This is a genomic window from Frigoribacterium sp. VKM Ac-2836, assembly GCF_013248995.1.
Taxonomy (GTDB): domain Bacteria; phylum Actinomycetota; class Actinomycetes; order Actinomycetales; family Microbacteriaceae; genus Frigoribacterium.
On record NZ_JABRPK010000002.1, the window covers coordinates 623,430 to 679,867 of the forward strand.

Annotated in this window: 54 protein-coding genes, 1 tRNA gene and 1 riboswitch (2 of these 56 cut by a window edge); of the genes, 30 read left to right on the top strand and 25 right to left on the bottom strand. The window is 71.6% G+C overall.

The genetic code is table 11. The features are described 5' to 3' along the window. On the top strand, positions 1-240 hold the 3' portion of the coding sequence (locus tag HRF36_RS09275) for a sensor histidine kinase (protein WP_371740099.1). The gene continues 1,452 nt to the left of window position 1, outside the view; only the last 240 of its 1,692 coding nucleotides appear in the window; the start codon falls outside the window, past its left edge; it ends in the stop codon at positions 238-240. A 31-nt stretch (positions 241-271) separates the two neighbouring features. On the opposite strand, the gene HRF36_RS09280 is transcribed toward HRF36_RS09275, so the two are convergent. Continuing rightward, positions 272-1,252, bottom strand: coding sequence for an NAD-dependent epimerase/dehydratase family protein (locus HRF36_RS09280; protein WP_173209120.1), 981 nt, complete (start codon positions 1,250-1,252; stop codon positions 272-274). 117 nt (positions 1,253-1,369) lie between these two features. Beyond that, a complete protein-coding gene (locus HRF36_RS09285) occupies positions 1,370-2,200 on the bottom strand; it encodes a copper homeostasis protein CutC (protein ID WP_173209122.1) in 831 nt (276 codons plus the stop codon). Between the two features lie 150 nt (positions 2,201-2,350). Here HRF36_RS09285 and HRF36_RS09290 point away from each other — a divergent pair, with 150 nt between their 5' ends. After that, positions 2,351-4,102, top strand: a complete 1,752-nt coding sequence (locus HRF36_RS09290) for an AMP-binding protein (protein WP_173209124.1) — start codon at positions 2,351-2,353, stop codon at positions 4,100-4,102. Between the two features lie 67 nt (positions 4,103-4,169). Here the strand turns inward: HRF36_RS09290 and HRF36_RS09295 are convergent, their stop codons facing one another. The 4 genes from HRF36_RS09295 to HRF36_RS09310 all read right to left on the bottom strand — a co-directional run bounded on the left by HRF36_RS09295 (position 4,170) and on the right by HRF36_RS09310 (position 7,338). Then, complete coding sequence (locus HRF36_RS09295) at positions 4,170-5,444, bottom strand: N-acetylglucosamine-6-phosphate deacetylase (RefSeq protein ID WP_254281169.1); 1,275 nt, start codon at positions 5,442-5,444, stop codon at positions 4,170-4,172. Further along, positions 5,441-5,836 (bottom strand): YrdB family protein, encoded by a 396-nt coding sequence (locus HRF36_RS09300; RefSeq protein WP_371740100.1) that lies wholly within the window; start codon positions 5,834-5,836, stop codon positions 5,441-5,443. Before HRF36_RS09300 ends, HRF36_RS09295 begins: the two co-directional genes overlap by 4 nt. Positions 5,837-5,993: 157 nt before the next feature. Then, on the bottom strand, positions 5,994-6,881 hold the full coding sequence (gene purU / locus HRF36_RS09305) for a formyltetrahydrofolate deformylase (protein WP_173209128.1): 888 nt from the start codon (positions 6,879-6,881) through the stop codon (positions 5,994-5,996). 40 nt (positions 6,882-6,921) lie between these two features. Next, positions 6,922-7,338 carry a DUF1304 domain-containing protein gene (locus tag HRF36_RS09310; protein ID WP_173209130.1) on the bottom strand — a complete coding sequence of 139 codons (417 nt, stop codon included), beginning with the start codon at positions 7,336-7,338 and terminating at the stop codon, positions 6,922-6,924. 160 nt (positions 7,339-7,498) lie between these two features. On the opposite strand from HRF36_RS09310, the gene HRF36_RS16310 reads away from it, so the two are divergent. The 14 genes from HRF36_RS16310 to HRF36_RS09380 all read left to right on the top strand — a co-directional run bounded on the left by HRF36_RS16310 (position 7,499) and on the right by HRF36_RS09380 (position 24,276). Beyond that, positions 7,499-9,718, top strand: coding sequence for a cell wall-binding repeat-containing protein (locus HRF36_RS16310; RefSeq protein ID WP_173209132.1), 2,220 nt, complete (start codon positions 7,499-7,501; stop codon positions 9,716-9,718). A gap of 104 nt (positions 9,719-9,822) precedes the next feature. Continuing rightward, on the top strand, positions 9,823-10,851 hold the full coding sequence (locus HRF36_RS09320) for a LacI family DNA-binding transcriptional regulator (RefSeq protein ID WP_173209134.1): 1,029 nt from the start codon (positions 9,823-9,825) through the stop codon (positions 10,849-10,851). A gap of 208 nt (positions 10,852-11,059) precedes the next feature. Continuing rightward, positions 11,060-12,292 carry a hypothetical protein gene (locus HRF36_RS09325; RefSeq protein ID WP_173209136.1) on the top strand — a complete coding sequence of 411 codons (1,233 nt, stop codon included), beginning with the start codon at positions 11,060-11,062 and terminating at the stop codon, positions 12,290-12,292. Positions 12,293-12,329: 37 nt separating this feature from the next. Next, the gene (locus tag HRF36_RS09330; RefSeq protein WP_173209138.1) at positions 12,330-13,631 is read left to right on the top strand and encodes a sugar ABC transporter substrate-binding protein; all 1,302 of its coding nucleotides are present in this window, start codon (positions 12,330-12,332) and stop codon (positions 13,629-13,631) included. A gap of 101 nt (positions 13,632-13,732) precedes the next feature. Beyond that, positions 13,733-14,653: a carbohydrate ABC transporter permease gene (locus HRF36_RS09335; RefSeq protein WP_173210016.1), complete on the top strand. Its 921-nt coding sequence runs from the start codon at positions 13,733-13,735 to the stop codon at positions 14,651-14,653. 1 nt (position 14,654) lies between these two features. Continuing rightward, positions 14,655-15,548 carry a carbohydrate ABC transporter permease gene (locus HRF36_RS09340; protein ID WP_173209140.1) on the top strand — a complete coding sequence of 298 codons (894 nt, stop codon included), beginning with the start codon at positions 14,655-14,657 and terminating at the stop codon, positions 15,546-15,548. Between the two features lie 101 nt (positions 15,549-15,649). Next, complete coding sequence (locus tag HRF36_RS09345) at positions 15,650-16,705, top strand: glycosidase (protein WP_173209141.1); 1,056 nt, start codon at positions 15,650-15,652, stop codon at positions 16,703-16,705. A 74-nt stretch (positions 16,706-16,779) separates the two neighbouring features. After that, complete coding sequence (locus tag HRF36_RS09350; RefSeq protein ID WP_173209143.1) at positions 16,780-18,873, top strand: hypothetical protein; 2,094 nt, start codon at positions 16,780-16,782, stop codon at positions 18,871-18,873. Between the two features lie 110 nt (positions 18,874-18,983). Further along, positions 18,984-19,514: an XRE family transcriptional regulator gene (locus tag HRF36_RS09355; RefSeq protein WP_173209145.1), complete on the top strand. Its 531-nt coding sequence runs from the start codon at positions 18,984-18,986 to the stop codon at positions 19,512-19,514. Then, positions 19,511-19,834, top strand: coding sequence for a HepT-like ribonuclease domain-containing protein (locus tag HRF36_RS09360; RefSeq protein WP_173209147.1), 324 nt, complete (start codon positions 19,511-19,513; stop codon positions 19,832-19,834). Before HRF36_RS09355 ends, HRF36_RS09360 begins: the two co-directional genes overlap by 4 nt. A 40-nt stretch (positions 19,835-19,874) precedes the next feature. Beyond that, the gene (locus HRF36_RS09365) at positions 19,875-20,120 is read left to right on the top strand and encodes a hypothetical protein (RefSeq protein WP_173208059.1); all 246 of its coding nucleotides are present in this window, start codon (positions 19,875-19,877) and stop codon (positions 20,118-20,120) included. Between the two features lie 309 nt (positions 20,121-20,429). Beyond that, positions 20,430-21,035 carry a 2Fe-2S iron-sulfur cluster-binding protein gene (locus HRF36_RS09370; protein WP_173209149.1) on the top strand — a complete coding sequence of 202 codons (606 nt, stop codon included), beginning with the start codon at positions 20,430-20,432 and terminating at the stop codon, positions 21,033-21,035. Then, the gene (locus tag HRF36_RS09375) at positions 21,032-22,147 is read left to right on the top strand and encodes a xanthine dehydrogenase family protein subunit M (RefSeq protein WP_173209151.1); all 1,116 of its coding nucleotides are present in this window, start codon (positions 21,032-21,034) and stop codon (positions 22,145-22,147) included. Before HRF36_RS09370 ends, HRF36_RS09375 begins: the two co-directional genes overlap by 4 nt. Beyond that, positions 22,144-24,276, top strand: a complete 2,133-nt coding sequence (locus HRF36_RS09380; protein WP_173209153.1) for a xanthine dehydrogenase family protein molybdopterin-binding subunit — start codon at positions 22,144-22,146, stop codon at positions 24,274-24,276. Before HRF36_RS09375 ends, HRF36_RS09380 begins: the two co-directional genes overlap by 4 nt. A gap of 62 nt (positions 24,277-24,338) precedes the next feature. Here HRF36_RS09380 and HRF36_RS09385 read toward each other — a convergent pair whose 3' ends face one another. Further along, on the bottom strand, positions 24,339-25,313 hold the full coding sequence (locus HRF36_RS09385; RefSeq protein ID WP_173209155.1) for an XdhC family protein: 975 nt from the start codon (positions 25,311-25,313) through the stop codon (positions 24,339-24,341). A gap of 119 nt (positions 25,314-25,432) precedes the next feature. Here HRF36_RS09385 and HRF36_RS09390 point away from each other — a divergent pair, with 119 nt between their 5' ends. After that, complete coding sequence (locus HRF36_RS09390; RefSeq protein WP_173209156.1) at positions 25,433-26,062, top strand: NTP transferase domain-containing protein; 630 nt, start codon at positions 25,433-25,435, stop codon at positions 26,060-26,062. Between the two features lie 28 nt (positions 26,063-26,090). Here HRF36_RS09390 and HRF36_RS09395 read toward each other — a convergent pair whose 3' ends face one another. After that, entirely contained in the window at positions 26,091-27,065 is a 975-nt protein-coding gene (locus tag HRF36_RS09395) for a DUF6234 family protein (RefSeq protein ID WP_173209158.1), read from the bottom strand. Positions 27,066-27,282: 217 nt separating this feature from the next. Here HRF36_RS09395 and HRF36_RS09400 point away from each other — a divergent pair, with 217 nt between their 5' ends. Then, the gene (locus tag HRF36_RS09400; protein WP_254281170.1) at positions 27,283-27,876 is read left to right on the top strand and encodes a DinB family protein; all 594 of its coding nucleotides are present in this window, start codon (positions 27,283-27,285) and stop codon (positions 27,874-27,876) included. A gap of 167 nt (positions 27,877-28,043) precedes the next feature. Continuing rightward, positions 28,044-28,589, top strand: coding sequence for an MOSC domain-containing protein (locus HRF36_RS09405; protein ID WP_173209160.1), 546 nt, complete (start codon positions 28,044-28,046; stop codon positions 28,587-28,589). Positions 28,590-28,648: 59 nt separating this feature from the next. Here HRF36_RS09405 and HRF36_RS09410 read toward each other — a convergent pair whose 3' ends face one another. After that, positions 28,649-29,038 (bottom strand): DUF2256 and DUF3253 domain-containing protein, encoded by a 390-nt coding sequence (locus tag HRF36_RS09410; protein WP_173209162.1) that lies wholly within the window; start codon positions 29,036-29,038, stop codon positions 28,649-28,651. A gap of 307 nt (positions 29,039-29,345) precedes the next feature. On the opposite strand from HRF36_RS09410, the gene HRF36_RS09415 reads away from it, so the two are divergent. Beyond that, positions 29,346-30,641, top strand: a complete 1,296-nt coding sequence (locus HRF36_RS09415) for an MFS transporter (RefSeq protein WP_173209164.1) — start codon at positions 29,346-29,348, stop codon at positions 30,639-30,641. 172 nt (positions 30,642-30,813) lie between these two features. On the opposite strand, the gene HRF36_RS16085 is transcribed toward HRF36_RS09415, so the two are convergent. Together HRF36_RS16085 and HRF36_RS09420 are read right to left on the bottom strand one after the other, a co-directional pair. Next, positions 30,814-30,939: a hypothetical protein gene (locus HRF36_RS16085; RefSeq protein ID WP_256428744.1), complete on the bottom strand. Its 126-nt coding sequence runs from the start codon at positions 30,937-30,939 to the stop codon at positions 30,814-30,816. 146 nt (positions 30,940-31,085) lie between these two features. Next, positions 31,086-31,568 carry an Asp23/Gls24 family envelope stress response protein gene (locus tag HRF36_RS09420; protein ID WP_173209166.1) on the bottom strand — a complete coding sequence of 161 codons (483 nt, stop codon included), beginning with the start codon at positions 31,566-31,568 and terminating at the stop codon, positions 31,086-31,088. A gap of 157 nt (positions 31,569-31,725) precedes the next feature. Between HRF36_RS09420 and HRF36_RS09425 the strand changes: the two genes are divergently transcribed. Then, complete coding sequence (locus tag HRF36_RS09425; RefSeq protein WP_173209184.1) at positions 31,726-33,294, top strand: cryptochrome/photolyase family protein; 1,569 nt, start codon at positions 31,726-31,728, stop codon at positions 33,292-33,294. A gap of 144 nt (positions 33,295-33,438) precedes the next feature. Continuing rightward, positions 33,439-34,044, top strand: coding sequence for a hypothetical protein (locus HRF36_RS09430; RefSeq protein WP_173209186.1), 606 nt, complete (start codon positions 33,439-33,441; stop codon positions 34,042-34,044). A 132-nt stretch (positions 34,045-34,176) separates the two neighbouring features. On the opposite strand, the gene HRF36_RS09435 is transcribed toward HRF36_RS09430, so the two are convergent. Then, positions 34,177-35,352 carry an SGNH/GDSL hydrolase family protein gene (locus HRF36_RS09435; RefSeq protein ID WP_173209188.1) on the bottom strand — a complete coding sequence of 392 codons (1,176 nt, stop codon included), beginning with the start codon at positions 35,350-35,352 and terminating at the stop codon, positions 34,177-34,179. 58 nt (positions 35,353-35,410) lie between these two features. Continuing rightward, complete coding sequence (locus HRF36_RS09440) at positions 35,411-37,102, bottom strand: ABC-F family ATP-binding cassette domain-containing protein (protein WP_173209190.1); 1,692 nt, start codon at positions 37,100-37,102, stop codon at positions 35,411-35,413. Positions 37,103-37,180: 78 nt separating this feature from the next. On the opposite strand from HRF36_RS09440, the gene HRF36_RS09445 reads away from it, so the two are divergent. Continuing rightward, positions 37,181-37,366: a PspC domain-containing protein gene (locus tag HRF36_RS09445; protein ID WP_173209192.1), complete on the top strand. Its 186-nt coding sequence runs from the start codon at positions 37,181-37,183 to the stop codon at positions 37,364-37,366. A gap of 21 nt (positions 37,367-37,387) precedes the next feature. Here HRF36_RS09445 and HRF36_RS09450 read toward each other — a convergent pair whose 3' ends face one another. Both HRF36_RS09450 and clpS read right to left on the bottom strand, forming a co-directional pair. Then, entirely contained in the window at positions 37,388-37,864 is a 477-nt protein-coding gene (locus HRF36_RS09450; protein ID WP_173209194.1) for a DUF2017 domain-containing protein, read from the bottom strand. Then, positions 37,861-38,166 (bottom strand): ATP-dependent Clp protease adapter ClpS, encoded by a 306-nt coding sequence (gene clpS, locus HRF36_RS09455; RefSeq protein WP_123519020.1) that lies wholly within the window; start codon positions 38,164-38,166, stop codon positions 37,861-37,863. Before clpS ends, HRF36_RS09450 begins: the two co-directional genes overlap by 4 nt. Before the next feature lie 49 nt (positions 38,167-38,215). Continuing rightward, a riboswitch (ZMP/ZTP riboswitch) is annotated at positions 38,216-38,299 on the top strand. Positions 38,300-38,343: 44 nt separating this feature from the next. Between clpS and glyA the strand changes: the two genes are divergently transcribed. Together glyA and HRF36_RS09465 are read left to right on the top strand one after the other, a co-directional pair. After that, positions 38,344-39,663, top strand: coding sequence for a serine hydroxymethyltransferase (glyA, locus tag HRF36_RS09460; RefSeq protein WP_173210017.1), 1,320 nt, complete (start codon positions 38,344-38,346; stop codon positions 39,661-39,663). 74 nt (positions 39,664-39,737) lie between these two features. Further along, positions 39,738-40,607: a bifunctional methylenetetrahydrofolate dehydrogenase/methenyltetrahydrofolate cyclohydrolase gene (locus HRF36_RS09465; RefSeq protein ID WP_173210019.1), complete on the top strand. Its 870-nt coding sequence runs from the start codon at positions 39,738-39,740 to the stop codon at positions 40,605-40,607. A 119-nt stretch (positions 40,608-40,726) separates the two neighbouring features. On the opposite strand, the gene galK is transcribed toward HRF36_RS09465, so the two are convergent. Continuing rightward, positions 40,727-41,932 (bottom strand): galactokinase, encoded by a 1,206-nt coding sequence (gene galK, locus HRF36_RS09470; RefSeq protein ID WP_173209196.1) that lies wholly within the window; start codon positions 41,930-41,932, stop codon positions 40,727-40,729. Beyond that, positions 41,929-43,032, bottom strand: coding sequence for a galactose-1-phosphate uridylyltransferase (gene galT, locus HRF36_RS09475; protein ID WP_173209198.1), 1,104 nt, complete (start codon positions 43,030-43,032; stop codon positions 41,929-41,931). Before galT ends, galK begins: the two co-directional genes overlap by 4 nt. Before the next feature lie 79 nt (positions 43,033-43,111). Here galT and HRF36_RS09480 point away from each other — a divergent pair, with 79 nt between their 5' ends. Further along, entirely contained in the window at positions 43,112-43,978 is an 867-nt protein-coding gene (locus tag HRF36_RS09480; RefSeq protein WP_371740101.1) for a DeoR/GlpR family DNA-binding transcription regulator, read from the top strand. Positions 43,979-44,051: 73 nt separating this feature from the next. Continuing rightward, positions 44,052-44,993, top strand: coding sequence for an aldose 1-epimerase family protein (locus HRF36_RS09485; RefSeq protein WP_173209200.1), 942 nt, complete (start codon positions 44,052-44,054; stop codon positions 44,991-44,993). Positions 44,994-45,446: 453 nt separating this feature from the next. Here HRF36_RS09485 and HRF36_RS09490 read toward each other — a convergent pair. Continuing rightward, a tRNA-Lys gene (locus HRF36_RS09490) sits at positions 45,447-45,519 on the bottom strand. Between the two features lie 159 nt (positions 45,520-45,678). Here HRF36_RS09490 and HRF36_RS09495 point away from each other — a divergent pair. The 3 genes from HRF36_RS09495 to HRF36_RS09505 all read left to right on the top strand — a co-directional run bounded on the left by HRF36_RS09495 (position 45,679) and on the right by HRF36_RS09505 (position 48,578). After that, on the top strand, positions 45,679-46,308 hold the full coding sequence (locus HRF36_RS09495; protein WP_055977451.1) for a hypothetical protein: 630 nt from the start codon (positions 45,679-45,681) through the stop codon (positions 46,306-46,308). Between the two features lie 741 nt (positions 46,309-47,049). Then, on the top strand, positions 47,050-47,646 hold the full coding sequence (locus HRF36_RS09500) for a sigma-70 family RNA polymerase sigma factor (RefSeq protein ID WP_173209202.1): 597 nt from the start codon (positions 47,050-47,052) through the stop codon (positions 47,644-47,646). Next, positions 47,643-48,578, top strand: coding sequence for an anti-sigma factor (locus tag HRF36_RS09505; RefSeq protein ID WP_173209204.1), 936 nt, complete (start codon positions 47,643-47,645; stop codon positions 48,576-48,578). Before HRF36_RS09500 ends, HRF36_RS09505 begins: the two co-directional genes overlap by 4 nt. A gap of 143 nt (positions 48,579-48,721) precedes the next feature. Here the strand turns inward: HRF36_RS09505 and pstB are convergent, their stop codons facing one another. The 7 genes from pstB to HRF36_RS09540 all read right to left on the bottom strand — a co-directional run. Next, positions 48,722-49,501: a phosphate ABC transporter ATP-binding protein PstB gene (gene pstB / locus HRF36_RS09510; protein WP_173209206.1), complete on the bottom strand. Its 780-nt coding sequence runs from the start codon at positions 49,499-49,501 to the stop codon at positions 48,722-48,724. Positions 49,502-49,565: 64 nt separating this feature from the next. Further along, a complete protein-coding gene (gene pstA / locus HRF36_RS09515; protein WP_173209208.1) occupies positions 49,566-50,660 on the bottom strand; it encodes a phosphate ABC transporter permease PstA in 1,095 nt (364 codons plus the stop codon). Then, positions 50,660-51,622, bottom strand: coding sequence for a phosphate ABC transporter permease subunit PstC (pstC, locus tag HRF36_RS09520; RefSeq protein WP_173209210.1), 963 nt, complete (start codon positions 51,620-51,622; stop codon positions 50,660-50,662). Before pstC ends, pstA begins: the two co-directional genes overlap by 1 nt. Positions 51,623-51,744: 122 nt before the next feature. After that, positions 51,745-52,845, bottom strand: coding sequence for a phosphate ABC transporter substrate-binding protein PstS (locus HRF36_RS09525; protein ID WP_371740102.1), 1,101 nt, complete (start codon positions 52,843-52,845; stop codon positions 51,745-51,747). Between the two features lie 226 nt (positions 52,846-53,071). Then, positions 53,072-54,013 (bottom strand): NUDIX hydrolase, encoded by a 942-nt coding sequence (locus HRF36_RS09530; protein WP_173209212.1) that lies wholly within the window; start codon positions 54,011-54,013, stop codon positions 53,072-53,074. Then, positions 54,010-56,181, bottom strand: a complete 2,172-nt coding sequence (locus tag HRF36_RS09535; protein WP_173209214.1) for an RNA degradosome polyphosphate kinase — start codon at positions 56,179-56,181, stop codon at positions 54,010-54,012. The genes HRF36_RS09530 and HRF36_RS09535 overlap by 4 nt, the downstream gene beginning before the upstream one ends. A gap of 154 nt (positions 56,182-56,335) precedes the next feature. Beyond that, positions 56,336-56,438, bottom strand: the 3' portion of a protein-coding gene (locus tag HRF36_RS09540) for a hypothetical protein (RefSeq protein ID WP_123355311.1). Its footprint extends 116 nt past the window's final position; 103 of the gene's 219 nt are visible here — the last part of the coding sequence; its start codon lies beyond the right edge, outside the window; it ends in the stop codon at positions 56,336-56,338.

A 56,438-nucleotide genomic window follows, 5' to 3' on the forward strand; every position in this document is an offset into this window, starting at 1 on the left:
GAGCGCATCTTCGACCGGCTGGTTCGACTCGACGAGGCCCGTCGATCCGGGGACGGAGGCGCGGGCCTGGGACTGCCCATCGCCCGCGGACTCGCCCGCGCCCACGGCGGCGACCTGTTCTGCGAGCAGCCTGGGCCGGGTCGCTCGGGCGCGGTCTTCCGGCTGCTCCTGCCCGCGTCCCCGAGCACACCGTCGTCGCACCACCGGCTGAGCGAGACACCATCGACAAGCGTGGTGTGATGCTCAGGACGTGGTGCGACGCGCGTCGCAGCTAGAGGGCGATGAGCCGTTCGTAGGCGTCGTCGACCCAGGGGTCGACCGTGCGGCGCGAGGCGTCGGCATCGTGCCAGGCGACGATCTGGCGGGCTCCCTCGGCGAAGGGGGTCCGCGCCTCCCAGCCGGGCACCAGCGCGCGGATCTTCGAGGTGTCGAACACGGCCGGGTGGCTGCGGTCACCGCAGAGGTCGGCCGTCCACTCGGGGACGGCGTCGGTGAGGACCTGCGTCGTGCGGTGGACGACGTGCAGCGACGCCCCGGCGGCGTCGGCCAGGTCGCGCGCGATCATGTTCCAGGTGAGCAGCTCGGGCGACATGATGTGGAACGCCTCGCCCAGGGCGCCGGGGTGGCCGAGCAGGCCGACGAAGGCCCGTGCGAAGTCCGCCGAGTGGGTCAGGGCCCAGAGCGAGGTGCCGTCGCCGTGCAGGACGACGGGGTCGCCGCGTCGCATGCGCTCGATCGTCGTCCAGCCGCCGAGCAACGGCACGTGGGTCTCGTCGTAGGTGTGCGAGGGCCGGACGACCGTCGCCTGCACCCGCCCCGCGAGGTGCTCGTCGCGCAGCAGGCGTTCGCAGGCGATCTTGTCGCGCGAGTACGACCACCACGGGTTGAACAGCGGCGTCGCCTCGGTGATCGGCAACGAGACCGGGGGCTTCTGGTACGCCGAGGCCGAGCCGATGAACACGTACTGGTCGGTCAGCGGGGCCACGACCCGCAGCATCGACGCGAGCTGGTCGGGCGTGAAGGTCAGGAAGTCGGCGACGGAGTCGAAGCGGCGTCCGTTCAGGGCGGCGACCAGCGCCTCCTCGTCCCGGACGTCGGCCACGAGCTGCTCGACACCTGCGGGCACGGGCCGGATCGTGGTGCTGCCGCGGTTCACCACGGTCACGGCCACGCCGTCACGCAGGGCCTGCCGTACGACCGAGGCGCTGATCTGCCCGGTGCCGCCGATCACGAGGAGGGACGTCGATGTCATCCCTCCACTGTGCACCTCCGCGACCGGGCAGGGTCGTCCACGGGCTTCGGAGTCGGGTGGGAGGCGCCGTGCGCGACCTCTCGACGCGTCGCTCCGGTGTCGTGGTCGGCCGAGGGATCAGGCCCCGTCGAGCGCGCGACGGGCCGCCCGGACCAGCTCGGGGTCGGTCACGAACCACGAGTCGGTCGACGCCTCGGTGCCGAGCGACACGGTCGACTCCGGGCGGGACGAGGAGGCGCGCACGGCCTGCGCCCGCTTCGCCGACAGGTGCACGGCGTCGACCCGCGCGGCCACGAGTGCCGGGACGTCACCCAGCTGCACCCCGCCCCCGGCCATCACCTGGACGTCGCCGGCGACCTCGACCAGGCGCGGCAGCACCCCCGAGGCCAGGCCCGCCCCGACCGTGGACGCCCCGCCCGAGGTCAGCACCCGCGTGACGCCGATCCCCGAGAGGGCCGCGACGGCCGCCACCGGGTCGGCCGCGCGATCGACGGCCCGGTGCACGGTGATCTCGAGCGCCGACACCCCAGGACGTGGCCGAGACGCCTCGGCGTCGAGCGCGGCCTCGACGAACCAGCGGAGGGCGTCGACGTCGAGCGAGCCGTCGTCGCGCAGCGCACCGACGACGACGCCGGCCACGCCCGATCGCACCAACGCCCTGATCTCGCGCACCATGACGTCGAGGTCGTCCGCGTCGTAGACGAAGCCGCCGGGCCGGCTCCGCACCAGCGCGTGCACGGGCACCCCGGTCGCGACGACCGCCTCGACCAATCCCTGCGACGGGGTGACGCCGCCGAGCTCGAGGGCGCTGCAGAGCTCGACGCGGTCGGCTCCGCCGTCGCGGGCCGTGACGGCCCCGGCGGCACTCGTCACCGCGATCTCGAGGGCGGGCCTCGCCGGGACGGACTCGGCTGCGGATGAGGAGGCGCGGGTCGCGTCATTCGTCATGTCACGACCCTAGGCGAGCGGCTCCCCCGCCCCCGTCCCGCGAGATGTCACGACTTGCCGCTCATGTTCATAGGTGAGCGGCAAGTCGTGACATCTCGAGCGGCCCGCCCCATGCCGGGCCCGGCATGGGGCGGGGTGCATGATGGCGGGATGTCCGACGTACCCGCATCCGCCGACGCACCCGACGAGTCCCCGGCCACCGCCGCCTACCGGGCGGCCCGCGACCACCTGCTGGGGCTCGGTCACGACCTCGACCGGGCGAGCGACGAGTTCCGCTGGCCGGACGTCGGTGACCACTTCAACTGGGCGACCGACTGGTTCGACGTCATCGCGCACGGTAACGACCGCACGGCCCTGTGGATCGTGGAGGAGGACGGCTCCGAGCAGAGGGTGTCGTTCGACGACATGCGTCGGCGCAGCGACCAGGTCGCCGCGTGGTTGCACGACCTGGGCGTGGCGAAGGGCGACCACGTGATGCTCATGCTCGGCAACCAGGTCGAGCTCTGGGAGGCCATGCTCGCCGTGATGAAGGTGGGCGCGGTCATCCTGCCGACGTCGACCGTGCTCGGCAGTGCCGACCTCGCCGACCGCATCGAGCGGGGGCTCGTGCGTCACGTGATCGCCAACGCGGCCGACGCCGCGGCGTTCGCGGGGGTCGAGGGCGTCGAGGCCGTCACGCGGATCGCCGTCGTCCCCGGGGGCGAGGCGACCCCCACGGGCTGGACGTCGTTCGGGGACTCGCACCGCGCCTCCTGGACTCGCCCCGAGGTCGCGACCGCGACCGAGGACGCCTGTCTCGTCTACTTCACCTCGGGCACGACGAGCAAGCCCAAGATGGTCGTGCACTCGCACGCGTCGTACCCGGTGGGCCACCTCACGACGACGTACTGGTTGGGGGTGCGTCCGGGCGACGTGCACATGACGATCTCGTCGCCCGGGTGGGGCAAGCACGCGTGGAGCTGCTTCTTCGCGCCGTGGACCGCCGAGTCCACCGTCTTCGTCTACAACTACGGACGCTTCCGCCCGGCCGAGCTGCGTGACCAGCTCGAACGGGCCGAGGTCACCTCGTTCTGCGCACCGCCGACGGTGTGGCGCATGCTGATCCAGTCCTCGCTCGGTTCGCGACCGAGCGCCCTTCGCGAGGCGCTGTCGGCCGGCGAACCGCTGAACCCCGAGGTGATCGGGCGGGTGCAGCAGGGCTGGGGGCTCGACATCCGCGACGGCTACGGGCAGACCGAGACGACCGCCATCGTCGCGAACGCCCCCGGCGGCACGATCAAGGCCGGGTCGATGGGGCGGGCCCTGCCCGGCGTCGAGGTCGTGCTCGTCGACCCGGTCACCGGAGCCGTCGGCGACGAGGGCGAGGTCTGCCTCGACCTGACGACGCGGCCCGTCAACCTGATGACCGGCTACCTCGGCGACGCCGCCCGCACCGAGTCGTCGATGCGCGACGGGTTGTTCCACACCGGTGACGTGGCGGTACGCGACGCCGAGGGCATGATCACCTTCGTCGGCCGCACCGACGACGTCTTCAAGTCGTCGGACTACAAGGTCTCGCCGTTCGAGGTCGAGAGCATGTTGATCGAGCACCCGGCCGTCGCCGAGTCCGCGGTCGTGCCGGCTCCCGACGACACCCGGTTGAACATCGTCAAGGCCTACGTGACCCTGGCCGAGGGATGGGCGCCCGACGCCGAGACGGCGCGGGCCGTCCTGGCGCACGCGCGCGTCTCGCTGCCCGCCTACGAGCGGGTGCGGCGCGTCGAGTTCGCCGAGTTGCCCAAGACGATCTCGGGCAAGATCCGACGGGTCGAACTGCGCGAGCGCGAGGAGGCGCTGGCCCGGTCGGGCGAGCGGGCTGCGGCCGAGTGGCGCGACGCGGACTTCCCCGAGCTGAAGGGGTAGGGCCGCTCGGACGCTCGAGACGTCACGACGTGCCCGCCGAGCCCGGGCCGGGGCCGGGCCTGCCGGGTCAGGGGCGGGGCAGTTCGCGGCCGTCGGCCCAGACCCGGGCGACGGTCCAGTCGTCGTGCCACGTCACGGCGTCGGCGGCGTACCCCGGTGCCAGGCGCCCGAGCGGCGGCCGGGCCCCGGTGCCCGGTGCCCGGCGCCCGAGCACCGTGGCCGGCACCAGCGTCAGCGCCGCGACGGCGTCGACGGCCGAGAGCCCGGTCCGCGTGAGGGCGGTGCGGAGTGCGGCGTCCTGCGTCAGGGTCGACCCCGCGATCGTCGACGTGCCCGTGAGCGTGGCCACGCCGTGGTCGACCGTCACCGCCAGTTCGCCGATGCGGTAGTCGCCATCGGCGGCCCCGGCCGCGGCCATGGCGTCGGTGATCAGGGCGACCCGGCGCGGGGCCGAGCGCAGCACGAGGTCGGCCACGGCCGGGTGGACGTGCACCCCGTCGAGGATCAGCTCGATCGTCACGCGCTCGTCGCCGACCGCCGCGACGAGTGGCCCCGGGTCGCGGTGGTGGATGCCGTTCATTGCGTTGAACGCGTGCGTCACGAGCGAGGCGCCCCGGTCGAAGGCCGCGCGGGCCAGGTCGAAGTCGGCCTCGGTGTGTCCGACGGCGGCGACCACGCCCGAGGTCACGAGTCGGTCGATCGCGTCGAGTCCGCCGGGCAGCTCCGGCGCGATGGTGACCTGCCGCACGATGCCGTCGCCGGCCTCGAGCAGGCTCTCGACCGTGGCCGCGTCGGGTTCGAGCAAGAAGTGCGGGGCGTGGGCTCCTCGTCGGTCCGGGGCCAGGAACGGCCCCTCGAGGTGCGCCCCGAGCACGAGTGGGTCACGGCGCATCAGGTCGCCGACCAGCCCGAGCGACCGGGACAGCACCGGCACCGGGTTCGCGACCAGGCTCACCAACGACCGGGTCGTGCCGTGCCGTCGGTGCAGGGCGAGACCCGCGTCGAGGTCGTCGGGCCCGCCATCGAAGGCGTGCCCACCGCCGCCGTGCGTGTGCAGGTCGATCAGCCCCGGGGTGAGCGTCGCGCCCGCGAGGTCGACCGTGACCTCCGCCGGGGGCGGCACCGCGCCTCCTGCGGTCGGGTCGTCGGTCGCACCCCGCGTCGACGTCGCCGAGGAGGCGCGGGTCGCGTCGACCCCGCCCCTCACCCCGCCCGCGGCGCGCGACCCCGGCACGGTGGCACCGGTGGCGACGATGAGGTCGCCGTCGACGAGCATCCAGAAGCCGTCGACCTCGCCGTCGGCGTCGACCTTGCGGGCGTTCGTGAAGAGCGTGGTGGTCATCGGCGGGCCTCCCGGCGGTTCTCACGACGGAAGGCCAGGACGCCCGTGACGCCGGCCAGGAAGGCGAAGGCCACGGCGACCACCGGATGGCCGAGCATGGCCCAGGCGGCGACGACGGCCCCCATGATCGCGATCTCGACCAGGGCCTTGCCGACGGCGTCGGTGGCGATCGGGGCGCGCGGCGAGCGGAACAGGCCCCAGACGACGATCGCGAAGAGGGGCGCGCCGATCATGAAGGCCAGCGACGGGAACGGGAACGGCCACGCGAGGTAGCCCCAGAAGCCGAGGCTGAGGAACGCGAAGATCAGCGTGACGAACCGGACGACGTCGAGGGCGGCGACCGGACCGCCACGGGCCGGGACGGGGGAGGGGGCACGGTCGGTCGGAGTCACCCGCCCAGAGTACGGCCCGGGGTGTGCCATGCGGCAGCCTCTGATCCGGTACGTACCGGATCGAGCTGCGACGTGGCGAGTGGGCAGCAACTGCTCTTCAGGGGGCCGGGGGCAGCATCGTCTGCCCGCTCGGTGGCGGGTGCGGGGTAGGGCGGGGCTAGCGGAAGACGATGGTGCGGGCGCCGTCGAGCAGCACCCGGTCTTCGGCGAACCAGCGGACGGCCTGGGTCAGGGTGCGGCTCTCTTCGTCCTGCCCGATGGCCATCAGCTCGGGCGCGCTGCGGGTGTGGTCGACCCGCACGACGTTCTGCTCGATGATCGGCCCCTCGTCGAGGTCGCTCGTGACGAAGTGCGCCGTGGCGCCGATCAGCTTCACGCCGCGAGCGTGCGCCTGACGATACGGATTCGCGCCCTTGAAACCGGGCAGGAACGAGTGGTGGATGTTGATCGCCCGCCCCTCGAGGGCAGCACAGAGCTCGGGGCTGAGGATCTGCATGTAGCGCGCCAGCACGACCAGCTCGATGTCGTACCGGTCGACGACCTGCAGCACCCGCGCCTCGAACGCCGCCTTGGACTCGGGGTCGGTGACGGGGTGGTGCTCGAACCGCTTGCCGTAGAACTCGGCGAGACCCGAGAGGTCGTCGTGGTTGGCCAGGATCAGCGGCACCTCGATCGGCAGGTGCCCGGCCCGCTGCCGGAACAGCAGGTCGTTGACGCAGTGGGCCGCCTTGCTCGCGAGGACGAGCGTCCGGGTCGGGCGGCCGACCACGTCGAGCTTCGCCTGGACGTCGTAGTGCGCGAGCACGGGGGCCAGCGCCGCTTCGAACGCGTCGCGCTCGCCGGGTGCCTCGACCTGCAGGCGCATGAAGAACGTGCCGGTGTCGTGGCTCGAGAACTGCGCCGACTCGGTGATGTTGCCGCCGGCCTGCACGACGGCGCCGCTGATCGCGTGCACGATGCCCGGCTGGTCCTGGCAGACGAGTGTCAACGTCCAGTGCGTCGTCGAGGAGGCGGGAACGGAGGAGGCGCGGGTGGCGTCGGTCACCCGCCCAGGCTAGTGCGGTCGACGAGAGAGGACGGGCAGGTCAGTACGACGAGACGAGCAACGTGACGAGGGCCACGAGCGGCAGGACTCCCTGCGTGAGGGCGGCACGGGTCTTCGTGCGGTCCGAGAGCAACAGCACGAGCGCGGCGGCCAGCATCGACCCCGTGCCGACGACGACGAGTGCGTTGCCCGACGGGGACGCCTCGAAGGCGCTGCCCGCGCCTCCGACCCCACCGGCCACGATCAGGCCGACGCCGACGATCGTGACGACCGCGAGGAACAGGTTGTAGAACCCCTGATTGAAGGCGAGACCCTTCGTGTGCTCGGCCTGGACGTCGCTGGTGATGCCGAAGGTCGCGCGGACGCGCGGTGTCGGCCAGAGCAACGACTCCATGACGAAGATGTAGACGTGCAGGAGGGCAGCGAGCGAGGCCGCGACGAGCGAGACGATGAGCATGCCCCGACCCTAGGGGGCCATGCCCGGGGACGGTGCGCCGGACACGTGTCCGCGGCCCCGTTCGGGGTCGTTCCGGTGGGATCTCGGCGTCCGCTACTCTGACGACCGTTCACGTCACCTGCGAGCCGATCGGTCTCGTCCCGATCGCTCTGGAGCACCCGTGCCGTCGTCTGCTCGTCGTTCGTGGGTCGGCGCCCTCGCCGTCGCCCTCGCCGCCGTCCTGTTCGTCCCCGTGGCCACCGTCGCGGCGACGCCCACCGCGACCCTGCAGGGGACCGTGACCCTCGAGGGTGGCGGGGCCGCCTCGGGGTACGTGACGGTCCAGTCGACCTCAGGGTCGGACGTCGCGACTCGACCCGTCGACGCTTCGGGTCACTATTCCGTCGTGGTCCCCACCGGGTCCTACCGGGTGCGAACGACGTACCAGGGGCGAGAGAACAACGTCGTCACGTCCTACGCCTGCGGGTCGTTCTCGATCGAGACCGCTCCCGTCGTCTCGGTGTCCGGGCCGTCGAGCCTGGACATCGTCGTGCCCAGGGGTGCCGAGGTCGTCGGGACCCTCACCGGCCGTGACGGGCGCCTCGAGACGGCTCTGATCGACATCACACGCCGAGGCGGGGCCGGCGAGGGCTTCATTCCCCGGAAGACCTTCGACCCGGCGACGCAGACCTATCGGATCGACCAGCTGCCCCCGGGCGTGTACGACCTCGTCCTGTCGAGCCACGACACCGTGGGCTCCCGTGAGAAGTACGCGTACGAGTGGCACCATGGCCTGGACGTGGCCGCAGGTGGGTCTCGTCGGGTCGACGCGGCCCTGAAGCGCACGCCCACCATCCTCGGCCGCGTGACGTCACCGGACGCCCTGCGGGACCCGTCGCGTCCCGTCGGCGACGTCACGGCCAGCCCGGCGTGGTCCCTCACCCCCGAGGAATGGCAGGTCCAGTCCGTTTCGACGCCCATCGCCGACGACGGCTCGTTCTCGGTCGCCGGTCTGACGGCGGGCCGCTGGGCGCTCTGTGCCAACCCGAACGTCGCCCAGGCCTCGCTGCGGGGTGCCTGCGGCGACGGCACGACGCCGGTCGTCGTCGAGCTGACCGCGAACCAGGTCGTCGCGGGTGTCGAGGTCGCGCTGCTCCCGGCGGGTTCGGTCGCCGGGCGGGTCGTGTCGGAGGTCGAGGACAGCAGCCCTGCGCCCGCGTGGTCGCCGGCGAGGGTCGCGGTGTTCGCGTCCGACGACCCGCGGGGTGACCCGGTGGCCGTGGTCTCGGTCGAGCAGGACGGCAGCTTTCGCGTCGACCACCTCAAGCCGGGCACCTACGTCGCTCGGATCGAGGACACGAGCTGGCGTTCGGACGCCCACGGCTGGTGGCCCGACGCACCGTCGGTCGAGTTCGCCGAGACGATCACCGTGACCGCCGGGGCCACGACCGACATGGGCACGGGAACCCTCTCGGATGACATCGCCACCGAACGGCTCGCCGGCAGCGACCGGTACGCAACGGCCGTCGAGGCCAGCCGGGCGCTCTTCCCGGCGGACTCGCCCACCGTCCCCGTCGTGTACGTGGCGAACGGCACCGGTTACGCCGACGCCCTCTCGGCCGGACCGGCGGCGGCCGCCGAGGGCGGTGGCCTTCTGATGGTCTCGCGCGACGAGGTGCCGACGGTCGTCGCCGACGAGCTGCGTCGACTGCGGCCCGACCGTGTCGTCCTGGTGGGCGGCCCCGCGGCCCTCTCGTCGAGCGTGGCGGCGCGCCTCGCCAAGATCACGGGCGTCGAGCCCGAACGCCGTGCCGGCGCGGACCGGTACGCGACGTCCCTCGAGGTCAACGAGGCGGTCTTCGGTGGAGGCGACGCGCCCGCCGAGCTGTTCCTCGCGACGGGCCGCGGGTTCGCCGACGCACTCGCCGCCGGTCCGGCAGCGGCCCACCTGGGCGGCCCGGTGCTGTTGGTCGACGGAACGGGCCCCCTCACCGCGGCGCAGACCGAGTTCGTCCGGGGCACCCCGAAGATCGACGTCGTCGGCGGGCCGGCCGCCGTCTCGGACGCGACGATCGAGGCCATGGGCCCCGTGCTGCCGGGGATCGAGGTGCGTCGACTCGGAGGAGCCGACCGTTACGCGACGGCCGCGTCGGTCAACGAGCACGCCTTCGCCACGGTCACCGACCGTGCGTACCTCGCCACCGGCTCGGGCTTCGCCGACGCACTCGGCGGTGGGGTGCTCGCCGCCGCCGACGACGCACCCTTGTACCTGACGACCGCGACCTGCGTGCCCGAGGTCACGCTGACCGACCTGTTCCGGGTGTCACCCAACATCGTCACGGTGCTGGGCGGCCGCGCGGTCGTGTCGGACGACGTGCTCGACGGGCTCCCCGCCTGCTGAGGTCGACGTCGGCCGGGGCGTCCGCACGGCGGGCCGGAGGCCTGCCGTAGCATCGTCCGGGGTCGCCGACGGGGCGCCCCAGGGCGAGGACGAGGAGGCGCGGCGTGGCAGAGCGGGTCACCATCGTCGAGGTCGCGGCCCGGGCCGGCGTCGCGATCAGCTCGGTCAGCAGCGCGCTGAACGGTCGCCCCGGCGTCTCGGAGCAGACCCGTTCGCGCATCCGCCAGGCCGCCGACGACCTCGGCTTCGTGCCCAGCGTCCGGGGGCGCAGCCTCAGCGCCAAGCGCGCCTTCACCGTCGGCCTGGTCGTGCACCGCGACCCGTTCGTGCTCGAGTCCGACCCGTTCTTCGGCAGCTTCATCGGCGGGCTCGAGTCGGTCCTCGACCCCCGCGGGTACGCCCTCATCCTGCAGATGGGGTCGGCGGCGGACGAGCCCCTCGACCGCTACCGGCGGCTCGCGGCGGGGCGTCGGGTCGACGGTGTCTTCCTGAACGAGTTGACGGTCGACGACCCGCGTGTCGACCTGGTCCGCGAGCTCGACCTGCCCGCCGTCGGGGTCAACCCGGCCGGCGACTTCCCCCTCCCCGCCGTGCGGCAGGACGACTCGGCAGGCATCGGCGAGCTCGTCCACCACCTCGTGTCGCTCGGGCACCGACGGTTCGCCCACGTCGCCGGGCCCGACCGATTCGTGCACTCGCGGCGCCGCGGAGCCGCGTGGCGGGACGCCGTCGTGGCGGCCGGACACGACTCCGGGGTCGTCGTCGCGGCCGACTTCACCTACGACGGGGGTGCCCGGGCCGCGGCTCGCCTCTTCGGGTCGGACGCACCGCAGGGCGACCGGCCCACCGCCGTCTTCTGCGCCAACGACCTGGCCGCGATCGGATTCATGACCGAGCTCGACCGGCTCGGGGTCCGCGTCCCGGAGGACGTCAGCGTGGCCGGGTTCGACGGCATCGAGCTCGGGTCGTACGTCCGCCCCGGGCTGACCACGCTGACGACGGCTCCGCGGCTGATCGGGGCCGAGGCGGCGCGCCTCCTGCTCTCGGCCGTCGAGGGCGAGACCGTCACCGACGCCGAGATCGAGCCCGCGCGCCTGCTCGTCCGCGCGTCGACGGGCCCCGCCGCCCGCTGACCCCGCGCCTGCGGCCCGGTCGTGACGGGTCGCACCGCCGACTGAACGTCGCACCGTGGATGTGCGTGGTGCGACGTTCAGTCGGCGGTGCGACAGGGATGGGTGAGGTGTAGGGGTTCCGATTGGACCGTGGTCGTGCTAGTTTCTCGATCTACCGAAACGTTTCGGTAGATGAGTGAGACCGCACACGATGAAGTGGGTGCCCCTGATGACGACCGCCACCGACACGACGAGCACCGAGGCGAGCGCCGACACCACGAGCGCCGACGCCCCGCGCGCCGACACCGGGCCCGACGCCGAGGCGGCCCGCGCCGCCTCGAAGCCGTACCTCGTCCCGCTGACCCGCGCGCGCCTCCGGACGGTGCTCGACGAGGCCCTCGTCCACCGCAACGAGCTGACCGGTGCCCTCTCGCAGGCCACGTTCTCCGACCCCGCCGCGTTCGGCCCCGCCCGCCCGGACTGGGCGGTCGGACCCTTCGCGGCCGACCCGCGCTACGCCTTCACCCTCGACGGCCAGTGGCCCGACCCCGACGGCCTCGGCTGGACGAGCGAGTCGCTCTACAACCCGAGCCTGATCGAGCACGACGGGACCCTGCACCTCTTCTACCGTGCCTCGCCCCGCAAGGAGAGCCTCGGCAGCCGCATCGGCCACGCCACCCTCGCTCTCACGTCCGAGGGCGAGCCCGCTCTCGGAGCCACCTGGGTCGACGACCCGGCCAACCCGGTCATCCGCCCGACCCTCGACGACGAGCTGTTCGGCACCGAGGACCCCAAGGTCTACCGGGCCGAGGGCCGCTTCTGGTTGTTCTACAACGGCGTCTTCCCGATCACCGAGGAGGCGCGAGCCGACTTCCCGAGTCCTGGCTACCCCGTGCAGGCGGTCGGCATCGACCTGCTGGTCGCCGTCAGCGACGACCTCGTGACCTGGCAGAAGCTCGGCCCGATCGCGGACCACGAGCAGACGCGCCTGTGGGCCAAGGGCGCCGTGATCCCCCGCGACGAGCACGGGAACGCCGTCCGACTCGGCGGCACCGGCGGCGGCACCGGCGACTACCTCATGTTCGTCAGCGAGGGGTTCGACGGCGTGCTGCACGTCGGCCGCTCGCGCGACCTGCGGCGCTGGACCTTCGACCCCGTGCCCTACCTCGACCTGTCGGGCGTCGGCGGCCACCTGCACGAGGTCGCCGCCGCGATCGTCACCGGCGACGGCCACCTCGTGCTCGACGTCTTCCACGACGTCGACGGGATCTTCGCGGCCGGTCAGGCGCTGTACGACGTCGAGCGTCCCCTCGAGCAGCTCGCCCTGACGCCGGGCGGGTCGCTCAGCTGGGGCGGCCTGCAGAAGGTCGGTGGCCGCTGGACCTTCGCCCAGGGCTGGGACGCCCCCGCCGGGCGCCGCGACCTGTACTTCTACCGAACCGCTTCCCCCACGACCCTTTAGTCACACCCGCCGCACCACCCCACCCAAGGAGAACACCGTGCAACGACGCACACGCTTCACCCGCCGCGCGACCCTCGGCGCCGCCGTCCTGGTCACCGCCCTCGGCCTGACCGCCTGCTCGGGCGGCGGCGGAGCCTCGAGCGACGCTCTCACCGCCAAGGGCCCCATCACGATCTGGTACTCGAACAACGAGCAAGAGGTCACCTGGGGCAAGGCCATGGTCGAGGCCTGGAACGCCGACCACCCGGACGAGCAGGTCAAGGGGCAGGAGATCCCCGCCGGCAAGTCGAGCGAAGAGGTCATCGGCGCCGCCATCACCGCCGGCAACGCCCCGTGCCTCGTCTACAACACGGCACCGAGCGCGGTCGGGCAGTTCCAGAAGCAGGGTGGCCTGGTCGACCTGTCGAGCTTCCCCGACGGCGCGAGCTACATCGAGAAGCGCAGCGGCGACCTCGCCGAGCAGTACCAGGACGCCGACGGCAAGTACTACCAGATGCCCTGGAAGTCGAACCCGGTGATGATCTTCTACAACAAGGACCTCTTCACGAAGGCCGGCCTCGACGCCGAGAACCCCGACCTGTCGACCTACGACGACTTCCTCGCGACGTCGAAGACCCTGGTCGACGCGGGCGTCTCGAAATACGCCATCCACCCGGCACCGACCAGCGAGTTCTTCCAGTCGCAGTTCGACTTCATGCCGCTCTATGCGGCCGAGACCGGCGGCACCGGCCTCGTCGAGGACGGCAAGGCGACCTTCGCCGACACCGCCGGCGAGGACGTCGCGACCTTCTGGCGCTCGCTCTACGAGCAGGGGCTCGCCGGCCAGGAGCAGTACACCGGCGACTCGTTCGCCGATGGCGAGGCCGCCATGTCGATCGTCGGGCCCTGGGCCGTGTCGGTCTACGAGGACGTCAACTGGGGTGCCGTGCCCGTCCCGACCAAGGACGGCACGAGCGCCGACGAGACCTACACGTTCAGCGATGCGAAGAACGTCGGCATGTACACGGCCTGCGAGAACCAGGGCACGGCCTGGGACTTCCTGAAGTTCTCGACCAGCGGCGACGAGGACCGCGCCCTTCTCGAGACGACGGGTCAGATGCCGATCCGCACCGACCTGGCCTCGACCTACGCCGACTACTTCTCGGCCAACCCGTCGTACCAGCTGTTCGGTGAGCAGGCGGCCCGCACCGTCGAGGTGCCGGCCGGCCCGAACACCGTCGCCGAGCTGCAGGCCTTCCGTGACGCCTGGTCGAGCAGCGTGATCTTCGGCAAGGGCGACGTCGAGTCGTCGCTGAAGGACGCCGCGGACAAGATCGACGAGCTCGCGGCGCAGGGCTGATCGTGTCCACCGTGCACGAGGCGGCGGCAGCGTCGCCGACCGCCGGACGAGCCGAGGAGGCGCACCGCGCCTCCTCGGGGGGTCCCGGCTCCGGGCACCGGGTGGGCCGTCGCCGCGACGACGACCCGCGTGGGCGTCGTCGGGGCGGCCCGCTCGGCAAGCACCCGCTCGGTCTGCTCTTCAGCGCGCCGTACCTGGTGTTCGTGTTGGCGGTGTTCGCGTACCCGTTGGTCTACGCGGTCTACATCGCCTTCCACGACTACTTCTTCACGGCGCCGGGTGCCGTCGTCGCTCGGCCGTTCGTCGGCCTGGAGAACTTCGTCACCGCGTTCACCGACCCGGCGGTCATCCGTTCGTTCGGCAACGTCGGCGTCTTTCTGGTGATCAACGTGCCGCTGACGGTCGTACTGAGCATGGTGCTGGCCACGGCGCTCGACAAGGTGGCGCACTTCCGTGGCTTCTTGCGGGTGGCGTTCTACGTGCCGTATCTGACGGCGAGCGTCGCGGTCGTCGCGGTCTGGCTCTTCTTGTTCAACGGCGACGGCCTGGTCAACAACGTGCTCGGGCCACTGGCCCCGACGCCGTCGTGGCTGATCAACTCGGCGTGGGCCATGCCCTCGATCGCGCTGTTCGTCACGTGGAAGCAGCTCGGCTTCTACATCTTGCTGTACCTCGCGGCGCTGCAGAACGTGCCGAAAGAACTGTACGAGGCGGCCTCGAGCGACGGGGCTGGTCCCATCCGGTCCTTCTTCACCGTCACCGTGCCGGGTGTCCGGCCGGCCACCGTTCTCGTGCTGCTCGTCTCGACCGTCACGGGAGCGAATCTCTTCACGGAGCCGTACCTGCTGACCGGGGGAGGCGGGCCGAACGGCGCGTCGACCTCGCCCGTGTTGCTGATGTACCAGAAGGGCATCGAGCAGGGAAACCCCGACCAGGCCGCCGCGATCGGCGTCGTGCTCGTGATCCTCGTGCTGGTCATCGCCCTGCTGCAGAACCGGTTCGCCGGCGGAAAGGAGGACTGAGATGACCGTCTCCGACGAGAAGAGCACCGCCCGACCCCTGCGGGTGGCGAAGAAGCCACCCCTGACCCGGGCCCAGACCACGTTGCGCGGTGTCGTGCTCGCGATCGGCGCCCTGGCGTTCTTGTTCCCCTTCTACTACATGGTGATCGGCTCGCTGCAGACCAAGCCCGACCCGACCGTGGCCGGGGCGTTCCCGCACCCGTCGAACCTGACGGTCGAGAACTACGCCGCGATCGACAGCCGCATCGGATTGCTGAGCGGCTTGCTCAACTCGGGCATCTTCACGGTCGGCGTGCTCGCCTGCACCCTCGTGTTCGGCGTGCTGGTCGGCTACGCGCTGGCCGTGCTGCAGTGGCGCGGTCGCGGGGTCACCTTCGCGCTGGCGCTGCTCGTGCAGGTGGTGCCGTTCCAGCTGCTGATCATCCCGCTGTACGTGCTCATCGCGCGCAACTACGGGCTGAGCGACAACTATCTCGGCATGATCCTGCCGTTCGCGATCAACTCGACGGCGGTGATCATCTTCCGGCAGTACTTCCTGCAGCTGCCGAAGGAGCTTTTCGAAGCGGCCCGCATCGACGGCACCGGGGAGTTCCGGCTGCTGTGGAACATCGCGCTGCCGCTCGTCCGCCCCGCGCTGGTCACGGCCCTGCTGTTGACCTTCATCGGCCCGTGGAACGAGTTCCTCTGGCCGTTCCTCATCACGAAGGAGGCGTCGATGCAGCCGCTCGCCGTGTCCTTGGCGAACTACATCAGCAACGTGGCGGCGACCGCGGCGAACCCGTTCGGTGCGACCCTCGCGGGTGCCGTCGTGCTCGCCGCCCCCGTCGTCCTGCTGTTCATCGTGTTCCAGCGCTACTTCATCTCGACCGACGTCGGCTCGAGCGTGAAGGGCTGACCGACCACCTTCAGACCCGAGGAGGCGCGGCGCGCGATCGCCTCGCGCCGCGCCTCCGTCGCTTCTCGCTTCTCGCTTCTCGCTTCTCGAAAGGGCCTCCCATGGCTGACTTCCCGTACCGATTGACCCGTCTGGGCGTCGTGATGACCCCCGACCCCGACTCCCGCGACGAGGCCGAGGGGGTGCTCAACCCCGGTTCGGGACGCGGGCCGGACGGCGAGCTGTACCTGCTGCCGCGGCTGGTGGCCCCGGGCAACGTGTCCCGGGTCGGGCTGGCCCGGGTCGTCGTCGAGGACGGTGTGCCCGTCGGGGTCACCCGTGAGGGCGTGGTGCTCGCACCCGACCGGGGCTGGGAACGCGGCGCGACTCACTCCGGCGTCGAGGACCCTCGTGTCACGTGGATCGACGAGCTCGGGCTGCACGTGATGACCTACGTCGCCTACGGGCCGCTCGGGCCGCGCACCGCCGTCGCCGTGAGCGACGACCTCCGGGACTGGCGTCGGCTCGGGCCGGTCACGTTCGAGTACGTCGACGAACTCGACACCGACCTCGGGCTGTTCCACAACAAGGACACGGTGTTCTTCCCGTCGCCGGTCACCGCGCCCGACGGCGTGCGCAGCTTCGCCGTGCTGCACCGGCCGATGTGGCACATCGGGGCGACGGTGCCGGGCGAGGGCAGTCCGCTGCCCGCCGGCGTCACCGACGGTCGGCACTCGATCTGGATCAGTTACGTGCCGGTCGCCGCCGTGGCCGCCGACCCCCGGGCGCTGGCGCGGTGGGGGCAGCATCGCTTCGTCGCGGGTCCGGCCTTCCCCTTCGAGGAGCTCAAGATCGGGGGCGGCCCGCCCCCGCTGCGTGTGCCCGAGGGGTGGCTGCTGCTGCACCACGGAGTCACCGGCGTGATCGAGGACGCGTTCGCGCAGCAGCAGAACGTGAACTACGCCGCGGGCGGCATGATCCTCGACGCCGACGACCCGTCGCGCGTCGTCACCCGGTCGGAGGTGCCGCTGCTCGAGGCCGAGACCGCCGACGAACGCGACGGCATCGTGCCGAACGTGGTGTTCCCGACCGCGATCGAACACGTCGACGGCGTCCCGTACGTGTTCTACGGCATGGCCGACTCGAAGATCGGCGTCGCCCGCCTCGACCGGGCCTGAGCTCACTCACACACCGTCGTCGAGCACGGCCCGACGACGACCACGGACCACTGACAAGAAGGAGGCGGTCGACGATGATCGCACGCACCTCACGATGGACGGGCGCGGCACTGGCCGCGGCCCTGGCGACCGTGCTGGGGGTGACGGGGGCGCTGCCGGCTGCCGCCGCGCCTCCTGGTCCGGCGGCTGCGCCGAGCGGCACGGCTGCGCCGGCCGTCCCGCCGGCCGCACCGGCCGTGGCGCCGCTGACGAACCTGGCGCACCTGGACTTCCTGCTCGACCGGACGACGCCCGCGCCCGAGGCCGGGCACTCGACCTACCGGCAGAGCAGCGAGCCGACGCTCACCCTGCCGTGGACCTACGCCGACGCCCGCGACGGCGGCACCTTCGCCCGGGTGGGCGGTGGTCCGCTCGACCCCGCGACCGGGTACTGGGGGCAGGGCGCGTACAACAGCGACGACGTCTCGCGGACGGCCGTCGTGTACCTGCGCGACTGGAAGCAGACCGGCTCGGAGTCGAGCCGGCAGAAGGCCTACGAGCTGCTGCGGGCGACCGCGTACTTCCAGACGACCACCGGTGACGCGGCCGGCAACGTCGTGCTCTGGATGCAGCCCGACGGCACCTTCAACCGCAGCCCGGTGCCCGTCGAGCTGCCCGACCCGTCCGACAGCGGCAACAGCTACTGGCTGGCCCGCAGCATCTGGGCATTCGGCGAGGGGTACGCCGCGTTCGCGGACGACGACCCCGAGTTCGCCGCGTTCCTGCAGCAGCGGCTGCAGCTCGGTGTCACGGCGCTCGAGCGCGAGACCCTCGCCCGCTACGGTCGGTACGACGTGGCCGACGGGGTGACGGTGCCCGCCTGGCTGATCGGCTCCGGGGCCGACGCCTCGGCCGAGGCCGTGCTCGGACTGGCCGCCTACTCGGCTCTCGTGCCGGGGGACGCGGCTCCGCGCACCGCGCTGACGCAGCTCTCCGAGGGCGTCGCCGCGATGTCGTCCGGCGACGGGCAGACCTGGCCGTACGGTGCCGTGCTGCCCTGGGCGAAGTCCCGCTCGATGTGGCACGCCTGGTCGTCGCAGATGCCCGTCGCCCTGGCCCGTGCGTCGACCGTGCTCGGCCGACCCGACCTGCTGAAGCCCGCGGTGCTCGACCAGACCTCGTTCACGACGACGCTGCTCACCGCGAGCGGGCCCGACAACGCCTGGTACCCGACGCCCGTCGACCAGACGCAGATCGCCTACGGCGCCGACTCGCGGCTGCAATCGGCCCTCGCCGTGGCGTCGGCGTCGGGTGCGCCGGGCCTGAAGCGGATCGCGGCCGTCACCGCGAGCTGGTACTTCGGCACGAACCGCTCGGGCACCCCCGTGTACGACCCCGCCACGGGCGTGACCTTCGACGGGGTGCAGGCCGACGGCACGGTGAACCGCAACAGCGGCGCCGAGAGCACGATCCACGGTCTCTTGTCGATGATCGCGCTGGACGGCGCCCCCGACGTCTCGGCCGAGGCGCAGGGGCTGACGAGCGTCACCTCGCGTGACGGCCTCACGGTGGTCGAGGCCGAGACGGCGGCACCGTCCACGGGCACGGTCGTCACCCCCGACTCGGCCTGGACGGGCGAGTCGCAGTACAGCGGCGGCTCGGCCCTGCGGCTCGAGCCCGGGCAGAGCGCGACGATCACGGTGCCCGCTGGCTCCGGCCTGCGGCACGTCGAGCCGGTGCTGCTCGCCGCCGAGGGAGTGTGGTCGACGTCGGTCTGGAAGGCGGGACGCGTGCCCCTCGGGACGCTGACGACGCAGGCCGGAGCGCAGGGCGTGACCGCCGCCTCCGGGGCGCTGCTTCCCCAGACGCTGCCGGTGCCGATCGGTGCGGGGGCGACCACGATCACCGTGACCGCCGGGCGCAACGCGACCGTGGTCGACGGCCTGATCGTGCGACCGCTCGTCCAGCGGCTCGTTCTCGGTGGCACGGCGGCCGACGGGCGGTCGACGACGACCGAGCTGCTGTCGTCGACCTCGCGGCTGCCCTTGCCGGCCTCGGTCGGTGTGCGCGGCACCCGTTCGTCGGTGTCGTCGTACGACGCGCAGGGCCGACTCGTGCAGCAGCGCGACGTGCAGGGCCGCAGTGTGGTGGTCGTGAAGCCCGGGGGCTTCGCCGTCCTCACCCGCTGACGCGGCCGCGAGACCCCAGGAACCTGCTCAGACCCGATGCCGCGCGCGAGGGTCTCGGCAGGTTCCCGGGGTCTCATCGCGCTGTATGCACGATCGTATATAATCCGATCATGATCACCTCGGATGTCGGTTCTCGTCTGCGGGAGGCGCGGGTCGCCGCGCAGCTCACACAGGGCGAGGTGGGGCGGAGGGCAGGGCTGCCGCAGAGCGCCGTCTCGAGGTACGAGAACGGCTCGAAGACCCCGTCGTTGCCCGTGCTCGAGCGTCTCTTCGAGGCGTCAGGCCTCGACCTGGCGCTCACGCTCATGCCGTCTTGTCCTCGGACGTCCACGACCGTGTCCCCGTTCGTCGGGCCCGTAGGGCGCAGCGTGCAACCACATCGTGCCGAACTGAGATCGTTCTTCGCGCACGAGGGGTTCGGCTCGCCCCAGGTCTTCGGCAGCGTCAGCCGAGGCGACGACCGCGCCGACAGCGACCTCGACGTCGTCGTCGACCTGCCCGACGGCCTCGGGTTGTTCGGGCTGGCGGCGGCTGCGCGTCGGGCAAGCGACATCGCCGGGGTCGTGGTCGACGTCGTGCCCCGCGACGGCCTGACCCCCGAGGTCGCCGAGGCGGTCTCGCGGGACGGCGTCGCCCTGTGAGCCGTCACGATCGGGCACGGCTGGACGACATCGCCGCCGCCCTGGTCGCCATCGACGCGCATCGTCGACGTGGCGACCTCACGGACGGACTCGTCTTCGACGCCGTGCGGGTCCGCCTCATCGAGATCGGCGAGGCGGTGAAGGGGCTCTCGTCCGAGACGACGAGCGAGGCGCCCGAGATCCCCTGGACCGACGTCGCCCGCATGCGTGACTTCCTCGCTCACCGGTACTTCGACACCTCGCACTCCGTCGTGGCGCACACCGTCGACCACGACCTGCCGGTTCTGTCATCGGCCGTCGAGCGGCTGCGTCGCGGCTGACGCGCTCCGCGGACGAGGAGGCGCGGGTACGGTCGAGCGCATGAGCGACGACACGCAGCCCCCCGGTCCCGACGGCGCCGGCCGCGACACGAGCCCGGGGCACGAGGTCGACCACGACCCGACCGGCATGACCGACGACGAGAAGCGGCACGACCAGCTGACCCGCGCGCCGAAGTCGGACGAGTCGGACGCCGCCCCGCGCATCACGACCGAGGACCGGGGCGACGGCGTCACCCGCATCGACGTCGCCGACACGGCCAAGGTCCGCCCGGGCAAGGTCGACTGACGCGGGGTGCTGGTCGGCGGGCCGTCCGCGGCGGCCGGCCCGCGCCTCCTCGGCACCTCCCGCGGCCCGTGATCCGGTACGTACCGGATCAGGCTCTGGTCCAGGGTTCCTCCCGCGGCGGTCGATCCGGTACGTACCGGATCACGCCCGGCGCGAGAACACCTCCCGGCGAGAAGTCACCCTCCGGTGCCGGTGCCGGTGCCGGTGCCGGTGCCCCGCCACGCGGGCGTCGACGGCCCCCGCGGCGTCGCGCTTCGCACACGGGACAGCACGTGGGCACCCGCCCGCCCCCGGGCATACGGTGCACGCATGGTGTCCCAGGTCAGCGCAGAAACCAGTCCACCGGCCACGAGCCCGAACCCGCCGGGCGTCCCGACGACGACGATCACGCTCGACGTCAACGGCAGCCCCCACCGGCTCGAGGTGGACAATCGCACCTCGTTGCTCGACGCCCTGCGTGAGCGCCTCGACCTGACCGGCTCGAAGAAGGGCTGCGACCATGGCCAGTGCGGCGCGTGCACGGTCCTGGTCGACGGGCGTCGCACCAACAGCTGCCTCGTCCTCGCCGTCAGCGCCGAGGGCAGTGACGTCACGACCGTCGAGGGGCTCGCCGACGGCGACACCCTGCATCCGGTGCAGCAGGCCTTCCTCGACCGGGACGCCTACCAGTGCGGCTACTGCACGCCGGGCCAGATCTGCTCGACGGTCGGCATGCTCGAGGAGGCGCGGGCCGGCATGCCGAGTCACGTCACCACCGACATCACGAACGGCGAGATCGACCTCGACGACGAGGAGGTCCGCGAACGCCTGAGCGGCAACCTGTGTCGGTGCGGGGCCTACATGAACATCGTCCCGGCCGTGCACGACGCGGCCTGCGCGCACGACGCCGACGCCACCGAGGGAGCCACCCGATGAAAACCTTCGAGTACGAGCGCGCGACCGACGTCGCCTCGGCCCTCGCCACCCTCGACCGCACCCCCAACGCCATGCTCCTGGGCGGTGGCACGAACCTGGTCGACCTGATGAAGCTCGGCGTCGAGCGTCCCGACCTGCTGGTCGACGTCAGCCGCGTCGACTTCGGCGGGGTCGACGAGCTGCCCGACGGAGGCCTCCGCATCGGCGCGGGGGTCCGCAACAGCGACCTCGCCGCGCACCCCCTCGTCCGCACCCGCTACCCTGCCCTGACCCGCGCCCTGGTCAGCGCGGCCTCGGGTCAGCTGCGCAACCAGGCGACGACCGGAGGCAACCTGCTGCAGCGCACCCGCTGCACGTACTTCATGGACACCACGAAGCCCTGCAACAAGCGTGAACCCGGCACGGGCTGCGGCGCGATCGCCGGGCTGTCGCGCGAACTCGGCATCCTCGGCGTCAACGACCTCTGCATCGCCACGCACCCGGGCGACATGGCCGTCGCCCTCGCCGCGCTGGACGCAGTCGTCGTCTTCGAGACCGTCGACGGCGAACGGCGACTGCCCGTCGACGAATTCTTCCGCCAGCCGGGCGACGACCCGACCCGCGACACGAACCTCCCGAGCGGCGCGCTGATCACGGCGGTCGAGCTGCCCGCGCTGCCCGTCGCAATCAACTCGACCTACCGCAAGGCCCGCGACCGTCGCTCGTACGCCTTCGCGTTGGGCTCGGTCGCCGCCGCCCTCGCGGTCGACGAGGCCGGTCTCGTGACCGAGGTCCGCATCGCCCTGGGTGCCGCGTCGCCGGTGCCCTGGCGTGCCCGTAAGGCCGAGGAGGCGCTGGTCGGTTCGCCGGCGACGCTCGCCTCGTTCGCGGCCGCCGCGCAGCTCGAGCTGGCCGCCGCGACGACCACCAAGCAGAACGCCTTCAAGGTGCCGCTGCTGACCCGGCTCGTCGTCGGCGTGCTGAGCGAACTCGCCGGCCTCGACCACGAGGGCGACGACTCGGCTGAGGACGTCGACCCGTCGCCGTTCCGCCCGACCGGCGGCAACGGGTCGCCCCGTCGCATCACGACCGACGTCGATCCTGGCGCCGACACCGAGGGGAGCGCGTCGTGACCACCGTCGACGTCGTCACCCCCGTCGACACGAGCGTCCCCACCGGTCTCGGTGCCCCCGTCGCCCGCCTCGAGGGCCGCGACAAGGTCACCGGCGCCGCCCGATACGCCTACGAGCACACACCCGACGGCGTGCTGTACGGCTGGATCGTGCAGTCGACCGTGACGACCGGCACGATCACCGGCTCGAACCGTGACGAGGTGCTCGCGATGCCCGGCGTGCGGGCCGTCATCACCCACGAGCAGGCCCCGCACCTCGAGGACGCCGACGACGGTGAACTGCTCGTGTTGCAGTCGGCCGAGGTCGCCTACCGCGGCCAGCCGGTCGCGCTCGTGGTGGCCGACACCTTCGACACCGCCCGCGAGGCCGCGTCCGCGCTCGCCGTCGAGTACGACGAGGGCGGCAGGGACGTCGTGCTGAGCACCGACCACCCTGGCCTCTACGCCCCAGAGACCGTCAACGCAGGCTTCGAGACCGACACCTCGCAGGGTGACGTCGACGCGGCGATGGCCGATTCGTCCGTCGTGATCGACGAGACGTACGAGACGGCGGCCCTGTTCAACAGCCCGATGGAGCCGCACGCCACGGTCGCCACCTGGGCCGACGGCGAGCTCGACGTGCTCGACTCGAACCAGGGCACGAGCGGAGTCGCGGGCTCGCTCGCGACGCTGTTCTCACTCGACCCGTCCGCCGTGCGCGTCCGTGCCGAGCACGTCGGCGGCGGCTTCGGATCGAAGGGCTCGGCCCGCCCGGTCGTCGTGCTCGCCTCGATCGGCACCATGCTCACCGGCCGTCCCGTGAAGGTCGCCTACACGCGACAGATGATGTTCGCGATCGCGGGCTATCGCACGCCGACGATCTCCCGCATCCGTCTCGCCGCCGACTCCGAGGGGCACCTCTCGGCGCTGTCGCACCAGACGTACTCGCACTCGTCGACCCTCCAGGAGTTCACCGAGCAGACCGCCGAGCCGACCCGCCACCTGTGGGCCGCCCCCAGTCGTCTGATGACCCACCGGCTCGCGCGACTCGACGTGCCGACGCCGCGCTGGATGCGTGCGCCCGGCGAGGCGCCCGGCATCTACGCCGTCGAGTCCGCGATGGACGAGCTGGCGCTGGAGCTCGACCTCGACCCGGTCGAGCTGCGCGTCCGCAACGAGCCCGAGGTCGACCCGCACACCGGGCAGCCGTTCAGCAGCCGGCACCTGGTCGACTGCCTGCGGCGCGGGGCCGAGCTGTTCGGCTGGGGCGGCCGCGACCCGCGTCAGGGCGCGCGCCGGGTCGGGCGCTGGCTGGTCGGCACGGGTGTGGCCGCCGCCACGTATCCCGCGAGCGTGATGCCCGCGGGGGCTCGGGTCACCGCGCTGCCAGGTGGTCGCTTCGAGGTCGGTGTCAACGCGACCGACATCGGCCAGGGTGCCCGCACCGTGATGGCGCAGATCGCCGCGGTCGAGCTGGGTGTGCCCCTCGACCTCGTCGACCTGCACATCGCCGACAGTCGGCTTCCGACTGCAGGTGTGGCCGGCGGCTCGTCGGGCACGGCGTCGTGGGGGTGGGCGGTGACCAAGGCGAGTCGGCAGGTGACCGAGCTGCTCTCGCAGGGCCAGCCCGTGCCTCCGGAAGGTCTCGAGGTCGTCGTCGACATCGAGGAGGACATCGCGGCGATGAGCGACCACTCGCGCTTCGCCTACGGCGCCCAGTTCGTCGAGGCCCGCGTTGACCTCGACTCGGGTGAGGTCGTCGTGCCGCGCATGGTCGGCGTCTTCGCGGCCGGGCGCATCATGAACGCCCGCACGGCTCGATCGCAGTTCATCGGCGGCATGACGATGGGCCTGTCGATGGCGTTGCACGAGCACGGCATGCTCGACCCGACGCAGGGCGACTACGGCAACCACGACTTCGCGACGTACCACGTGGCAGCCAACGCCGACGTGGGGTCGATCGAGGTCGAGTGGCTCGACGAGGAGGACCCGCACCTCGCACCCATGGGCGGCAAGGGCATCGGCGAGATCGGCAACGTCGGTGCGGCCGCCGCGGTGGCGAACGCCGTCGCCCACGCGACCGGCATCCGCGTGCGCGACCTGCCGATCCAGCCCGACAAGCTGCTCGCCGGGCTGCCCACGCGGTACTGAGCGGCCTCGGGAGCACGAGGCGCGGTGTCGGCCGGCACCGCGCCTCCTGACCGTGGGCGGCGTCAGCGGATCAGGTGGATGCTGCCGTCGCGATCGCGCAGCGGGGCCCGTGAGGCGCCCGAGCGCACGGCGAGCACCTCGGCCATGATCGACACGGCCGTTTCTTCGGGGGTGCTCGCCCCGAGGTCGAGCCCGATGGGGGAGTGCAGGCGGCCCAGCGAGTCCGGCCCCACGTCGCGTGAGCGCAGTTCGGCGATCCGCCGGTCGTGGGTCACGCGCGAGCCCATCGCCCCGACGTAAGCCGCCGGCGAGGCCAGAGCTGCCTCGACCAGGTCGGCATCGAAGCGTTCGTCATGGGAGAGCACGGCGATGACGGTGTGCTCGTCGACCTCGGTGCGGGCGAGGTAGTGGGGCGGCCATTCGACGACGACCTCGTCGGCCGAGGGGAACCGCTCGCGCGTCATGAACACGGGACGCGGGTCGCACACCGTCACGCGATAGCCCAGCACGGCCCCGGCGTTGCAGAGGGCGACGGCGAACTCGACCGCCCCGAAGACGAGGAGGCGCGGCGGCGGTGCCGAGCGCTCGCTGAAGACCCGCAGACCCTCGCAGTCGTCGACGGTCGGCACGACCTCGCCGGTGCGGACCGGCCCGAGCACGACGTGGGCCGAGGCCCCACGCCCGGCGGCGACGTCGCGGAGGGCGTCGATCGTCACGGTGTCGTCGGGGGAGACGAGCCGCGCGAGCACCTCGATGCGTCCACCGCAGCTGAGCCCGACCTCGAACGCGGTCTCGTCGCTGAACCCGAAGGTCTCGAGCTGGGGCGTGCCGTCCTCGAACACCTCCGTGCAGATCTCGTAGACCGCGCCCTCGACGCAACCGCCCGAGATGCTGCCGATCACGGTGCCGTCGACGGTGACGGCCATCGAGGTGCCGACGGTGCGCGGCGCGCTGCCCACGACCGACACGGCCGTCGCGAGGGCGAGGCTCTCGCCGGCGTCGAGCCGGGCCAGTAGACGGTCGGCGATCTCGAACACGGGACTCCTCGGGGGTGGTGTCGGGTGGCACCGGGTCTCGATGCTGTCACGGCCCGGGGGCGGTGTCACGTCACGCCGCAGGTGGTTCGCCGTGTGGTCACGCCGGTTAGCCTGCAGCCATGCCCGAGATCATCGCTCCGCCGTCCGTCGGCCTGCTGCTCGCGGCCGGTGCCGGGACGCGCATGGGCCGCCCCAAGGCGCTCGTGGTCGACGGCCACGGACCCTGGCTGACCCGGGCCGTGGCCACGCTCCTCGACGGGGGCTGCCACAGGGTGCTCGTCGTGCTCGGTGCGGGCGCGACCGAGGCGCGAGCGCTGCTGGCGGCCGACCCGCGCCTCCTCGGGGTGGAGGGGCGGGCCCGGGTGTCGGCCGTCGTCGCCGACGACTGGGCCGACGGCCTCGCCGCCTCGCTCCGCGCGGGGTTGACGGCGCTCGCCGGGTCGGACCCCGAGGAGGCGCGGCTCGCCCTGATCACGCTGGTCGACTACCCGGGTCTGCCGTCGTCCGCCGTCGCGCGGTTGCTGTCGTCCCCGGCCGCCGACGGTCCGCTGGGCCCGGGTGCGCTGCGCCGGGCCGTCTTCCACGGCCGCCCGGGTCACCCCGTCGTGGTCGGCCGGTCCCACTGGTCGGCCCTCGCGGCGTCCCTCACCGGTGATCGCGGGGCCGGTCCGTACCTGCGGGCCCACGCCGCCGAACCGGTCGACTGCTCCGACCTGTGGGACGGCCACGACGTCGACGCGCCCGCCTGACCCGCGTCCCGCCCGGCCCACCCGAAGGTCAGTTGCACTTTCCGCTGCCGCTGTAACACGGGGTGTAGTTCGCGGGCAGGGGCTCCTGGCGCGGTGTGGGGGACTGCCACCGGTCCCCGGGGACGGGGGCGCCGACGGCACCGATCACGACCAGCCCGGCCACGGCGACGCTCGCCACGACGACGCCTCGGTGCCCGGCGGTGATCGCGGCGAAGAGCGCCACGACCAGGCACGCGAGGCAGGCGACGAGGGTTCGGAGCCAGCTGTTCGCGACCTCCTGGCTGACGGTCACGGGGCTACCGAAGAGGCTGAACTCGGCCGAGAACCACTGCCCGGCCAGCGAGAGCGTGAGGACGATGCCCGCCGCGAGGGCGAGCGCCTCGACGATCACGGCGACGCGGTGGACGAGGTGTCGGGGTGCCCGGGTCGCGGGGGCGTCGGCGGGAGCGCGGTCGGCCGGACGTGCTGCGTCGACGGCGGCGTGTGCGACTGGGCGTGCTGCGTCGCCCGTCGACGCGTCGCGGCCGCCACGGCCCGAGCGCGCGGCGAGCACGACGAACGAGGCCAGGCCGACGGTCGCGACGAACGGCAGGCTGACGAAGACCACGGTGGGCAGCGTGTAGAGGGAGAAGCCCGCCCGGAGGCCCGACGTGACGCCCGACCCGACGGTGAGCTCGACGCCGGCCCGGGCCACGCCCGCCGCGGCGACGTAGAGCCAGGCCCGGCGTGACGCGGGGACGTCGAACCACCGCCACGCGACGAGCACGGCCAGGACGGCCCACACGACGAAGGGCACGAGCCCGGTGTATAGGAGCGCGGCCGGCAGCTCGAGCAACGATGCGACCACGCGGCCGGCCGAGGCCGTCGCGGTGAAGAGTGCCCCGCCGATGACGAGCAGGGCTGCGGTGGTGCCGATCACCCAGGCCACCTCGCGGCGGTCGATCCGCCGACGAAGGCTCGCCGCCACCCCTGCGAGCCGGTCCCTGAGCTGAGTGTTCGTCATGGGTCGACGGTAGTGGTGGGTCGTGGGGACGACGTCATCCCCGAGGGGGATGTCGGCCGTGCGACGGCTGCGGCACGAGCCTCCGTCTCTCGAGGTCCTCCCCGCCCTGGTCCACTCCGTTCCCCGCCCTCGCCGTCCCACCGGTTGGCGCCGGGGGCACCGACGTCGGCAGGATCTCGATGGCGGGTGCCGGGCCGCGCGTCCTAGCGTCGGACCCATGCCGATCACGCCCGACACGAAGAACTGGACCTGGGTGCTCGAACGCCCCTGCCCCGACTGCGGCTTCGACCCCGCCGAGGTCGCGTTCCGCGACGTGCCGGGCCTCGTCCGGCAGAACGCCGCCGCCTGGCCCGCCGAGCTCGCCCGGCCCGACGCCCGCACCCGGCCCGACGACGCCACGTGGTCGCCGCTCGAGTACGGGGCGCACGTGCGCGACGTGTTCCGGGTCTTCGACACGCGCCTCCGGCTGATGCTCGCCGAGGACGCGCCGACCTTCGCGAACTGGGACCAGGACGCCACCGCGCTCGCCGACGACTACGCAGCCCAGCAGCCCGCGGTCGTGGCCGACGAGCTCGTGGCGGCGGCGGCGGTGGTGGCCGACGCGTTCCAGGCGGTGGCCGACGAGCAGCTCGGCCGCACGGGCCTCCGCAGCGACGGCTCGGCCTTCACGGTCGACTCGCTCGCCCGCTACTTCGTGCACGACCCCGTGCACCACCTGCACGACGTCCGCCGCCGCCCCGCGGGCCGCCGCCCCGCGGGCCGCCGCCCCGCGGGCCGCCGCCCCGCGGGCCGCCGTCGCACCACCGACTGAACGTCGCACCGCCTGTTTCGGCGGTGCGACGTTCAATCGATGGTGCCACTCAGCCCAGCCCAGCCCAGCCCAGCCCAGCCCAGCCCAGCCCAGCCCAGCCCAGCCCAGCCCAGCCCAGCCCAGCCGCACCCTCGACCCCGGCATCTGACGCGGGCAGACTAGGCGACATGACCCGCGCCTCCGTCCTCTCGGTCGGTCTCGACCACGCCCACCGGTTCAGCAAGCCGCCGGTCGAGCGCGTCACCCTGCTCGCCGGGCTCGGCGTCGAGGGCGACGCGCACCTCGGGCGCACGGTGCAGCACCGCTCCCGCGTGGCCCGCGACCCGAGCCGGCCCAACCTGCGGCAGGTGCATCTGATGCACGCCGAACTCTTCGCCGAGCTGGCCGACCGCGGCTACGACGTCGGGCCAGGCGACCTCGGCGAGAACGTCACCACCCACGGGGTCGACCTGCTCGGCCTGCCCGTCGGCACCGTGCTCTCCCTCGGTCAGGAGGCGCGGGTCGAGATCACCGGGCTGCGCAACCCGTGCCTGCAGATCGACCGCTTCGAGTCGGGCCTGCTGAAGGTCGTGGTCGGACGCGACGAGGCCGGCGAACTCGTCCGCAAGGCGGGAGTCATGGGCGTGGTGCTCGCCGGGGGAGAGGTGCGCCCCGGCGACACCATCGGCGTCGACCTGCCCCCCGAGCCCTGGTCGGCGTTGCAGCCCGTCTGACCGCCCCCCGACACGTCACTGCCCCGCCCCGCACCCTGCCCGGTGCCGCCCCGCCGGGCTCACGACCGGTGCCGGCGGATGCGGATCGGACCCCTCGCCGTCGAGGGGTCGACCACCGACCCGCCCTGCGTGATGTCGACCTCGCCCGAAGCGACCAAGCGCCGGGCCGCGCGCCGCACGGGCTCCATGAGGCCGCGCCAGGCGTCCTCGTCGTCGGGGTGCAGCGATCGCGCGACGTCCGACGGGCAGATCGACGAGGTGGCCGCCCGAGCCGCGAGCAGGTCGCGGATGCGCTGTTCGAGCGCGCGGTCCTGCGCCGTCACCTTGCGCTTGCGGCAGGCGTCGCTGCAGTAGGCGACCTCGTCCCAGTTCGACGCCCACTTCTTGCGCCACTCAATGGTGCGTCCGCACGATCGGCAGGTCTTGGGGTCGTGGGTCGTGGCGCTCATGTCGACAGTCAACGCGGGAGGCGCGGTGAGCGTTCCCGGGGACGCCCAGGACGTGCTCCGGCACTGGCCAGGGCGGACGGCAGCGGGTACGATGGTCCCTGGTCGGGCGGTACTCCCGGCCCCGGGCGTGCACGACAGCGCGCAGTCGGGATCACCATCCTCCCCGAGTCACCCACGGTCACCAGCGGCACGAGTCGCGAGGGCCGTGCCGCCGACAGGCCTGATCGACCCTCGAGTCGAACCGACCAGTCGGCCCGTGGCCGCCATCGGGTCGAGAGAACGGCGCCCGCCGACCACCCCAGGTTCCATGACACTCGCACCCCTGCGCCCCACGGCGTCCCCGTCCACCCCGTCCGCCCGCTTCCCGTGGGCCGGACTGATCGCCATCGCCGTCGCCACGTTCCTCTCGATCTCGGGCGAGATGCTGCCGACCGGCCTGCTGCCCGAGATGAGCGCCGACCTCGGCGTCACCGAGTCGAGCATCGGCCTGCTCGTCAGCGTCTTCGCCTTCACGGTCGTGCTGACCAGCACCGGTCTGACCCACCTCACCCGGCGTCTGCCCCGGCACCTGATCGTCGTCGGCCTGATCGTCGTCCTCGCGATCAGCGCGGGCCTGACCGCCATCGCGCCGACCTACGAGCTCGTCCTCGCGAGCCGCGTGCTCGGCGGCCTCGCCCACGGCATGTTCTGGGCGATCGGCGGTGCCTACGCCGGGCACCTCGTGCCTCGAGCCCAGGTCGGCCGGGCACTCGCCGTCGCCATGAGCGGCGGCACCCTCGCGTTCGTGCTGGGCGTCCCGCTCGGCACCGCCCTCGGCCAGGCCCTCGGCTGGCGTGAGGCGTTCGGCATCCTCGCCGGGCTCATGGCGCTCGGCGCGGTCTTCGTCTACAAGTTCCTGCCTCCGGTCGGGCGGGGCACGGCGCACGAGTCGACGCCCGAGCCGGTGACCGACGCGGTCCCGACGCTGGTCGACGGCACCGCGCCTCCTGCGGGTGCCGCGGTTCGTCGTCGCGCGCTGCCGAAGCCGAGCGTGCTCGGCGTCGTGCTGAGCTGCGTCATCACGGCGGTGTTCATGATCGGGCACTACTCCTTCTTCACCTACATCACGCCGTACCTCGTGCGGTCGACCGGGGTTCCCGAGCAGGGCCTCGCCGGGTGGCTCTTCGCCTTCGGCATCGCCGGAGCCGTGGGTCTCGGCATGGTCGGCTGGTTCCTCGGGGCGCGACCGCGGGTGAGCATCCCGATCGGGGTGGCCGTGGTCGGTCTCGCCGTGACGGGCATGCTGGTGTTCGAGGGGCTCCTCGTGCCGTCGTTGGTGGCGTTCGTCCTGTGGGGCGTGACGTTCGGAGCGTTGCCGCCGCTGTTCCAGACGCGCATGCTGCAGGTCGCCCCCGAACGCATGCGCGACCTGGCGAGTGCCTTCTACACGACCGGCTTCAACGCCGGCATCGGTGGAGGCGCCCTGATCGGCGCCCTCGTGCTCGACGGCTCGGGGCTCGACTCGCTGCCCGTGCTCTACATCGCGGTCGCCGCGGTCGTACTGGTCGCCGTGCTCGCGAGCGACCGCCTCCTCGCCCACCGTTCGGCCCGCCCCGCCGCGTGAGCCGCGTGCCGCTCGCCGTTCGCTCGGCAGTCCGACCGCACTTTCTCTGATCCGGCACGTACCGGATCAAGGTGAGAGAGATGCGGTCCCCCTGCGCCCGGGACGACGAAAGACGCAGGAGGCGCGACTCGGGTGAGTCGCGCCTCCTGCGTCCGATGCGGTGCGGGCCGGGTCAGCGGCGGCGTCCGGGCTGCTGGTAGCCACCCTGGCCGGTACCGCCCCCGCGACGCTTGTTCATGATCTTCTTGAAGATGAAGCCGGCGATCAGCGGGGCGAAACGTCGGAGCAGTGATGCCATGGGTGTGCCTCCTGGGCAGTGGTGCACGGGTCGTGCGGTCGAGCCGGCTGGCTCGGTCGGGTGCGGTCCGCGAGGGTGCGGGGGACGATCACGTCGGGATGATCGCCGCAGGTGCCAGTGAACTCGTTCTTCACTGAACTCGCTGTCTACTGAACCCGCTGCGAGTCGGCCTTGTCGCCCTTGTCGTCGTCGTCCTGGCCGGCGATGAAGATGTCGCTGACCTCGATGTTGATCTCGACGACCTGCAGGCCCACGAGTTGGGTGATGGCGTCGTTGACGGCCCGACGGACATCGTCGGCGACCTTCTGCACCGACAGGGGGTAGTCGACGACGATGCTGAGGTCCGCCGCGGCCTGGGTCTCGCCGACGTCGACCTTGACGCCCTGGCCGTGGTCCTGCTGGCCGACGGCGGTACGCAGGGCGCCCACGGCACGCGACGCACCGCCACCGATCGAGTGGACGCCGGGCACCTGGCGGGCGGCGATGCCCGCGACCTTGGCCACGACGCCGTCGGCGATCTGCGTGGTGCCCGCGGCGTCCGACGAGACGGTCGAGGCGCCGTCGACGCGGGAGACTCCGTCGACGCGTGAGCTCGTGGTGGCGGGGGTGGGCGTGGCGGTGTTCGACATCTCGGGTCCTCTTTCGGCTGGGGGAGTCGTGCGGATGATCGTCGTGCGAGCGGTTCGGGGCGACCCGGGCTGCACGTCCATGAGACGCCGTGCCCGCCCGGTTCGTCACGGTGAAGATGCTGGCAACCCGCTGAGTGCCCGCGTCTACTGTCGGGGCATGCAGCGCACCCGATGGATCTTCCTCGACCAGCTCGGCCCGCACTTCGACGACGGCGACCCGATGCTGCTCGTCGAGAGTCGGTCGTCGTGGCGCGGTCGGACCCTGCACCGCGCCAAGTTGCAGCTGATCCTGTCGGCCGTCCGGCACCGGGCCGCCGAGCTGGGTGACCGCGTCGACTTCCGCCAGGTCGAGCACTACTCCGAGGCCCTCGAGGGTCGCGACGACCTGCAGGTCGTCGACCCCACCTCGTACCGGGCCCGTCGCCTCGTGCGTTCGGTCGGCGCCGAGGTGCTGCCGAGCCGCGGCTTCGTCTCGAGCGAGGCCGAGTTCGCCGAGTGGGCCGCCGGTCGACAAGGGGGACGCGGCTCGAGCCGGGCGGGCGGCGCGGCGGCGGACGCCGACGACGCCCGCCGAGGAGGCGCGGGTCGCCCGACCGGCGCGTCCGGCGGTCGACCGGCACCGCGCCTCCTGATGGAGGACTGGTACCGGGCCGTGCGTCAGCGCACCGGCCTGTTGATGGAGGGCCCGCAGCCCGTGGGCGGCCAGTGGAACTACGACCACGACAACCGCGAGAAGCCGCCGAAGGGTGCCGCGACGCTCGGCCTGCCCCCGCAGGAGTGGCCCGTCGAGGACGACATCGACGCCGAGGTGCGTGCCGACCTCGACCGGTGGGAGCGCGAGGGGGTCGTCCGGTTGGTGGGTGACGACGCACCGCGACGGTTCGCCGCCACCCGCGCCGAGGCGACGGCGGCGCTCGCGGACTTCGTCGAGGTGCGGCTGCCGGATTTCGGTCCGTTCGAGGACGCCACGCTGTCGGGCGACTGGACGATGGCGCACTCGTTGCTCAGTGCTCCCATGAACCTCGGCCTGCTCGACCCGCGCGAGGTCGTCGAGGCCGCGATCGCGTCCTACCAGGCCGGAGACGCACCCCTGCGCAGCGTCGAGGGATTCACCCGGCAGATCGTCGGCTGGCGTGACTGGGTCTGGCACCTCTACTGGCACCTCGGCGAGGACTTCGCGACGACGAGCAACGCGCTCGGGGCGACGCAGCCGCTGCCCGACGTGTTCGCCGGGCTCGACGCCGAGGCGGTCGAGGCCGAGTGCCTCAGCGACACGCTCGACGGGCTGCGTCGGCACGGCTGGAACCACCACATCCAGCGTCTGATGATCCTCGGCAACTGGGCACTGCAGCGAGGTGTCGACCCGGCGGCGCTCAACCAGTGGTTCGTCGACATGTACGTCGACGGCACCCCCTGGGTGATGCCGGCCAACGTCGTGGGCATGTCGCAGCACGCCGACGGTGGCATCGTCGCGACGAAGCCGTACGCGTCCGGTGGCGCCTACGTCAACCGCATGACCGACCACTGCGGCTCGTGCCGCTTCGATCCCAAGAAGCGGTTCGGCGAGGACGCCTGCCCGGTGACCGCCGGGTACTGGGCGTTCCTCGACCGTGTCGAGCCCGTGCTCGCGGGCAACCCCCGCATGGGTCAGCAGTTCGCCGGGCTGCGCGGGCTGTCCGACCGTGAGGCCGTCGTCGAGCAGGAGCGCACCCGCACGACCTGGTGAGCCGCAGCCCGACCCCGCCGTTGCCCGACCCCGCCGGGGGTCACACCGCGTCGGTGGTGCGTCCTCGGAGGCGCCCCTCGTTAGGGTGACGACAGCACCGGGCGCAGGGAGCCCGTGGCAGATCACGAGGGAGCCCCCATGGCCATGACCATGCGCAGAACGGCCGCGACGGCCACCACCACGGGCGTGCTCGCCCTCGGCCTGCTGCTCGCCGGCTGCACCTCAGGAGGCGCGGGTGACGCGGACGACGCCGGGTCCGGCGGGTCGGCGGGCGGCTCGGGGTCGACCGCATCCGGCGAGGGCACCTTCGACGACCTCGCCAGCTGCGACGACGTCGGCTCGGCCCTCGGCGGGGTCGTGGACGGCCTCGAGCTGCGTGACGACAGCACGTTCTCGGGCGACCAGGCGAACTGCCAGTGGGCGACCCCCACGACCGAGGCGACGGACGCCGCCGACGTGACGGCGATCGTCGTCCTCGCCCAGCGTCAGGACTTCAGCGCCGACGACATCAGCGCCCAGACCTCGCAGATCGAGGGCACGCAGGGTGTCGAGACCGTCGACGACTCGCGCGTCGGGGCGTTCGGCGGTCAGGCGTTCTCGCAGACGGTGACGCAGCAGGGCATCACGGCGTCGGCCAGCACGATCCTCTCGCCCCACGGCCTGATCGCCGTGACCGCGACGGGTGCGGGCGACGCCGCCCCGCTCAGCACCGACGAGACCCTCGACGCCGCCTACGGCCTGTTCGACTGAGCCGCGCCGGGCGCGCGCCCTCCGCACGACGCGCCCTGCGCCTGCTCGTTCCCCCCGACGCGGAGTTCGAGTGGTCCCGAATCGTGCTCGTGCGCGGGTCGAACCACGATTCGGGACCAGTCGACGGGTCGATCAGTAGACGCTGAGCTGCCCGAGCACGTAGTCCGCGATGACGCGCTGGCCGGCGTCGTTCGGGTGGACGCCATCGCCCGAGAGCAGCGAGGCGAGGCCGTCGTCCGGCAGGGCGTCGGCGAGATCGACGTAGGCGCTGCCGGTCTCGTCCGCGAGGCGCCGCACGACCGCGTCGTAGTCGCCGGCATCCGCGGCGAGCCCCTTCGTGAGGTTCGTGCCGGGCACGAACTCGCCCATGAGCATGATCGACGGCGGGTCGTCGAGGCTCTGCAGGCCGTCGATCAGGGTGCGGTAGTCGTCCTCGAACTGGTCCGGCGTGCGGCTGAACGCGTCGTTGGCGCCGAGCGTGATCGTGACGAGGTCGGGTTTCGTCGCGGCGATCGAGTCGAGGTATCCGGGCAGGTCGGCCGTGAAGGTGCGGGCCGTGGCGCCGGAGCGGGACGAGTCGAAGAGCGTGATGCCGCGGTCGCGATCCCCGTCGAAAGCGGTCAGGCCCTCGATGTCGACGGGCGTCTCGGCGTGGATCGTCACGGTGTGGGCTCCCGCGTCGAGCCCGGTCACGGACGAGATGCCGCTGGTGGCCATCGAGTCGCGCGTGTCGACCTCGACCGCGTCGCCGTCGTCGACGGTGTAGCTGAAGGTGCCGCGGCCGCTCGACCACCAGAGGTCGAGGTCGGTGCCGGTGAACGGGTACGTCGTGGTCGCGTCCGCGCCGAGGGTGACCGAACGGTAGCCGAGGTCGGCGGTGCGGGACGAGGCCGACACCGACACCGACCCCTCGCTGCTCGTGGCCCAGCGCGCCCAGGTCGACGCGGGAGGAGCGACGGCGAACGCAGTCGGCCGGTAGCCGACCCCGCCCGGCGCGTCCTCGGTCGGGTAGCGCTCGCGCAGACCGTCGAGGGTCAGGTCGATCCAGCGGGAGTCGACGGTCGAGGCGCCCATGCCCTCGGGGATCGAGTCGCCGACGGCGACCCAGCGGGCGGAGTACTCGTCGCGGCCCTCGAGGGCGTCGGCCCAGTCGGCGAGCTCCGAGGAGGCGCGGGTCGGCCGGGGCGACGAGGTCGCGCTCGTGGAGGCACCGCCCGTGGGCTCGCTCGGCTCGGCCGGGTTCGCCGTGCAGCCGGTGAGCAGGGCAAGGGCGGCGGCGACCGCGACCAGTCGGGTGGTTCGGGTCATGACGACGACGGTAGTCGAGGCCCGGGGGAATCGTTCACCGGCAGCGTCGGCACCGGGTTCAGGACTCGGTGACGGTGCCGCCCTCGACCCTCCAGTGCCGGTCGAGCCGGACCGTCTCGAGCATGCGCCGGTCGTGCGTGACGAGCAGCAGCGTGCCGTCGTACGACTCGAGGGCCTGCTCGAGTTGTTCGATGGCGGCGAGGTCGAGGTGGTTCGTGGGTTCGTCGAGCACGAGCACGTTGACGCCGCGGGCCTGCAACAGCGCGAGGCCGGCACGTGTGCGTTCGCCGGGCGAGAGCTCGTCGACCGGGCGCGAGACGTGGTCGGCCTTGAGCCCGAACTTGGCGAGCAGGGTCCGCACCTCGGCCTGGGGCCAGTCGGGCACGAGCGCCTCGAACGCGTCGGCCAACGGCACGTCGCCGGCCAGGAGCGCGCGCGCCTGGTCGATCTCGCCGACGGCGATGCTGGCTCCGCGACTCGCGCCTCCTTCGCTCGGGGCCTGTCGGCCGAGCAGACCGCGCAGCAGCGTCGACTTGCCGGCGCCGTTCGGGCCGGTGATGCCGATGCGGTCGCCGCCGTCCACCTGCAGAGAGACCGGGCCGAGCACGAACTCGCCCGTGGCCGGGTCGCCCTGGCGGAACACCGCGCCGGTGAGGGTCGAGACGACCGCGCTCGAGCGGGTGGCCGCGCCGATGGTGAACTCGAGCTGCCATTCTTTGCGGGGTTCGTCGACCTCGTCGAGGCGGGCGATGCGGCTCTCCATCTGGCGGACCTTCTGGGCCTGCTTCTCGCTCGACTCGGCCGAGGCCTTGCGGCGGATCTTGTCGTTGTCCGGCGCCTTCTTCATCGCGTTGCGGACGCCCTGGCTCGACCACTCGCGCTGCGTCCTGGCGCGTCCGACGAGGTCGGCCTTCTTCTCGGCGAACTCGTCGTAGGCCTCGCGCGCGTGCCGGCGGGCGGTCTCGCGCTCGTCCAGGTACGCGTCGTAGCCACCGCCGAAGACCCGGTTCGACGACTGCGCGAGGTCGAGCTCGAGCACCTTCGTGACGCACCGGGCCAGGAACTCGCGGTCGTGGCTGACGAGGACGATTCCGCCGCGCTGGCCCTGCACGAAGCGTTCGAGCCGTTCGAGGCCGTCGAGGTCGAGGTCGTTGGTGGGCTCGTCGAGCAACGCGACGTCGAAGCGGCTGAGCAACAGGGCCGCGAGGCCGACGCGTGCGGCCTGGCCTCCGCTGAGGCCGGTCATCGGGCTGTCGGGGCCGACGGCGCCGTCGCCGTCACGGTCCAGGCCGAGGTCGGCGAGCACCTGCGGCAGGCGCTCGTCGAGGTCGGCGGCCCCGCTGGCGAGCCATCGGTCGAGGGCGCTCGAGTAGACGTCGGAGGGGTCGAGGCCGTCGGGGCGCGGGGCCGGATCGGGGTCGCCGAGGGCGGAGGCGGCGGCGTCCATGTCGGCGGTGGCCTGCGTGCCGCCGGTACGGCGGCCGATGTAGTCGGCGACCGTCTCGCCGGGCACGCGCTCGTGCTCTTGAGGCAGCCAGCCGACGAAGGCGTCACCGGGGTTGAGCGTGATCGTGCCGGCCTGCGGCTCGTCGACGCCCGCGAGGAGGCGCAGCAGCGTCGACTTTCCGGCCCCGTTCACGCCCACCACGCCCACGACGTCGCCCGGGGCGACGGTCAGGTCGAGGTCGTCGAAGAGGGTGCGGTGCCCGTGGCCTCCGGCCAGGCCCTTGGCCACGAGTGAAGCGCTCATCCGGCCATTCTCGCGCACCGGGACGGCGCACGGGGCGTCGGTGGACGTCCTCCAGGCGGGGCTGGCATGCTCGGGGGCATGGCCACCCTCACTCGTCCCCGCCGCGGCAAGATCATCGCCGGAGTCTGCGCCGCCCTCGCGAACCGGTTCGGCATCAGCGCCTTCTTGGTCCGCCTGATCTTCGTGCTGTCGATCATCCTTCCCGGGCCGCAGGTGCTCGTGTACCTCGTGCTCTGGGTCGTGTTCCCGAAAGAGAACCGCTAGTCCACGGCGCGGGTCGCGGGCTCAGCCCTTGGGCAGGGACCGCAGCAGCGCCTCCTGCAGGTAGCCGAGCCAGTCGAAGACGTGGCTCATCGCCTGCCGTTGCCGATCGTCGCTCGGGGGTACGCCTTCGCCCGTGACGCCCAGTCGCTCGCCGAGGGTGAGCCGGAGGTCGTTCAGGGTCCGCAACCACGACTGCTGTGCGGCACGGTCGAGGCCCGTGCCCGGTTCTGCGAGTGTCGCGAGCACCGCTCGGCCGTTCTCGATCTTCCGCCGGGTCAGGTCGTCGGCCGTGAACCGCCGGAACTCGGCGGCCGCCTCGGCGTCGTCGCGGTACGCCGCGGGCAGGAGGCGCGCGAGGGCCGGATCGCCCTCGTCACCGTTCTCGAGCAGCGACACCAGCTGACCGACCAGGTCGGTCAGCAGACCCCGCTCGTCGGCGTCGAGCCGCACACGGATCTCGTCGCCACCCCGGGGACGGACGAACGGCACGAGCGTCATGCCTCGTCCTCTTTCGAGAGCGTCGCCCAGAGTCCGTAGTCGTGCATGGCCTCGACGTGACGTTCCATCTCTTCGCGGTTGCCCGTCGCGACGACCGCGCGGCCCTCGGTGTGCACGCGCATCATGAGTCGCTTCGCCTCGGCCCGACCGAAGCCGAAATAGCTCTCGAAGACGTGGGTGACGTAGGTCATCAGGTTGACCGGGTCGTCCCAGACCAGCGTCACCCAGGGGGTGTCGGGCGAGGTCAGGAGGCGCGGGTCGGCCTCCGTTCCCGTGCGGGTGTCGTCGAGGGTGAGGCTCACCCGTCCAGGGTGTCACACGGCTTCCGACAGCGAGCCCCGGTTGTTATGCTGTGCGGGTCGCGACTGGCGTTCAGATGGTCACCATCGGGGAGCGACTGACACACGTGCGTGGCCGTACGCCTGGGCCACGACATCCGACCTCCGTCCGTCCCGTGTGCCAAGGAGTCCTCCGTGACCATCTCCGACCAGACCAGCGCCCAGACCTCCGAGTCGACCGCCTCCGGCTCGACCGACCGCCAGCCGTCGACCTTCAACCAGCCGCTCTCGGTCGTCGACCCCGAGATCGCGGCCGTCCTCGAGCAAGAGCTCGGCCGTCAGCGCGACTACCTCGAGATGATCGCGTCCGAGAACTTCGTGCCGCGCGCCGTGCTCGAGTCGCAGGGGTCGGTGCTGACGAACAAGTACGCCGAGGGCTACCCCGGACGTCGCTACTACGGGGGCTGCGAGTTCGTCGACGTCGCCGAGAACCTCGCCATCGACCGTGCCAAGTCCCTGTTCGGCGCCGACTTCGCCAACGTGCAGCCCCACTCGGGCGCCCAGGCCAACGCCGCCGTGCTCGCGGCCATCGCCGACATCGGAGACACCATCCTCGGCCTCGAGCTGTCGCACGGCGGCCACCTGACCCACGGCATGAAGCTCAACTTCTCGGGCAAGATGTACAAGGCCGTGGCGTACGAGGTCGATCCCGAGACCTACCTGATCGACATGGACGTCGTCCGTCGCCAGGCGATCGAGCACCAGCCCAAGGTCATCATCGCGGGCTGGTCGGCCTACCCTCGCCAGCTCGACTTCGCGGCGTTCCGCGCCATCGCCGACGAGGTCGGCGCGTACCTCTGGGTCGACATGGCGCACTTCGCCGGCCTCGTCGCCGCGGGTCTGCACCCGTCGCCGCTGCCCCACGCGCACGTCGTCTCGTCGACCGTGCACAAGACCCTCGCGGGCCCTCGCTCGGGCGTGATCCTCTCGAACCACGAGCCGCTGTTCAAGAAGCTCAACTCGGCGGTCTTCCCCGGCCAGCAGGGCGGCCCGTTGATGCACGTCATCGCCGCCAAGGCGACCGCGTTCAAGCTCGCCGCCGAGCCCGAGTTCAAGGACCGTCAAGAGCGCACCATCCGCGGCGCCCAGGCCCTCGCCGCCCGCCTCACGGCCGACGACGCGAAGGCCGCCGGAGTCGACGTGCTGACCGGTGGCACCGACGTGCACCTGGTGCTCGTCGACCTGCGTGCCAGCGAGGTCGACGGCAAGCAGGCCGAGAACCTGCTGCACGACGTCGGCATCACGGTGAACCGCAACTCGGTGCCGTGGGACCCTCGCCCGCCCATGGTCACCTCGGGCGTGCGCATCGGCACGTCGGCGCTCGCCACCCGTGGCTTCTCCGACGCCGAGTTCGCCGAGGTCGCCGACATCATCGCGCTGACGCTGATGCCGTCGCCCGACGTCGAGGCCCTCGCGGCCCGCGTCAAGGCGTTGACCGACGCGTTCCCGCTCTACGCGTGAGCGCTGACGTCACGGCCGGCACTCCGGCGGGCGTCGAGCGCGCCCGTTTCGTCCCCGGCGACGACTCGTCCGCGGTGACGATCGACGGCACGGCCCTGGCCGCCGCCGTGAAGGACGACCTGCGCCGCCGCGTGGACGTGCTCAAGGCGCGAGGCATCACCCCGGGCCTCGGCACGATCCTGGTCGGTGCGAACCCCGGCTCGTTGTCGTACGTCGCGGGCAAGCACCGCGACTGCGCCGAGGTCGGCATCGAGTCGATCCGGATCGACCTGCCCGACACGGCGACCGAGGCCGAGATCCGTCAGGCGATCGAGACGATGAACGCCGACCACGCGGTGACGGCCTTCATCATCCAGCTGCCGCTGCCGGCGGGCATCGATCCGACGGCCATGCTCGAGCTGATGGACCCGGCCAAGGACGCCGACGGCCTCCACCCGGTCAACCTCGGCGAGCTCGTCCTCGCGGTGCCCGGCGGCAAGGGCTCGATCGACACGCCCCTGCCGTGCACGCCGCGCGGCATCGTCGAGATGCTGCACGCCTACGACATCCCGATCGCGGGCACGCACGTCACGATCATCGGGCAGGGCCTGACCGTCGGGCGTCCGCTCGGGCTGCTGCTGACCCGGCTCGAGGCGACGGCGACGTTGACGCACTCGCGCACGGTCGACGTGGCCGCCGAGGTGCGCCGAGCCGACATCGTCGTGGCGGCTGCCGGCGTCGCGGGGCTGGTCAAGCCGGACTGGGTGAAGCCCGGAGCCGCCGTGATCGACGTCGGCATCACCCGCGTGCTGAACGCCGAGACGGGCAAGTACAAGTTGCGCGGGGACGTCGACCCCGCGGTCGCCGCCGTGGCCGGCTTCCAGTCGCCCGTACCGGGTGGGGTCGGGCCGATGACCCGGGCCATGCTGCTGAAGAACGTGGTCGAGGCCGCCGAGCGCCCCTGACGCCCTCCCGCCACGCCAGACGATGGGCACAGCGCCAGGCTTTCTCCTGGTGCTGTGCCCATCTCGTGGTGCGGTGCGGTGCGGTGCCGTGCCCGGCGCGGGCGCGGGGCAGCCCGGTGTCAGGCGTCGCGGCGGGCGCCCTCGGCGGCGTGCACGGTGAACACGGTCGGAGCCGTGTAGCCGGCCTCGGCGAAGGCGGCGACGATCGCGGCCTCGACGTCGAGGCGAGCCTCGGCGGGGACGAGAGCGATGGCCGAACCGCCGAAGCCGCCACCCGTCATGCGGGCGCCGACGGCACCGGTGGCCTGGGCGGTGGCCACGGCGAGGTCGAGTTGGGGCACCGAGATCTCGAAGTCGTCACGCATCGAGACGTGCGAGGCGTCGAGCAGGTGACCGATCGCTCGCGGGCCGTCGGTGCGCAGCGTGCGGACGGTGTCGAGGACGCGCTGGTTCTCGGTGACCACGTGGCGGACGCGTCGGAAGGTCTCGTCGTCGAGGACCTCTTCTGCTCGACCGAGGTCGTCGGCGTCGAGATCGCGCAGGGAGTCGACGCCGAGGGCGGCAGCCCCCTTCTCGCACGAGGCCCGGCGCTCGACGTAGCCGCCGGTGGCGTGTGCGTGCTCGACGTGCGTGTCGACCACGAGCACCTCGAGCCCGGCGGCGGCGAAGCCGAGGTCGACGACGTCGGCGTCGAGACTGCGGCAGTCGAGGAACACCCCGGAGTCCGCGCGACCCAGCAGCGACGCCGACTGGTCCATGATGCCGGTCGGTGCGCCGACGGCCTCGTTCTCGGACAGTTGGCCGACGGCAGCGAGAGCGGAGCGGTTGATGTCGAGCGACCAGAGCTCGGCGAGGGCCACGGCCACCGAGCACTCGAGCGCGGCGGACGACGAGAGCCCGGCGCCGACCGGCACCTCGGACTCGACGAAGAGGTCGAGGCCGGGAACGCCCGACAGGTCGATGGTCGAGAGGTCGCCTCCGGCGGCGGCGAACGAGGGCGTGTCGGCCCGGTCGTGGGCGACGGACAACGCCCAGGCGATGCCGAACACGTACGCCGACCATCCCGACATCGAGTGGGGGTCGAGATCGTCGAGCGAGACCTCGTGCACACCGGCCTCGAACGACGACGCCACGCGCAGCAGGCGGTCGTCGCGACGACCGACCGTGACGGTGGTGCGACGGTCGATGGCGAAGGGCAGCACGAAGCCGTCGTTGTAGTCGGTGTGCTCGCCGATGAGGTTCACGCGGCCCGGCGCGGACCAGCGCCCGGCGACCTCGGTGTCGAAGACCTCGCTGAAGCCCTGGGGAGTGGTGGTGTCGGTCATGATCGCTCGATCGCCTCTCGGATTCGGTCGGCCTGCACCTCGGGGACGAGGTCGCCCACCCAGGCTCCCATCGCCGCCTCGGAGCCTGCCAGGAACTTCAACTTGCTCTCGGCCCGCCGGGGCGAGGTGATCTGCAGCATCAGGCGCACGGTGTCGCGGCCGACCCCGACCGGGGCCTGGTGCCAGGCCGCGATGTAGGGCGTGGGGTCGTCGTACAGGCCGTCGACACCGCGCAGGAGGCGCCGGTACATGACCGCGAGCTCGTCGCGTTCGTCGTCGGTCAGCGCCGCGAAGTCGGGGGCGTGGCGGTGCGGCAGGAGGTGGATCTCGATCGGCCAGCGCGCGGCGAACGGGACGAAGGCCGTGAAGTGCTCGCCGGCCAGGACGACGCGCGGGCCGGAGCGTTCGCGGTCGAGCAGGTCGGCGAACAGGGTCGGCCCGTAGGTCTCGATGCTGTCGAGCAGGCGGGTGGTGCGCGGTGTGACGTAGGGGTAGGCGTAGATCTGGCCGTGGGGGTGGTGCAGGGTGACGCCGATGGCCTGGCCGCGGTTCTCGAACGGGAACACCTGCTGGATGCCGGGCAGCGCCGACAGGGCGGCCGTGCGATCCGCCCACGCTTCGACGACCGTGCGGGCACGCGACTCGCTCAGGTCGGCGAACGACCCGTGCGTCTCGGGGCTGAAGCAGACGACCTCGCAGCGGCCGACGCTGCGGAGGGTGCGCTCGAGGCCGATGCGGGTGAGGTCGTCGAGGTCGTCGGGGGCGTCGTCGCTCTCGAGCAGCGGCCCGAACGACGGCGAGCGGTTCTCGAACACGGCGACGTCGTAGACGTCGGGGATCTCGGACGGGTTCGTCTCGCTGGCCGGTGCCAGCGGGTCGAGCTCGGCCGGGGGCAGGAACACGCGGTTCTGCCGGGAGGCGGCGATCGAGACCCACTCGCCGGTGAGGACGTCCTGCCGCATGGTCGCGGTGTCGGGCCGCGGGTCGAGCGTGCGGGCGTCGACGCGACGTTCGGCCGTGAGCGTCGTGTCGGCGTCGTCGAAGTAGATGAGTTCGCGACCGTCGGCCAGGACCGTCGCGCGCTTGGTGATGGACGACATCGCGCCTCCTTCTGTTCGGGGCACTCGCGACCACGACTTGCAGTTGCGAAAGTACGTGAAAGCATACGAAACTGGCCGGGTGAACGGCAACTCGACCCCGCCCGTGGCTGCGCGGCCCGCACCGCTGCCGGGCGAGCGTCGGCGGGACCGCATCGCCGACCTCGTCGGGCGCCGCGGGTTCGTGCGGACGGCCGAGCTGGCGCGCGAGTTCCGCTTGTCCGAGGTGACGATCCGCACCGACCTCGAGAGCCTCGCGGCCGACGGTCTGCTGTCGCGCGTTCACGGTGGTGCGTTGTCGGTCGACCGGCCTGCCGAGCGTCCGTTCGAAGAAGAGAGCTCGGTCTCGACCGAGGCCAAGCGGGCCATCGGGGTCGAGGCCGCGTCGCTCGTGCGTTCGGGTGACTGCGTCGTGCTCGACGTCGGCACGACGACCACGCAGATCGCGCTGGCCCTGCTCGAACGTCACGACCTCGAGGGGGTCGTGGTCGTGACGAACGGTCTCACCATCGCCCTGGCGCTCGAGCAGGCGGTGCCGCGGTTCACGGTGATCGTGTCGGGCGGCACGCTCCGACCCCTGCAGCACTCGCTGGTCAACCCGCTGGCGACGAGCGTGTTCGCGAGCGTCACGGCCGACCTGGCGTTCATCGGCTGCACCGGCGTCCACGCGACCCACGGCGTCACGAACGTCAACCTGCCCGAGACCGATCTCAAGCGCCTCATGACCCAGACCGCCCGTCGGTCGTACATCGTGGCCGACGGCAGCAAGCTCGGCGAGGCCCACCTGGGTGTAATCGGGCCGCTCGACACCTTCGAGGGCCTCGTCACGGCGGGGGCCGACGCCGCCCGTGTCGACGAGCTGCGTCGAGCCGGCCTCGCCGTCGTGACCGCAGGAGGCGCGGGCGAGGTCGCCGCGCCTCCTCGCGACCCTGCCCCCTCGCGTCCGTGAGGCCTGCGGCCGCCGCCCACCGGGCCGGACGAGATGCCGGACGCGACCGACACTCAAGAGTGAGACTGGGGCGATGACGACGAGCAGCCCGACCGGAGAACAGTACGACCTCACCTTCGAGCACGAGGGGCACCACGTGACGGGTGTGGTCACGCAGGTGGCGGCGGGCATCCGGGCCCTGGCCGTCGACGGTGTCGCCCTGACCGAGACGTTCGGCGCCGACGAGGCCCCGCCTTCGGCGTGCGGCATCACCCTCGTGCCCTGGCCGAACCGGGTCGCGGGCGGCCGTTGGACGCTCGACGGCCGCGAGCAGCAGCTCGACCTGACCGAGCCGGCCAAGGGCAACGCCAGCCACGGGCTGCTCCGCTACACGGCCTACCAGGTGGTCGACCGCGAACCGCACGCCGTGACGCTCGGGGCGACGGTGTTCCCACGGCACGGGTACCCGTTCCAGCTCGACACGACCGTCCGGCACGAACTCGTCGCGGACGGCATGGTCGTCACGCACACGATCACGAACGTCGGCTCCGGGCGGGCTCCGTTCGCCGTCGGGTCGCACCCGTTCTTCCGGGTGGGTGACCACGATCCGGCGACGCTGACCGTCACACTCGCGGCGTCGACCCGGTACGAGACGGACGAGGCCAGCATCCCGGTCGGCACGTCGCCCGTGGCCGGTACCGTCTTCGACCTGTCGCACGGCCCGCGGCTGGGCGACCTCGACCTCGACACGGGCTATCGGGACGTCGCGCCCGACGCCGACGGGGTCCGGACGACGACGTTCACGGCGCCCGACGGTTCGGCGACCGAGCTCTGGCAAGACCCGTCGTTCGAGTACGTGCAGGTGTTCACACCCCGCAACTTCCCTCGCGACGGGGTGAAAGGGTTGGCGGTCGCCGCCGAGCCGATGACGGCGCCGGCCAACGCACTGGCCACGGGTGAGGGGCTCCGTTGGCTCGGTCCGGGCGAGACATGGACGGGCAGCTGGGGTGTGCGGTACCGGGCGGGCGACGCGTAGAGGTCGTCGTCCCGTCTCGTGTCGTGGGGGTCGTCATCCGAAATGCGCGAACCTGAGACCTGTGCGTCGTCACGCGCGTACCGTCCACTGCTGTCTCCCCATGGCCCCGAAGCCCTGGCGTACCCCGTAACGACCCGGTCGGCTTGCCCGACACGTGTCGTGAGGAGGCCGAGCGCCCCTCCCGGCCCGAACCGGAGGGGCGCTTTCTCTCGCCGTCAACAGACCGGCTGAGAAGCCGACGCCGGGGGAGCGTAGGTTCTGCCCATACAGGCGGGTTCGTCCCGTCTGGCATCGGGGGACAGGATTCGGGTTCGGTCTCTCGTGGTGGGGCCGCCGCATTCGGGTGCGACGCCGGCCCCGCCATCCCTGGCGGGCGGGTGCGGGTCGACGGCCCAGCGGACGAGGGCTGCGCGGCCCGACGACGACGGTCGCAGCGTCTACGACGGATACAGGTGGGCCCCGTGGGGCTCGAACCCACGACCCGCGGATTAAAAGTCCGATGCTCTACCAACTGAGCTAGAGGCCCGTGCGCGTCCACTTTACGGGATGCCGCGGCTCCTGGACGCCAGGCCGACCCGCGCCTCCTCGGTGTGGTCGAGCGTCGGGGGGCCCCGACGGGGGCCGGTGGTGGTGCCGTGGGCGAACGTGCGGCTCGGTGTCGGTGGGCGCGCCTATCGTGGGTTCGGTGCCGAGACCATTCCATCGCCCGACCCAGTTCTCGGGGTCCGAGTTCGAAGCCTTCCAGGGCGGAGACGACCCCGCGACGATGAACCGTGTGGCCCACGAGTCGGCCTCGGCCCTCGTTGCCCGCGTGAAGCACGACCCGAGCCCCGAGATCCTCGACCGGCTCGTCACCTTCACCGACCAGCACGGCATCGACGCGGTCGCCGAGCTCTGGGCGCGAGCCAGCCCGCACAGCCTGCCCGGCGCCCTCTGGCGCATCTACCTGGTGCGGGCCGTCATCCGGCAGAACCCGGTCGAGGTCACCCAGCTCTTCGAGCGCGGGGTCGAGGTGGCCACCACGATCGACCCGGTCGTGGCGGGTGCCCCGGCTCCGGCCAGCCCCGAAGAGATCCTCGAACTCGCCGACCTCATCCTCCGTGGTGTCTTCGTCGGGGACTTCGCGATCGCCCTCGAGCGGGGTGCCGCGTTCTGTCGGCTCGCCGCCGCCGGCGCCACGTCGGTGGCCGACGACCAAGACGCCGTCGGGTCCGACCGTGCCGGTGAACTCACCCGCCGAGCCCTTCGCTTCAGCGAACTCGGCGTCGACCTGGTCGCCTGCGCCCACCTCTGGCGCGACGACAGCCTCGACTGAGCGACGCCCCGGCGTGGCCGAGGCCAGAGCCTGGCCGCCCGCGACCGTGCGGGCTCGACACGCGCGAGTCCTCGTCGCGTTCGCACCTCGCGAACTCGTCGGACCGCCCTGCCAGAGGCGGGTAACATCTCTCTGGTCGGGCCGCAGTAACCCCGGGCTCCAAATTTAGCCGCTTCGAGCGGCCTCGCGCCGAGAGGCGTTTCTGCGGTCCGGCACCCTCTTCTCGCGAGACGAGTCCGTGGTCTAGAGCCCGGCGTGACGACCTACCGCCGCCCGCCTCTCCTGCGCACCCCGCGCCTCCTCGTCCCCGCCTGCGTGTGCACATCGCGACGACGGGACAGCGTCCGACGGCTACAGATGGAAGATGAGCGGCGCGTCGAGGCCCGGCTGTCGGGTCTTGCACGCATGTCGAACTGCGAGCGGTCGGGTTCGGCCCAGAGCCCTGACCCGGCGTCACGACCACAAGCGAATGTTCGTCCAATCCACCGGGCCGCCGGTGCCGAACCATTGACGTGAGGGATCCACGATCCTCCGCCGACATCCGTCCTCCCTAGGTCTCGGGCGTCGGCGGGTCGGTCTCCCTGCGATGCACCGGGCCTGAACGCCATCCCAGACGGCCGCATCGCAGGGAGTCCCGTCCGCACCGCGAACACCGCACCACGAACACCGCACCACATCACGATCCGCTCCGGATCGTGAGCCACGAACCGACGAACAGTGCGACCGGAGGTGAACCCTGACATGCTCAAGCTCGTGACCCGAGAGACAGAGACACCCGATTCCGGGCCCACCCCGTCGACTCCCGACGCATTGTTGCCGCGAGTCGCACAGGGCGACCAGGTCGCCTTCGCCGAGTTGTACGACCAGACGGCGCCCCGAGTGCTCGGCCTGGTGAAGCGGCTCCTCAAGGACCATGCCCAGTCAGAGGAAGTGACCCAAGAGGTCTTCCTCGAGATCTGGCAGAACGCCACGCGCTTCGACTCCACCCGGGGCAGTGCGGCCAGCTGGATGCTCACGATGGCGCACCGCCGCGCCGTCGACCGTATCCGCGCCTCCCAGGCCGGTCGCGACCGCGACCTCAAGATCGGCGTGCGTGACCTCGAGACCGACTACGACTCGGTCACCGAGTCCGTCGAGATCCGCATCGAGCACGAGCGGGTCGAGCGGGCCCTCGGGCGCCTCACCGAACTGCAGCGTCAGGCGGTGAAGCTCGCCTACTACGGCGGCCTCAGCCACAGTGAGGTCGCGAAACTGTTGGACGTGCCGATCGGCACGGTCAAGACCAGACTGCGCGACGGAATGATCCGTCTGCGCGACGAGATGGGGGTGGCATCGTGACCGACCACGACGAGCCCACGCGCGGCCGCCATGCGGACGACGCGGGCAGCACGAACGTCGACACCGACAACCTGTCCGGTGCCTACGTGCTCGATGCACTGAGCGACGACGAACGACAGGCGTTCGAGGCCCTCCTCGACGACACATCAGACCAGCACGACGACACCAGGACGGAGGTGGGCGAATTGAGAGAGACCGCACTACTGCTCGCCCACGCGGCTCGGCCCGTCATGCCCTCGGCCGAGCTCCGCGCCAGCGTGCTCGACCTCATCGCGTCGACGCCGCAGCTCGCGCCGCTCACGGCGACGGCATCGACGGCAGACCACGACATCGCGACGACGACCGCAGGAGGCGCGGGTGACGACGACCACGAGCGTCGCGTCGAGCGCACCCCGGCCCCCGAGATGGAGCCGAGCGAGTCCGAGGGTGCCCGCGTGCTCCACGCGTCCGGTGCCGCGCACCGGCGCTGGTTCACGCGTCCGGTCGCCGTGCTCGGAGCGGCCGCCGCGGCCGCTGCGCTCTTCTTCGGCGGCGGAGCCCTCGTCGAGGGTCTCGGCCAGACGGGTCAGCAGCAACAGCAACAGGCCTCCGGCGTGGACGAGATCTACGCCGCGAGCGACTTCCAACGCTCGGTGGCCGATGTCAGCACCGGCGGCAAGGCGACGCTCATCTGGTCCGACGAGCTCGGTCGCTCGGCGGTCGTCGTCGACGGCATGACGTCGCTGCCCGGTGACCAGACCTACGAGTTCTGGTACATCAACGGCGACGGCGCCGTGCCCGCGGGCACCTTCGACGCCGCGTCGAGCGCCCCGGCAACGCACCTCCTCAAGGGTGAGATGGCCCCGGGCGACACGATCGGCATCACGGTCGAGCCCTCGGGTGGATCGTCGACGCCGACCAGCGACCCGGTCGTCGTCATCCCCAGCGCCTGACCCCACACCCTCGGTCGGGCCGTGACGGGCCGGCACCACACGTGCGAGAGGCGGTCCACCACCCGGTGGACCGCCTCTTCTCGTGTTCGCACCGCCGTCGTGCGGCGTGCGGCCCCCTCGCCCCGAGGAGGCGCGGTGCCCGATCAGCCGAAGCGACCCGACACGTAGTCTTCCGTCGCCTGCACGCTCGGGTTCGAGAACATCTTCGCGGTGTCGTCGTACTCGATCAGCTTGCCGGGCTTTCCCGTACCGGCGATGTTGAAGAACGCCGTCTTGTCGCTGACCCGGCTGGCCTGCTGCATGTTGTGGGTCACGATGACGATCGTGTACTGCTGCTTGAGCTCTTCGATCAGATCCTCGATGGCGAGGGTCGAGATGGGGTCGAGGGCCGAGCAGGGCTCGTCCATCAGCACGACGTCGGGTGAGACCGCGATGGCACGCGCGATGCACAGACGCTGCTGCTGGCCGCCCGAGAGGCCCGAACCGGGCTTGTCGAGGCGGTCCTTGACCTCGTTCCAGAGGTTGGCGCCCTGCAACGACGACTCGACTAGGCCGTCCTGATCGCTCTTCGACATGCGACGGTTGTTCAGCTTGACGCCCGCGAGCACGTTGTCGCGGATGCTCATCGTCGGGAACGGGTTGGGGCGCTGGAACACCATGCCGACCTGGCGGCGGACGAGCACCGGGTCGACGCCGGGGCTGTACAGGTCGTTGCCGTCGATCAGCACCTCGCCTTCGACGTAGGCGCCGGGGATGACCTCGTGCATGCGGTTGAGCGTTCGCAGGAAGGTCGACTTGCCACAGCCGGACGGGCCGATGAACGCGGTGACCGTGCGGGGCTCGATGATGATGTTGACGTCTTCGACGGCTTTGAACTTGCCGTAGTAGACGTTGAGGTCGTTGACCTCGATGCGCTTGGACACGGTGATTCCTTCGGGGTGGGAGCCGGGCGGGAGCCGGGACGGGGTGTGGGTCGGGGAGGCCGGGTCAGCGGCCGAGCTTGGGGGCGAACAGGCGGGCGATCAGACGGGCGAGCAGGTTGAGCGCCATCACCATGAGGATCAGGGTGAGCGCCGAGGTCCAGGCCCGGTCGATGAAGGCCGCCGCGTCGGTGCCCTGGCTGACGTACGAGCTGTAGGCGAAGACCGGGAGGGACTGCATGGCACCACCGAAGAGGTTGTAGTTCATGTTCGCCGTGAACCCTGCGGTGATCAAGAGGGGAGCCGTCTCGCCGATGACGCGGGCGATCGCGAGCATCACGCCGGTCGTGATGCCGGCCACCGACGTCGGGATGACCACCTTGAGGATCGTCAGCCACTTCGGCACACCGAGGGCGTAGGACGCCTCGCGCAGCTCGTTCGGCACCAGCTTGAGCATCTCCTCGGTGCTGCGCACGACCACCGGGATCATGAGCACGGCCAACGCGACCGAGCCCGCGGCACCCATGCGGACGCCGGCTCCGAAGAAGATCACGAACAGGGCGTAGGCGAAGAGGCCGGCGACGATCGAGGGGATGCCCGTCATGACGTCCACGAAGAACGTGATGGCTCGGGCGAGGCGTCCCTGGCCGTACTCGACCAGGTAGATCGCCGTGAGCAGGCCGATCGGTACCGAGATGACGGCGGCGAGTGCGGTGATGAGCAGAGTGCCCGTGACGGCGTGCAGCCCACCACCACCGGCGCCGACGATGTTTCGCATCGACATCGAGAAGAAGCCGCCGTCGAACCGGTTCGCCCCCGAGGTGGCGACCGTGATCAGCAGCGAGACCAGCGGCAGCAGCGCGATGATGAACGCGGCGCTCACGAGGGTGGTGACGACACGGTCCTTCGCGCGGCGGATGCCTTCGACCTGCATCGCGACGACGAAGACGAGCGCGGCGTAGAGCACCGTCCCCAGGACGATCGCCCCGACCCAGTTGAACGACTCGGTGACGCCGGCCGCGTTCAACAGGGCGAAGACGACGCCCATGACGATCCAGCTGCCGAGCAGGATGACCAGCGGTGCGGCCTTGGGCAGACGGCCCGTCGTGAGGGCGTTGACCGACTGGCTGGGCCGACGCACGCCGGCGGTGGTGGTGGCCATCAGTTCGCTCCCGAGAATGCCTTGCGGCGGTTGATGACGTAGCGGGCGATCGAGTTGACGATCAGCGTGATCACGAACAGCACGAGGCCGGTCGCGATCAGGGTGTTGATCCCGATGTCGTGTGCTTCGGGGAACCGCAGGGCGATGTTCGCCGCGATGGTCGACGAGTTCGTCGAGGTCAGGATCGCCGGGTTGATGACGAGTGCCGGCGAGAGGACGAGAGCCACGGCCATCGTTTCGCCGAGCGCACGACCGAGGCCGAGCATCGCCGCCGAGATGACGCCGGGGCGGCCGAACGGCAGCACGGCGATCTGGATCATCTCCCACCGGGTGGCGCCGAGGGCCAGCGCGGCCTCTTCGTGCAGCACGGGCGTCTGCAGGAAGACCTCACGGCTCAGGGCCGTGATGATCGGCAGGATCATCACCGCGAGCACGATCGACGCGGTCAGCAGCGTGCGCCCGGTGCCCGAGACGGGGCCGGCGAAGAGCGGGAACCAGCCGAAGGTGGTCACGAGCCAGTCGTAGAAGGGCTGGATGGCGGGGGCGAGCACGATGCTGCCCCAGAGGCCGAAGACGACCGAGGGCACCGCGGCGAGGAGGTCGATGACGTAGCCGAGACCCTGCGCGAGCTTGCGGGGCGCGTAGTGCGAGATGAAGAGCGCGATGCCGATGGCCACGGGCAGTGCCATCAACAGGGCGAGGGCGGCCGCGTAGACCGTGCCGAAGGCCAACGGGCCGACGTACTGGAAGAACGTCCCGGGGTAGCCCGAGAGCGAGACCTCACCCGGACCCGCGGTGAGCGCCGGGATGCTTTGCACGACGAGGAAGAGCGCGACGGCGGCCAGGATCGCGAGGATGAGACCACCCGCGACGACCGTGCTGCCCGAGAAGATGCGGTCGGCGGGGCGTCGCTTGGGCTTCGGGACGACGGCGGGGGCCGAGGTCGTGGCGGGGGCGGTCATCGGACGGGGTCCTCCGGAGGCTCGGGTGGGGATTCGGGGTGGAGCGGTGGTTCGTGGTGCCTGTCAGGCCGATGGCCCGGGAACGCACGCGGTGCGTTCCCGGGCCTCGGGGTGGTGCCGTGTTACTTGATGAGTGCGATGGCGTCGGTGACCTGGCCCGAGAGGGTGCTCGAGATCGGGGCCGAGCCGGCGGCGTCGGCCGCGACCTTCTGGCCGTCCTCGCTGGTGACGTACGAGAGGTACGACTTCACGAGCTCGCCCTTGGCTGCGTCCTCGTAAGACTCGCACGCGATGAGGTAGCTGACCAGGACGATCGGGTAGACGCCCGAGGCGGTCGAGGTGCGGTCGAGTGCGATGGCGATGTCACCGTCGGTACGACCCTCTTCTTCGGGCGACTCGTCGACGATGGCCGCGGCGGCCTCGGCCGAGTAGCCGACGAAGTCCTCGCCCACCTTGACCTTGACCGTACCGAGGTCACCGGCGCGCGAGGCGTCGGCGTAGCCGATGGTGCCGGTCCCGTTGGTGACGGCGTCGATCACGCCGGTGGTGCCCGAGGCACCCTCGCCGCCGAAGGCGGTGGGCCAGGTGCCGTCGGCCTCTTCCGTCCAGGTGTCACCGGCGGTGGCGTGGAGGTAGTCGGTGAAGTTCTCGGTGGTGCCCGAGTCGTCCGAGCGGTGGACGGCGGTGATGCCCGTGCTGGGCAGGTCGGCGTCGGGGTTGTCCGCCTTGATCTCGGAAGCGTCCCACGTCGTGATCTTGCCGCTGAAGATGCCGGCCAGGGTGGCGGGCGTGAGGTTCAGTTCTTTCACGCCGTCCAGGTTGAAGACGACCGCGATGGGCGAGACGTAGGCGGGCAGTTCGACGAGGCCGGTGTCGGGCGTGCAGCCGGCGAAGGTGCTCGACGAGATCTCGTCGGTCGTGAACGCACGGTCGGAGCCGGCGAAGTCCGCCGCGCCCGAGATGAAGCTCTCGCGGCCGCTGCCGGAGCCGGAGGGCTCGTAGCCGATGTTCGCGTCGGGGTTGGCGGTCTGGAAGGCCGCGACCCATGCCTCTTGGGCGGCCTGCTGCGACGAGGCGCCGACGCCGGCGATGGTGCCGGAGACGTCGCTTGCCGAGGCGCCGCCCGAAGACGTGGCGCCGCCTTCGTTGCTGGCGCAGGACGCGAGGAGCATGGTTCCGACCGCGGCGATCGCGACGATGCTGCCGGTGCGCTTGAAGTTCACAGAGGGGGTCCTTTTCGGGATGTGATGGCTGGGTGCTGTGGGCCAGGTGCCGACCCGTGCGAGACGCTACGGCGATCGGTTAACCACGGTTGCCTGCCCCGGTGAACGGAAGGTGAACGAGGGGGGAACATCGGCCGGGACACGCGCGTCCCGACAGCGGTCGCCCCCCGCCCATCACGGGTGGGGGGCAACGATCCTGCTGCCGGGTGAGCCGAGGAGGCGCGGGTCAGGCGGCCGGGCCGTGTGTCTCGATCGCGACGAGCGCCGTGTCGTCGACCGAGACGTGCAACACCGTGAACTCGGCCGTGCCGAGAGAGGAGGCACGGCGCAGGTCGATGCGGTCGCCCCCCTTGGTGCCCAACGAGATCTGTCGGATGACCTCGGGCAGCACGGGGCCGTGGCTGCAGATGACGGCGGCGACCTTCTTCTTCAGCCGCTTCTTGACGATTCCGGCGATGTCGTCCGTGCCCTGCTCGAAGGCGTCCTGGCTGATGGCGTCGGTCTGCCGGACGCCCACCCTGGTCAACTCGGACAGCGGCTCGAGCGTCGCCAGACAGCGGGCCGCCGTGCTGCTCACGATGCGGTTCGGTGCCCAGGCCGCGATGACGGGAGCGATCGACTTGGCCTGTCGTCGGCCCTGGGGGAGCAGGGGGCGCGTGGCGTCCGAGCCGTGCCAGTCCGACGGTGAGGTGGTCTTGGCGTGACGGAGGGCGACGATCGGGAAGGTGCGTGCCCGTCCCGTCGTGACGCGGTCGGCGAAACGCTGCAGCACGTCGGCGTCGCGGGCGTAGGTCAACATCGCCTTCGCCTTGTCGACGCCGACCCATTCGATGGCGGCGACCTCGTGGTTGGGCGCGAACGTGCCCGCCGCCGCGTAGGACTCATCGGTCACCTCGGCGGACCAGTAGTGCACGACCTTGTCGCGGCCGCCGGGCAGCAGGTACTCGGCCGTCCCGAGGGGGGCACCGAGCGTGACGCGGTACCCGGTCTCTTCGTGGATCTCGCGCACGGCCGTCTGCGGGGTCGCCTCGCCGGGGTCGACCTTGCCTTTCGGTAACGAGACGTCCCCGTGGTGGTCGCGATGGATCAGCAGCACCCGCACCTTGCCGTCGACCATGCGCCAGACGACGGCACCCGCGGCGACGACGGTCGTCGAGGTGATGGTCATCGCTTGGCTCGCTTCCGCTGGGTGATGGCCTTCATCTGCGAGTTCTGCAGGTCGGTCAGCGATCTGCCGTCGGCGTCGCGAGCGTGGCGGGTCCAGGTGCCGTCGGCCTCGAGCCACCACGAGGCGGTGTCGTCCGACATCGCCTGCTCGAACAGGTCGGCGACCTCGGCGAGGTGGTCGGCCTGCGTCAGTCGCACGAGGGCCTCGACGCGGCGGTCGAGGTTGCGGTGCATCATGTCGGCGCTGCCGATGAACAGTTGCGGGTCGCCGTCGTTGGCGAACCAGAACAGACGGCTGTGCTCGAGGTAGCGTCCGAGGATCGACCGCACGCGGATGTTGTCGCTCAGGCCCGGCTCGCCCGGCTTGATCGTGCAGATGCCCCGCACCCAGACGTCGACGGGGACCCCGGCCTGGCTCGCCTTGTAGAGGGCGTCGATGATCTGCTCGTCGACGATCGAGTTGATCTTGATGCGGATGCCGGCGGGCCTGCCCGCCTGGGCGTTCTCGATCTCGTTCTGGATCTGCTTGAGCAGGCCGCGGCGGAGGTAGCGAGGAGCGACCAGCAGACGCTTGAACTTCTTCTCGATGGCGTAACCCGAGAGCTCGTTGAAGAGCCGCGTCAGGTCTTTGCCGACTTGGTCGTCGGCGGTGAACAGCCCCATGTCTTCGTAGATGCGGCTGGTCTTGGGGTTGTAGTTGCCCGTGCCGATGTGCGTGTAGTGCTTGAGCGTGCCCTTCTCCTGGCGGATGACCAGGGCGAGCTTGCAGTGGGTCTTGAGCCCGACGAGGCCGTACACGACGTGCACGCCGGCCTTCTCGAGCTTGCGGGCCCAGGTGATGTTGTTCTGCTCGTCGAACCGTGCCTTGACCTCGACGAGTGCGAGCACCTGCTTGCCCGCCTCGGCGGCGTCGATGAGCGCCTCGATGATCGGGCTGTCGCCGCTCGTGCGGTAGAGGGTCTGCTTGATGGCCAGCACGTTGGGGTCGGCTGCGGCCTGTTCGAGGAACGCCTGCACGCTGGTGGCGAACGACTCGTAGGGGTGGTGCACGAGGATGTCCTGCCGCGCGATGCTGGCGAACATGTCGGGCTTCATGTTGGGCTCGGTCGGCTGCAGCTGCACGGCCGTCGTCGGCAGGTGCTTGGGGTACTTGAGGTCGGCCCGAGCCATCTTGGTGATCTCGAAGAGGCCGGCGAGGTCGAGCGGTGCCGGCAGCTTGTAGACCTCTTGGTCGGTCACGTCGAGTTCGCGCACGAGCAGCTCGAGGGTGACCGGGTCCATGTCGTCGGTGATCTCGAGGCGGATGGGCGGCCCGAAGCGTCGACGCAGCAGCTCGCGTTCGAGGGCCTGGATGAGGTTCTCGGACTCGTCCTCGTCGACTTCGACGTCTTCGTTCCGGGTGACACGGAACACGTGGTGCTCGACGACCTCCATGCCGGGGAAGAGGTCTTGCAGGTGGTTGGCGATGAGGTCCTCGAGCGGGATGAACCGCACGCGACCGCTGTCGTTGTCGGGCAGCTGCACGAAGCGCGGCAGCATCTGCGGCACCTTGAGCCGCGCGAACTCCTGGCGCATCGTCTTGGGATTGCGCACGCGGATGGACAGGTTCAGCGACAGCCCCGAGATGTACGGGAAGGGGTGGGCCGGGTCGACCGCCAGCGGCATGAGGACCGGGAAGATCTGTTCGGCGAAGATCTCGCGCATGCGGACCCGGTCGGCCTCTTCGAGGTCGGACCAGTTCTCGATGTGGATGCCCGCGTCGTCGAGGTCGGGCCTGACCAGGTCGAGGAACGCCCGCGCGTGTCGCTCTTGGAGCTCGTGGGCCATCTTGCTGATGTCGGCCAACACCTCGTTCGGCCCGCGCCCCACGTTGGTCGGCACGGCCAGGCCGGTGGCGATCCGGCGCTTGAGGCCCGCGACGCGCACCATGAAGAACTCGTCGAGGTTGCTGGCGAAGATCGCCAGGAAGTTCGCGCGTTCGAGCAACGGGGTGGTGGGGTCTTCGGCGAGTTCGAGCACGCGCTGGTTGAAGGCGAGCCAGCTCAGTTCTCGGTCGAGGTACCGCTCGGCGGGCAGGGTGCCGTCCTCGAAGCTGACGATCTCGTCGAAGTCGTCGAGGAAGTCGGGGGTGACGCCGGCACCGTCGACGCGGGGTTCGCTGCTGTCCATCGCACCATCGTGCCACCCCCGACGTCCTCGCAGCGTCGTCGCGGGTAAACGCGAGATGACGTGTGGATCCACCGAGGTCGGGGGAGGAGCGCTCCCACGGACGACGACGCCCCCGCCGGGTCGGCGGGGGCGTCGTCGTACGCGGGTGTCGCGCCTACTTCTCTTCGTTCTTCAAGGCGAGGCCCAGGGCGAAGAACGTCGGGGCCCAGTGGCCGATGAAGATGCCCCAGCGGTCGGACTGGGCCTTGTCGGACGAG

Coding starts and splice junctions, on each gene's coding strand:
- HRF36_RS09280 (WP_173209120.1), bottom strand. CDS start 1,252: ATGACATCGACGTCCCTCCTCGTGATCGGCGGCACCGGGCAGATCAGC.
- HRF36_RS09285 (WP_173209122.1), bottom strand. CDS start 2,200: ATGACGAATGACGCGACCCGCGCCTCCTCATCCGCAGCCGAGTCCGTC.
- HRF36_RS09290 (WP_173209124.1), top strand. CDS start 2,351: ATGTCCGACGTACCCGCATCCGCCGACGCACCCGACGAGTCCCCGGCC.
- HRF36_RS09295 (WP_254281169.1), bottom strand. CDS start 5,444: ATGACCACCACGCTCTTCACGAACGCCCGCAAGGTCGACGCCGACGGC.
- HRF36_RS09310 (WP_173209130.1), bottom strand. CDS start 7,338: ATGCTCATCGTCTCGCTCGTCGCGGCCTCGCTCGCTGCCCTCCTGCAC.
- HRF36_RS09325 (WP_173209136.1), top strand. CDS start 11,060: ATGACGACCGCCACCGACACGACGAGCACCGAGGCGAGCGCCGACACC.
- HRF36_RS09340 (WP_173209140.1), top strand. CDS start 14,655: ATGACCGTCTCCGACGAGAAGAGCACCGCCCGACCCCTGCGGGTGGCG.
- HRF36_RS09345 (WP_173209141.1), top strand. CDS start 15,650: ATGGCTGACTTCCCGTACCGATTGACCCGTCTGGGCGTCGTGATGACC.
- HRF36_RS09350 (WP_173209143.1), top strand. CDS start 16,780: ATGATCGCACGCACCTCACGATGGACGGGCGCGGCACTGGCCGCGGCC.
- HRF36_RS09355 (WP_173209145.1), top strand. CDS start 18,984: ATGATCACCTCGGATGTCGGTTCTCGTCTGCGGGAGGCGCGGGTCGCC.
- HRF36_RS09365 (WP_173208059.1), top strand. CDS start 19,875: ATGAGCGACGACACGCAGCCCCCCGGTCCCGACGGCGCCGGCCGCGAC.
- HRF36_RS09370 (WP_173209149.1), top strand. CDS start 20,430: ATGGTGTCCCAGGTCAGCGCAGAAACCAGTCCACCGGCCACGAGCCCG.
- HRF36_RS09375 (WP_173209151.1), top strand. CDS start 21,032: ATGAAAACCTTCGAGTACGAGCGCGCGACCGACGTCGCCTCGGCCCTC.
- HRF36_RS09390 (WP_173209156.1), top strand. CDS start 25,433: ATGCCCGAGATCATCGCTCCGCCGTCCGTCGGCCTGCTGCTCGCGGCC.
- HRF36_RS09395 (WP_173209158.1), bottom strand. CDS start 27,065: ATGACGAACACTCAGCTCAGGGACCGGCTCGCAGGGGTGGCGGCGAGC.
- HRF36_RS09400 (WP_254281170.1), top strand. CDS start 27,283: ATGCCGATCACGCCCGACACGAAGAACTGGACCTGGGTGCTCGAACGC.
- HRF36_RS09405 (WP_173209160.1), top strand. CDS start 28,044: ATGACCCGCGCCTCCGTCCTCTCGGTCGGTCTCGACCACGCCCACCGG.
- HRF36_RS09410 (WP_173209162.1), bottom strand. CDS start 29,038: ATGAGCGCCACGACCCACGACCCCAAGACCTGCCGATCGTGCGGACGC.
- HRF36_RS09415 (WP_173209164.1), top strand. CDS start 29,346: ATGACACTCGCACCCCTGCGCCCCACGGCGTCCCCGTCCACCCCGTCC.
- HRF36_RS16085 (WP_256428744.1), bottom strand. CDS start 30,939: ATGGCATCACTGCTCCGACGTTTCGCCCCGCTGATCGCCGGCTTCATC.
- HRF36_RS09420 (WP_173209166.1), bottom strand. CDS start 31,568: ATGTCGAACACCGCCACGCCCACCCCCGCCACCACGAGCTCACGCGTC.
- HRF36_RS09425 (WP_173209184.1), top strand. CDS start 31,726: ATGCAGCGCACCCGATGGATCTTCCTCGACCAGCTCGGCCCGCACTTC.
- HRF36_RS09430 (WP_173209186.1), top strand. CDS start 33,439: ATGACCATGCGCAGAACGGCCGCGACGGCCACCACCACGGGCGTGCTC.
- HRF36_RS09435 (WP_173209188.1), bottom strand. CDS start 35,352: ATGACCCGAACCACCCGACTGGTCGCGGTCGCCGCCGCCCTTGCCCTG.
- HRF36_RS09440 (WP_173209190.1), bottom strand. CDS start 37,102: ATGAGCGCTTCACTCGTGGCCAAGGGCCTGGCCGGAGGCCACGGGCAC.
- HRF36_RS09445 (WP_173209192.1), top strand. CDS start 37,181: ATGGCCACCCTCACTCGTCCCCGCCGCGGCAAGATCATCGCCGGAGTC.
- HRF36_RS09450 (WP_173209194.1), bottom strand. CDS start 37,864: ATGACGCTCGTGCCGTTCGTCCGTCCCCGGGGTGGCGACGAGATCCGT.
- galK (WP_173209196.1), bottom strand. CDS start 41,932: ATGACCGACACCACCACTCCCCAGGGCTTCAGCGAGGTCTTCGACACC.
- galT (WP_173209198.1), bottom strand. CDS start 43,032: ATGTCGTCCATCACCAAGCGCGCGACGGTCCTGGCCGACGGTCGCGAA.
- HRF36_RS09485 (WP_173209200.1), top strand. CDS start 44,052: ATGACGACGAGCAGCCCGACCGGAGAACAGTACGACCTCACCTTCGAG.
- HRF36_RS09500 (WP_173209202.1), top strand. CDS start 47,050: ATGCTCAAGCTCGTGACCCGAGAGACAGAGACACCCGATTCCGGGCCC.
- pstA (WP_173209208.1), bottom strand. CDS start 50,660: ATGGCCACCACCACCGCCGGCGTGCGTCGGCCCAGCCAGTCGGTCAAC.
- pstC (WP_173209210.1), bottom strand. CDS start 51,622: ATGACCGCCCCCGCCACGACCTCGGCCCCCGCCGTCGTCCCGAAGCCC.
- HRF36_RS09530 (WP_173209212.1), bottom strand. CDS start 54,013: ATGACCATCACCTCGACGACCGTCGTCGCCGCGGGTGCCGTCGTCTGG.
- HRF36_RS09535 (WP_173209214.1), bottom strand. CDS start 56,181: ATGGACAGCAGCGAACCCCGCGTCGACGGTGCCGGCGTCACCCCCGAC.